Source organism: Streptomyces pluripotens (genome assembly GCF_000802245.2).
GTDB lineage: Bacteria > Actinomycetota > Actinomycetes > Streptomycetales > Streptomycetaceae > Streptomyces > Streptomyces pluripotens.
In genome coordinates this window covers 5796654-5854324 of record NZ_CP021080.1, presented here as the reverse complement: position 1 = coordinate 5854324, position 57671 = coordinate 5796654, and the positions used below count along the sequence as shown (strand labels likewise).

Genomic DNA, 57671 nt, shown 5'->3' with positions numbered 1-57671 from the left:
TAGGCCACGACGACTCCGGGCTCGACGGCCAGGACGTTACAGCCGTCGTCCCACTGCTCGCGCTCGGCGGCATGCACGTCCTGCGTGGCGGTCAGTACCCGGATCTTCCCCAGGCCGAGCGCCGCGGCGATCGCGCGGTGCATGTGCTCCGGAGGATGGTCGGTGACCTTCAATTCACGCTCACCCACGCCCGGCTCGATGGTGTAGGAGCGCAGCATGCCCAGCCCCGCGTACTGAGTGAAGGTGTCGGCATCGACCATGGTCATCACCGTATCGAGGTGCATGAAGGCCCGGCGCTTGGGCATGTCGAGCGCGACGATGGTGTGCGCCGAGCCCGCCGCGAACAGCTTGTGAGCCAGCATCTCCACCGCCTGCGGGGTGGTGCGCTCGCTCATGCCGATCAGGACGGCACCGTTGCCGATCACCAGGACGTCACCGCCCTCGATGGTGGACGGATAGTCAGCCTGCCCACGGGACCAGACACGGAACGTTTCATCACGGAAGAGCGGGTGATAGCTGTAGATCGCCTCGAAGTGGACGGTCTCCCGCCGGCGGGCTGGCCAGCGCATGGCATTGATGGAAACACCGTCGTAGATCCACGCCGAGGTGTCACGGGTGAAAAGGTGGTTGGGCAGCGGGGGGAGCAGGAAGTCGTCCAGGTCCATGACATGGAAACGGACGGAGACCGGCTCCGCATGGACTTCCAGGTACTCCCGCTTGGTCATTCCGCCGACCAGCACCTCGGCCAGTTCGGCCGGGGCCATCCGTTCGAAGACGGCGCGCAGGCGGTCGGCGGCCAGGGGACCGTACTCCTTCTCATCGAAGACCCGGTCCAGGACCAGGGTGCGGGCCTCGGGAACCTCCAGGGCCTCGACGAGCAGGTCGCCGAAGAGATGGACGGCGACACCACGGTCACGCAGCGCATCGGCAAAGCCGTCGTGCTCGGCGCGCGCCCGGCGCACCCAGAGCACGTCGTCAAAGAGGAGGGCGTCCTTGTTGCTGGGGGTGAGCCTTTTGAGCTCAAGATCCGGCCGGTGCAGGATGACGCGGCGCAGCCGCCCGACCTCGGAGTCGACGTGGAATCCCATGCCTCCATCCTGACCACCGGAACCACGGTTCACCCGCCACTCGCCGGTTTCCGCACCCACCAGTTTTCGTCTACTTGACGAGAAGAAGCGATACCACCTATCGTCAATTTGACGAGAAGGAGACGGGGGTCCCATGGCCGACATAACCCAGCGCTTCGGCTGGCGCCACCTGCGCGCCGCACCGACCGCACACATCCGCCACCACCGCTCCGGCAGACTGGTCCACGACGGCCCCGGACTCAGCTTCCGGTTCCGCGTGCTGACCGCCGCCCTCTCCGAAGTCCCGCTGGACGACAGGGAACTGGCGATGACCCTGCACACCCGCACAGCCGACTTCCAGGACGTGACGGTCCAGGCGACGGTGACCTACCGGATCGGCGACCCGGCGCTCGCCGCCACCCGTCTCGACTTCTCGATCGACCCGGACACGGGCGCCTGGCACGGCACTCCGCTGGAACAGCTGGGCACTCTCCTCACCGAGACGGCGTAGGAGCAGGCTCTGGACGTCATGACCCGTACACCGTTGTCGGCCGCGCTGACCGACGGGGTCGGCTCGGTGCGCGAGCGCCTCGCGGCCGGGCTGACCGCCGAGCCCAGGCTGCCGGCCACCGGCATCGAGGTGGTCACCGTCCGCGTGGTGGCGTTGCGTCCGGAACCGGAGGTGGAGCGGGCACTGCGCACCCCCGCCCGGGAGCAGATCCAGCAGGAGGCCGACCGGGCAACGTACGAGCGCCGGGCCGTGGCCGTCGAACGGGAGCGTGCGATCTCCGAGAACGAAGTGGCCAGCCGCATCGAACTGGCCCGGCGCGAGGAGCAGCTGGTCGACCAGCGCGGCACGAACGCCCGACGCGAGGCCGAGGGGCAGGCGGCCACGGACCGGGTGCGTGCCGAGGCGGAGGCGGCCCGCACGGTGCGCCTGGCGGAGGCCGAGGCGGCCGGCACGGAACGGCTCGCGCGCGCGGAAGCCGAGCAGGTCCGCGAGGTGGGTGCGGCCCGGGCCGAGGCACAGGCCGCATGGCTGCGGGTGCACGCCGGTGCCGAGACGGCGACCCTGCACGCCATGGCCGCTGTGCACCTGGCCGAGAACGTGCCGGACATCGACAGTGTGACCATCGCTCCGGACGTGCTGACCGGCCTGCTCAGCAAGCTCGGCGGCGCTCCTGAGGCGGGGGCGTGAGTCTCGCCCCTCGTGCGGTGCTCCTCCACCGGAACACCGAGTACCAGGAGCTGGGGGAACACGACCGCGCCACTGACGGAACCGCGCCACTGACGGATGGGACTGACCCTTGCGGTACCGGCAGCAGCCGGTGAGCAGCGACCTCGCCGTCACCGGCCAAGGCCGCCTCGGCACCCGTGTCGCGGTGACGGCGCAGGCCGGCGCCGGAGGCGCGCGGCCAGGCACCGGACGGGCGAAGGCCCGGACACCACCCGACTCCCGCAGCCGGCGCAGAGCAACTGGCTCTGCGCCGGACGGGAGCCACCGGGCGGGGCGGCCGGCGCAGTTGCGCGGGGACGTTCCGGTCCGGGCCCTACAGACGCGGATCCACCGGCTCCGACTCCAGCGCCAGCACCCCGAACACCGCCTCGTGCACCCGCCACAGCGGCTCACCGTCGGCAAGCCGGTCCAGGGCCTCCAGGCCCAGGGCGTACTCACGCAGGGCGAGGGACCGCTTGTGGTTCAGGAACCGCTGCCGCAGCCGGGCCAGATTGTCCGGCCGGGTGTACTCGGGACCGTAGATGATCCGCAGGTACTCCCGGCCCCGGCACTTGATGCCAGGCTGCACCAGCCGGCCGTCCTCGGTGCGGACCAGCGCACCCACCGGTTTGACGACCATGCCCTCGCCGCCCCGGCCGGTCATCTCCAACCACCAGTCCACACCCGCGCCCACCGATTCCGGGTCTGCGGTATCGACGTACAGCCGTCGGGTCGTCTGCAGCAGTCCGCTGCCATCGTGTTCCACCATGCGGTCAATCAGGGCGAGTTGCTCGTCGTGCGCCAGCCCGGCGAGGCTGCGCCCGGCGGCGGCGAGGATCTGGAAGGGGGCCAGGCGGACGCCCTCCAGTCCGTCAGTGGTCCAGCAGTAGCGACGGTAGGCGGCGGTGAACGCAGCAGCGTCGGCGGCGCGTTCACGCTGACGCGTCAGCAGTCCACCCACGTCGACACCACGCGCGGCGGCGGTCTCCAGGGCGGCCAGCGCAGCCGGGAACACCGCGCCGGAGGCGGCGCCCACGGCCGCGTACTGGCCGCGCAGCAGGCCCACGGCCTTCAGTGACCACGGCATCAACTCGGCGTCCAGCAACAGCCAGTCGGAGTCGAGTTCGTCCCACAGGCCCGCGTCCCCGGCCGCCGCACGCAGCCGGCCGAGGATCTCCTCGGTCACCTCGGCATCGTCGAAGAAGGGCCGGCCGGTGCGGGTGTACAGCGATCCGGCCGGACCGTCCACGCCGAAGACCCTGCGTGCCACCTCAGCGTCCCGGCACACCAGGGCCACGGCCCGCGAACCCATGTGCTTCTCCTGGCACACGACCCGCGCGACCCCGTCCTGCGCGTACTGCGCGAAGGCCTCCTGCGGATGCTCCAGGTAACCGTCCAGCGTGGAGGTCGCCGCCGGTGCCATGGTCGGCGGCAGGTACGGCAGCATCCGCGGGTCGATCGCGAAGCGGCTCATGACCTCCAGGGCCGCCGCCGCGTTCTCCTCGCGGACGGCCACCCTGCCCGCGTGCCGGGTCTCCACGCTGCGGCGGCCGTGCACGTCCGCCAGGTCCAGCGGGCGTCCGTCGTGTCCGCCCGGCGCGTCGGAGCGCAGCGGCTTCGCCGGCTCGTACCAGACCCGTTCGGCCGATACGTCGACCAACTCGCGCTCCGGCCAGCGCAGCGCGGTCAGCTTGCCGCCGAACACGGCGCCGGTGTCCAGGCAGATGGTGTTGTTGAGCCAGGTGGCCTTCGGCACCGGGGTGTGACCGTAGACCACGGCCGCCCGACCCCGGTAGTCCTCCGCCCACGGGTAGCGCACCGGCAGCCCGAACTCGTCGGTCTCGCCGGTGGTGTCGCCGTACAGGGCGTGCGAACGCACCCGGCCGGAAGTACGGCCGTGGTACTTCTCGGGCAAGCCGGCGTGACACACCACGAGCCGGCCGCCGTCGAGGACGTAGTGGCTGACCAGCCCGTCCAGGAACGTGCGGACCTGGCCCCTGAACTCCTCGCTCTCGCCCTCCATCTGCGTGATGGTCTCGGCGAGACCATGGGTGTGCTGGACCATGCGGCCCTTGAGGTAGCGGCCGTACTTGTTCTCGTGGTTACCCGGCACGCACAGCGCGTTGCCCGCCGCGACCATCGACATCACCCGGCGCAGCACGCCCGGGGTGTCCGGACCCCGGTCAACCAGGTCGCCGACGAATACGGCGGTCCGGCCCTGCGGGTGCTCGCCGTCCTGGTACCCCAGTTCGGCGAGCAACGACTCTAGTTCGGCGGAGCAGCCATGGACGTCGCCGATGATGTCGAAGGGACCGGTGAGGTGGGTGAGGTCGTTGAAGCGCTTTTCGGTGACGACGATGGCGTTCTCCGCCTCCTCCACCCCGCGCAGGACGTGCACCTTGCGGAAGCCCTCGCGCTCCAAGTGCCGGAGCGAACGGCGAAGTTCGCGGATGTGGCGCTGAATGACCCGGCGGGGCATGTCCGCACGGTCGGTGCGGACCGCATTGCGCTGGGCGCACACCTCCTCCGGCATGTCCAGCACGATGGCGATGGGCAGCACGTCGTGCCTCTTCGCCAGTTCGATCAACTGCCGCCGGCCGTCCTGCTGCACGCTGGTGGCGTCGACGACGGTGCGGCGTCCAGCCGCCAGCCGCTTGCCGGCGATGTAGTGCAGGACGTCGAAGGCATCCCTGCTCGCGCTCTGGTCGTTCTCGTCGTCGCAGACCAGGCCGCGGCAGAAGTCGGAGGAGATCACCTCGGTGGGCTTGAAGTGCCTGCGGGCGAAGGTGGACTTGCCGGAGCCGGAGGCACCGACGAGCACGACGAGGGAGAGATCCGTGACGGGGAGGACCCGTCCCGTGCGGGACTCGGTCATGCGGTCTTCGCCTCCTTCTGGGGCTTGGTACGGAACACGGCCATCTGAGTGGGCGGACCGACCTCTAGGTCATCGGGCCCGACGGGGACGAACGCAACGTCGTAGCCGTGCCGTTCGGCGACGGCACGCGCCCAGCTGCAAAACTCTTCGCGGGTCCACTCGAAGCGGTGGTCACCGTGCCGGACGTGTCCGGCGGGGAGGGACTCCCAGCGGATGTTGTACTCGACGTTAGGGGTGGTCACGAGCACCGTGCGCGGGCGCGCGTGCCCGAACACGGCGTACTCCAGGGCGGGCAGCCGGGGCAGGTCGAGGTGTTCGATCACCTCGCTGAGCACGGCTGCGTCGTAGCCCTTGAGCCGGTTGTCGGTGTAGGCGAGCGAGCCCTGGAAGAGCTTCACCCGGGCCGCTTGCCGCTCCCCCATACGGTCCAGCTTCAGCCGACGCGCGGCGATGGTGAGCGCCCGCACGGAAACGTCGACGGCGGCGATCTCGGTGAACCGTGCGTCCTTGAGCAGTTCGTGCACCAACTGCCCCTGTCCGCAGCCGAGGTCGAGCACCCGGGCGGCTCCGGCATCGCACAGGGCGGTCAGGATCGCCTCCCGGCGCTGTACCGCGAGCGGGGCGGGCTTCTCCTCGGTCTCCCCCGGCTCGTCCCCGACGGCGTTGTCGATGTCGCCGACCTCGCTGTCGTCGGTCTCTGCCAGCCGCACCAACTCCAGCCGCTCCGTCGCCTGCCGGGTCAGTGCCCAGCGGCGGGAGAGGTACCGGCTGGTGATCAGCTTCTGCTCCGGGTGTCCGGGCAACCAGCCCGCACCGGCGCGCAACAGTTTGTCCACCTCGTCGGAGGAGACCCAGTAGTGCTTGGCGTCGTCCAGCACGGGCAACAGGACGTACAGGTGGCGCAGCGCCTCTTGGAGGGTCAGTATCTCGCTCTCCAGGGCGAGGTGGACGTACCGCGAGTCGCCCCACTCGGGGAACTCGGCGTCGAGGGCGACGGGATCGACGGTGACCGTCCAGCCGAGTGGCTCGAAGAGGCGTCGCACGAGGTCCGGTCCACCGCGGGCGGGCAGCGCGGGGACCTCGATGCGCAACGGAAGCGGTGCGGCCGCCCGCTCCGGGCGGGCGGTGCACACCCCGCGCAGGGCGCTGGAGAACACGGCGCTCAGCGCTACGGCGAGCAGCGATGAGGCCGCATAGGGGCGGTCGTTGACGTACTGTGCGAGCGCTGCGCCGGGGGCGCCGCCACGGCCCTTGCCCTTGCCCCGGCGCACCAGTGCCACCGTGTCGGTCTCCAGTAGCAGCGCAGCCGTGCAGCGCTCGATGTCCGCCTCTGGGTAGAAGACGTGGGCAGTGCCGTAGGACGTGGGGAACTTCTGGGCATTGTCGGGGTGCTTGTGCAGCAGGTACCCGAGGTCGGTGGCCGGGTGAGCGGCGTCGCCGCGCGTGGAAATCGTCAGGAACACACGTCCGAGTCTCCTGCTCCCAACCCGCGCTGACCACTGGTTTTCGTGCAGCGCCCGGCTCCCTGGTGCGGCCGGCGCCTCAGCCTTCCTTCTTCCACGGACCGACGCCGAGCCGTCCCGTCGTGCCGAGGTCGAGTTCCGGTGTCGTCATCACCGGTCGGGCACCTGGCCGGGCCCACACACGCAGATACGGGGCGTTGACGGGAACGTAGCCGTCACCGGCCTCCGTGGTGTTGCGCCACACCAGACCGGCGTACGCGCGCTCGCCGGGTTCGAGGATGATGTCCCGGGGCGTGCCGTCGGCGCCGGTACCGGTGGCGATCCGGTCGCCGGGGACGATGCTCACACCGGTGACGGGTTCGTGGCTGGCGTCGACGATCTGGAGCTTGGGGCGGCCGTTCAGGCGGTACGGCGCCTTACCGCAGTTCTCCAGGTGCAGGCCCACCACGCGCAGGCCCATGGCGGCGTCGCCCCGGTCAGCATGGACACGCACACCGGAGGCCGGGCACGGGCCGCTCTCGGAAGGGGCCTCGGCCAGGGGCACACTGCGCACCTTCACGATCGACACGCTCGTCACTCCCGGGGTCCCCGGAGGCAGTTCCCCGGTGCGAACGGTCCTCCGTACTGATTGGCCCGGCCGGACCGCGAGGACGGTCGTCTCCACGTTGTCGACCGCGCCTTTGGACGCCGACAGGAAGCCGAGTGTGACGGTGTAGGTCTTCGCCGTCCCGCCGTGGTTGGTGACCGTGAAGTCGGCGAGGAACCCGTCGGACCGGCAGCCGTGGCCACCGCCGGGCGTCCAGCCGGACAGGCCGGTGATCTCGACCCCGTCCTCGGTCAGGCCTCCGGTGGGCAGCGGAAGCGGGGTGCGGTCTGCACGCGGGCCGGGGTCCGCGGCCGGACTGCCTGCGGGCCCCCCGTCGTGCCGGGGCAGTCGGGAAGGACACGGTGAACCGGCGCTGCCGGCTCCCGTGGCCGCGGGGGCCCGAGGGGGTCCGTCGACACGGGAGCCGGCCGGTTCCGCTCCGCAGCCGGTGAGAGTGAGGATGGCCGCCGTACCGAGGATGGTCGCAGCAACGTGGTGCGCGCAGGTACGGCCCGTCTCATGACGTCCCGGCGACGGTCCTCCGGACCTCCTCGACGACCCGCCCGTCCGCCGTGCACAGGTCCCCCGGAGCCCTCTTGTTCCTGGGGATGACCGATCCCTCAGCACCGTCCTCGATGTCGTGGACGGCGCCGCCGCGGTGTCGAGGCGGCGGACCTCGTCGGTGTCACTCCTGCCGGCGAACCGGCCCGCCGGCGGGGCGAGCAGACCTGCTGGGACGAGGGCGGCGGGAGACTGAGGTACCTTGCGCACCCGGTCATCCGATCAGTCCTGCCTCACGAACGCTGTGGTGGAGCCCACAATTCCGGCCGAATACGTAGACCTGAGAGCCGCACCCCACACCGGTCGCTTCATCCCCCCGAACAGTGCCGCGGGGGTCGTCCGACCTGCCCGAGCAGTCCGGGCGGCACGGCACCCTGCTCACCGGCGGGAGGGGGCGGGACAGGACCGGCGCAGACGGCCGTCAGCGGAGCGACCCCGGGCGGCCCGCGTGCGCGGGGCGCCCGGGCCCGGCCGGGGGGCAGTGAGCCGGTCGGCGCCAGCCCCTGGGCTTCCGGCCGGTGGAACGGGGGCAAGCCGGAGCCGGGCCGCCCGCCGGAGGCGCCCTCCGAAGAGCGCGACAGGTCGGGCGGCCCGGGGCGGGTCGAGCAGCCCGGCCGGGGCGGCCGGCGGGCTACGGCAGTTGCGACTGCACCTGGGCGGAGATCAGCTCCAAGTGATCGAGGTCGTCGAGGTCCAGGACCTGCAGGTAGATCCGCCGGGAGCCGATCTCCCCGTAGCGCCCGATCTTGTCGACGACCTCGGCCGGGGAACCGGCCAGGCCGTTGACCTTGAGTTCGTCCACCTCACGGCCGATCGCGGCGGCGCGGCGCGCGACGTCCTGGTCGTCCTTGCCGACGCAGACCACCAGCGCGTTGGAGTACGTCAGGGCGTCCGCGTCGCGGCCTGTCTCCGCGACAGCGGAGCGCACCCGGCCGAACTGCCGCTCGCTGTCCGCGACCGAGGCGAACGGGATGTTGAACTCGTCTGCGTACTGGGCGGTGAGACGCGGGGTACGCACCGCACCGTGGCCGCCGATGAGCACCGGCAGCTTCTTCTGGGCGGGCTTGGGCAGCGCGGGCGAGTCGGTGAGGTCGTAGTAGGTTCCGTGGAAGTCGAAGGTCTTGCCGACTTCGGTCGCCCACAGCCCGGTGACGATGGCCAGCTGCTCCTCGAGCCGCGCGAACCTCTCCTTCGGGAACGGGATGCCGTACGCCCTGTGCTCCTCCTCGAACCAGCCCGCGCCGAGCCCCAGTTCCACCCGGCCACCGGACATCTGGTCCACCTGGGCAACCTGGATGGCCAGCACGCCGGGCAGCCGAAAGGTGCCGGCCGTCATCAGGGTGCCCAACCGGATGCGCTTGGTCTCGCGGGCCAGTCCGGCCAGCGTGATCCAGGCGTCGGTGGGGCCGGGCAGGCCGTCGACGCTGCCCATGCGCAGATAGTGGTCGGAGCGGAAGAAGGCGTCGAATCCGAGGTCCTCGGCGGCTTTCGCCACGGTCAGCAACGTGTCGTAGGTGGCCCCCTGCTGGGGCTCAGTGAAGATTCGAAGGTCCATGCGTCCATCCTGCACGCCGAAGGACGCGTCGACCCCGGTGGTGCCGCCCGGCGCGGCCGTCCACGGTCGGGTGAAAACCGTCCGCCGCGGGTGCGGGCGGTGGTGCGGGCCAGTGACGCGTCCCGGTGATGATCGTTAGGCCCTCGGAGCCGGACCGTCCGGCGCCCGCGCCGGGCGGTGGCCGCCGTCGCGCGTCATCGCACCGGCCCTGCCGGGCCGGGGGCCGAGGAGGCCGTCATGTCCGAAGAGTCCGTTCCCCAACAGGGTGGCTCCACCGGTCGACCCAAGGGGTTGCTGGAGCAGATGGAGGAGCTGATGGCGGCGCTGAACGCGGACCTGTCGGCGCTGGCGGACCTACAGACCGGGGGATCCGGACAGGGAGCGGCGGAAGAGGCCGAGGCCGGCTGAGACGCCGTCACCCGTGGAGCACGGCCGGCGCCGAACGCACGGGCACCGGACACACCCCCTCACCCCGGCTCCCGTTCGGACAACACCTCCTCCCGCGCCGCCAGCTTGCGCAGCATCTCCCGGACCCGGTCGCGAGACTCGTCGGCGGCGTCGATGGCCTCCATGCACTGCCAGTACGTCGTCTCGTCGGCCTCGGCACTGGCAATTCCGACCAGGGCCATGCCGACCTCGCCGAGCAGACCGCCGAGGCAGAGCAGGGTCTCGCGGGCGTCGGCCAGCTCGGTGAGCTGTGCGGCGCGCAGGTCGCCCGGGTCGAGTTCAGGCGGGTCCAGGACGCCGCAGCCCCGGCCCGCGAGCTCGGTGAGGCCCAACGCTTCGCCACGCAGTTCGGGCGGCCCGGTGACCGCCAGCCGACTGCCGATCGCCTGGGCCAGGGCCTGCGCCTGCCACACCTCCGCCATGGTCCGGTCCTGGTCGACACCGGCCGCCAGGGCCCGCCTACTCATGAGGATGAGCCGTACCGCGTCCATACGTTGCCCCCGTCCGTCCGTGTGCTCGCCGACACGTTGTGCGCATACCCTTGTTCACTACCCAGAGTGAAGGCCCGTGAGGCGAATGGCCAGAGGAAGACGGAAATCTAGGGACAACAATTAGGATTCGGCAGGGACTTTGACTTCGGAGAGTGATAACGGAGTTCAGCCATCCGCTTGTTGCTCACCCTCGCCGGGCCGGTTCTCGGGAGCGGTCCCGGGTCCGGGGGCGCCCCCGCGACCCGGCAGCGGGAAGCGCCGTTCGTTGCGATCGATCTTGGCGGCCAGGGCAGCCAGCGGGTCGACGCCGAGGACCTCGCAGAACTGCAGGAGATAGGCGAGCACATCAGCGACCTCGTCGGTGACCCGGTGCGCGCTCCCGGGGTCGTCCATCACGCGGACGGACTCCTCCGGGGTCAGCCACTGGAAGATCTCAACCAGTTCGGAGGCCTCCACCGAAAGGGCGGCAGCGAGGTTCTTGGGCGTGTGGTAGGACTGCCAGTTCCGGGCGGCCGCGAAGTCGGCAAGTCTGCGCTGGAGTCCGAGCAGGTCTGGGTATTCCGTCACGGCTTCAGGTGTACCACTGCGACACCGTCCGTCCCGGCGGCCCACGAGGCATCGCTCACCGCGCCCAGGCAGCGCACATGCCCGCGCTCGCCCATCCGCGCCGCCAGCCGCAGCAGTTCCCGGCGCTGACACGGGTCGAGCGCACGGTCGAAGCCGTCGGCGAGCACGGTGAGCGTCCGCAGGGCATCCGGCACCTCGCCGGGCTCGTCCACGTCCAAGACACCTGGCCCGGTGAGCAGCACCAGGGCCAGTGCGAGATACCGCAGTTCGCCGTCGCCGAGGCGGGCGACAGCGGTGCGGAACCCATCGCCCCGGTCGAGTAGCGCGCGGACGGTGCCGTCGGGCAGGGGCTCGGCGACCAGATCGGCCACCGGCCCGGCGCAGCCCACACGAAGCGCCTCGATCAGCTGGGCATGCCGGCGACCGCACTCGGACCGGATGCGCCACAGTACGTCGGCCAGGTTGCCGCAGCCGGGCAGGAGCCGCCCGGAACCGGCGGGGACGGGGGCGCGCATACGCTCGGGGCGCGGGTCGCACGGGAAGACGGAGCGCAGGGCGACAACCATCTGCTCGGCCGCGGCCAGCACGTGCCGCTGCCCGTCCGTCTTGCCGGCCACCCGCAGCGGCAGCAGGGCGGTGCCGAGCCGGTCATCGGGAAGCGGGGCCCGCGTCACCGGCGCCGAGCCGGCGGTGTGCCAGGCGGCCTGCACGGTGCGGCGGCCGGGATCACGCAGCGCGGTCTCCAGCAACACGACACCGTCGGCGCTCAGCCGCTCGCCCACGATCCGCAGCTCGGGTTCGGCTTGGACGGCAATGTCCAGGTGGACCGGGCCCTCGGCACCGTCGGCCGTACACCCGATGCGGAACCCTCGTCGCCCCCCGACATCCCGCCGCGCCCGCTCCGGCACACAGGCGACCGGGTCCGGGAACACCGCCGCGAGCGGAGCCCCGCCAGCGAGCCGACCAAGCGCCTCGTAGGCCGCGAGAGCGGTGGACTTACCGGCACCGCTGGGCCCCACGAACAGGGTGACGGCCCCCAGCGGAAATCCGGCCCGACGGTGCCCGGCGAAGGCCGACAGCCGCAACTCGGTGACCCTGGCCCGCACATCGGGGGGCCCAGGGACGTGCGGGGGGACGGTGGCAGCGGCGACATCGACCGCCGAACTCTGAGTGGACACGGGGAGCACGGCCATATGCGGACGGTAAGCCTCCGCTGAAGCGGCGAACCGTTTTGCCGTTAGAGCCTTCCTACGATCGAGGGACGGACCGGAAGAGCCGGAGTGACCGCCGCAGTGACGCCGCGCCGACACATCCCCTCACCCGACCGACAGAGCATCAACGTGGAGGTCGCTTCAGACGTTCAGTTCAGCACCCGTTCCGGATCCCGGTCACCAGCACCCGTAGCGCCTTCACCAGCCCTGCCGCATCCTGCTCGCCCAGCGGAGCGAGGAACTCACGCTCCGCCGCCTCGCGGGCGTCCTCCGCATCGGCACGCACGCGCCTACCCCGCTCCGTCAACTCGACGACGTTGCGGCGGCGGTCGTCCTCGCTGCGGCGCCGCTCCACCAAGCCCTTGCCCTCCAGCGCGTCGATGAGGGCGACCATCGTGGTCCGGTCCACACCCAGTCGTCGGGCGGCCTCCAACTGCGACAGCGAAGGACCCGCCGCCAGCACCACGAGCACCGCCAACTCCCGCGCATCCAGCCCGAACCGGGCCAGTGCGGGCCCGGCACTCTCGGCCAGCCGCAACTGCGCATGTTTGAGCAGGTAGCCCAGCCGCGCACCGAGCAACTCGTCGAACGCGGCCCCGTCATCGCCCTTCTCCGCCATTCCAACATCTTAACCATCCACTGATAGTCAGTGTTGCTGACGATCGACTACAGTGATGGCCATGGCTTGTGATGTACCCACCCGTGCACTCCGCTTCGGTATCAAGACCACGCCCATGCACCTGGCCTACGACGAGATCCTCCGGGTCTGGGAGGAGGCCGACGAACTGCCAGAACTCGACGACGCCTGGCTGTGGGACCACCTGATGCCGCTGGCCGGACCACCCCACGGTGCTGTCCTGGAGGGCTGGACGCTGCTGGCCGCACTGGCTGCCCGCACCAGCCGGCTCCGCCTCGGCCTGCTCGTCACCAACAACACCCTGCGCGCACCCGCCCACCTCGGAAAGATCGCCACCACCGTGGACGCGATCTCCAAGGGACGCCTGATCATGGGGCTGGGCGTCGGCGGAACCCGACAGCCCGACGGCCCCCATCCGGCCGCCGCCGAGTACGCCGCCTACGGCTTCCCACTCCCGAGTCCGGGTGAGGGCCTGGCCCGCCTCACCGAGACGATCACCGTCCTGCGCCGCATGTGGTCCGAGGAGGTCTTCGACCACGACGGCCCCTTCACCACCCTGCGCGGTACCCGCAACGGCCCCGGCCCGGTCCGGCCGGGCGGCCCGCTGCTGCTGCTCGGCGGCTGGGGCAACCGCACGCTGCGCATCGTCGCCGAGCACGCCGACATGTGGAACGTCCCCGGCCCGCCCCACAACAGCACCGAGTGGATCGCAGAGCGCGCCCGCATCCTGGACGCGCACTGCGCCGCGGCAGGCCGCGACCCCGCCGAAATCACCCGCTCCGCGCAGGTCGTCGTCGACTACGCCCACCCCGCCGCCACCCGCTCCCACATCCGTGCCCTCGCAGCCATCGGCATCCAGCACGTCGTGCTCGCGTTGCCCCGCCCCTATCCGGACAAGGCCGCCCGCTGGCTCGTCGATCAGGTCGTCATCCCTGTCCGCGAGAACAGCGCCTAAAGGTGCCTTTGCCGCTCGGCCGCAGAGCGCCCGGCAGACCCAAGGGGCGCAGACCCAAGGGGCGCAGACCCAAGGGGCGCAGGGCGACGGCGGCACGGTGCGTGGTACGGGAATCGGAGCCGCGCAGCGGCGGTGCAGAGGCGGTGCACGGGCCCCAGGGCACAGCTACACCGAGTCCCTGCGGGAGGGGGCGCGAGAGCAAGGACGTCGACCTCACCATGGGCACACGGACTCCTCGACCCGAACCGGCGTGGGCCCCGTCGCCGCGGCAGATGGTGCCGACCGGCCCCACCCTGATCCGGTTCCGATCCGGTTCCGGTCCGGAGCGGCGTTCGCCTCGCCGACTGACGTGTGGTCCGGCTCCGCCGCTCCGATTCGGCCTATCCGCGCAGTCGGAAGCTGTAGCCCCAGCCCTCCGGATTGCAGGTGTTCAACCGCCGGTAGCTCTGGTCGTAGGAGAAACCGGACGGCACGGTGCACGCCCACAGACCGCTCTTGGGGGTGCGCAGGTGGTAGCTCTGACCCCAGCCCTGGGCGCTGCAGGTGTTGAGCCGCCGGTCAGCCCGGTCGTAGGTGAATCCGGACGGCATGGTGCACGCCCACAGGTTGTCCCCGGGAGTGCGCAGGTGGTAGCTGTAGCCCCAGCCCTGGGCGCTGCAGGTGTTGAGCCGCCGGTCAGCCCGGTCGTAGGTGAATCCGGACGGCACGGTGCACGCCCACAGATTGTCCGCCGGGGCCACCACGTAGTAGCTGTAGCCCCAACCGTTCGAGTTGCAGGCGTTCAGCCGGCGGTCCACCTTGCTGTACGTCTTGCCGGCCGGAACCGAGCACGCCCAGTAGCCGCCCGCCGCGGCCCGTCCGGCAGAGCCGGCCGAGACGGCCTGACCGGACGGGACAGCCGAGGCGGCCTGGCCGGGCGAATCGGCCACAACCTGCGCGGCTCCCGCCGGCGCCGCGGTGAGTACACCGAGTCCCAGCGCCGCCGCGCCCACGGCAGACATAACGATTGCGCGCATCCGAGATCGGACCATGGGAGCGAACTCCTCCTGGGGTAGTCGAGCCAGGGCAACGAAACGTCGGGGCCGGCCGCGTTCCCCCTGCCAAGCCCCGATGAGCGCCGTCATGCTGGCAGGAGCACTGCACGGTGGCAACGTTCCCTGGACGCCGGGGCGTTGATCCGGACAGGTCGCGATGCGCGGCGCCTACCCGCCCGGATATCGCACACACCGGTTCCGGTGGGGAGCCCCCGCCGCCTTAGCAGAGCGCGGGGTGCCGGGTACAGCGCCTTCCCGTCCCGTGATCGATTCCTATCGGCCGCACCATCCTGCCCGCGCCGACCGGCCGTCGACTTCTGCCGGTATTCCCCCGGTATCGGGAGGAGTGCCGATGGGGCGGCGCAGGATGGCTGGATGGCACACGCTCAGATCGGCGATCGCTTGACGCCGGCAGGCTCGTGCGTATGCGGGTCGGAATGCAGGTCGGAAAGGACCGCGGCCCGGCCAGACAGATCGACGGAACGGGTCGCGCGGGAAGGGCCGCGCGGGAAGCCCGGGGCAGCTGCGCACACCGGCGGCCGACCAGGGCGGAGCGTGCCCCGGAGGACTTCCCGCGGTACGCGGCACACAAGTTCGGCAAGGCGCAGGACCCCACTCGTCCTGCTGTCGCCCCCCGCTGACGCACCGGTTGGCCGCCCCACCGCGCAGCGGACCCCTCGTGCCGCGCATCAGCGCGCACGTCCACGCCGACGCCGACGCCCGCAGCCCGGATACCGGCGGGCTGCGCCTCGGGGCGGACTGACGGCAGTTGAACACGCGAGCCACCCATACCGGACTCCGGCTCCCGCGCCCAAGACCGCGCCCGGCAGCACATCGGGTGCGGGAGTCGACTGACTCAACCGCCGGAGAGCCCAGCGCCCTCCATCAAGCCGCTGACCTCAGTGCCCGGCGGGGTGAGGAGGAACACGTTGCGGTCGACGCGATGCATTCCGCTGCCCAGACCGAAGACGACACCCGTGCTGAAGTCGAGGACACGCTTGGCGACCTCCCCCTCGGCGCCGGAGAGGTCGAGCAGCACGGGAGCCCCAGCCATCACCGTCTCGGCGACGTCCCGCGCGTCCGCGAAGACGTTGACCCGCAGGACCACGAACCGGCGCCGGGTCTCTGTCTCCGCGTCGGGTAGCGAGCGGTGGTCGACAGCGGACGGCCAGGCGTCCCGGCCCCGCAGCGGCACGACCTGGGCGAGCCCTTCCCACTGTTCATCGGTGACGTCGTAACGGCTCACCGGCTCCCCCCGACCTGACTCACGCTCAATGCCTGCACCAGCCAATTCTTACGCCAAGTCACCCGTTCAGCCCAACAACGACACGGTGCGCGACGGGCCCTTCGGTCCCGGACCCGGTATGAATCAGGGGGAGATGCCCGAATGCGCCTGGTTCTTGTCGCTCTCGCACCGGACTCTTCGCCGACCGTCGCACTCGGCTCGCCACCCGCCGCTAACGTCCGGCGGCGTGCACTTGGCGGAAGAACGACAGGTGCCGTCCGGGCGACGGACACAGCTGGCGGTGTCCGTCGCCCCGGCGTCACGACGTAGCAGCCACGACCAGTCGCAGACCCTGGACACCTCCGAAGCCGAGTTCCGGGTTCCCTGCCGTCGGTCGGACGGCCCGTGGCCGGGCTGCGGGGGACGCGGGCCGCCGGCCCCGTCACCCGAGACGTGGTCCGCCGGCTCCCCTCCGCCCGAACAGGTCGGTCCGCCTGCCGGACCGAAGGGCGACCGCCCTCACCGGCAGGACACACGACCTCACGCGGGAGGCATCAGCCCTGCACCGGAACCGTGCGGCAAGCCCTCGCGGGCCTGCAGGACGCCGGCCACCACGGCCATGAACATGTGGCCCCTCCGGGCCCGGAGGACGGGCATTCCGGCAGCCTTGCGCCAGCCCTGCGGCAGATGAGAGGCACAGGTCACAGCCGAAAGGAGGGAAACCTCACAGCCTCCACGGTGCTCTCACCTGAGCATGCTGCCCTAGCATCCGAGCCATGACGGTCCTGCCTGACGACGGGCTCTCACTGGCCGCCGAGTTCCCTGACGCGACACACGAGCAGTGGCAACGCCTGGTCGAGGGTGTGCTGCGCAAGTCGGGCAAGGAAGTCTCGGGCGCGGCAGCTGAGGACGCCCTGTCCACGATGCTGGAGGACGGGCTGCGCACCCGTCCCCTGTACACGGCGCGCGATACCGCGCCTGACCCCGGCCTGCCGGGCTTCGCCCCGTTTGTACGGGGCAACCGCCCCGAGGGCAACACCGCGGGCGGCTGGGACGTACGGCAGCGACACGCAGCGATCACCGGCAGCTCCGCGGACGCGGTACTGACCGACCTGGAGAGCGGCGTCGGCTCCCTCTGGCTGGTCCTGGGCGAGGGCGGTATCCCGGTCAGCCAGCTCCACCGGGCTCTTGACGGCGTCTACCTCGACCTGGCGCCGGTCGTCCTGGACGCGGGGCGCGACACCGAGGTAGCCGCCGAGGCCCTGCTGGGCCTGTACGCGGACAGGGGCGTCGACCCGAAGGCCGCGCGCGGCAACCTGGGTGCCGATCCGCTCGGGTACGAGGCCCGCACCGGCACACCACTGGGATGCGCGCCCTTCGCCGCCCTGGCCGCACGTTGCGCCGGGACGTACCCGGGACTTCGCGCGCTGACCGTGGACGCGTTGCCGTACCACGAGGCAGGCGGCTCGGCCGCACAGGAGTTGGGCGTCTCGCTCGCCACTGGGGTGGCCTATCTCCGGGAACTCACCGAGGTGGGGCTGAGCGTCGAACAGGCCGCGTCCCAACTGGAGTTCCGCTACGCCGCCACCGCCGACCAGTTCCTGACCGTCGCCAAGCTGCGCGCGGCGCGACGGCTGTGGGCCCGGGTGACCGAGGTGTCCGGGGCATCGGGCGCGGGCGCCCAGGTGCAGCACGTGGTGACCTCACCAGTGATGATGACCCGCCGCGACCCGTGGGTGAACATGCTCCGCACCACCATCGCGACACTCGCCGCCGGGGTCGGCGGCGCCGACGCCGTGACCGTACTGCCGTTCGACCATTCGCTGGGCCTGCCGGACGCGTTCGCCCGCCGGATCGCCCGCAACACCTCCACGATCCTCATCGAGGAGTCCCACCTGGCGCGGGTCGTCGACCCGGCGGGCGGCTCCTGGTACGTCGAGCGGCTGACGGACGAACTGGCGCAGGCCGCCTGGCGGTTCTTCCGCACCATCGAACGCGACGGCGGCCAGGCCGCAGTTCTGCGCTCCGGCCGTCTACGCACGGACCTGGCGACGACCTGGGCAGAGCGCTCCAAAAAGCTCGCCAAGCGGCGCGAACCCATCACCGGCGTCAGCGAGTTCCCCCTGCTGTCAGAGAAGCCGGTGGAGCGCGAGCCCGCGCCCGAGCCGCCTGCCGGTGGTCTACCGCGGGTGCGCCGCGACGAAGCCTACGAAGAACTGCGCGCCCGCTCCGACGCCCACCTCGCACGGACCGGCTCACGTCCCCGGGTCTTCCTCGCAACCCTTGGCTCGCCCGCCGAACACACTGCCCGCTCGGCCTTCGCCGCCAACCTGTTCCAGGCGGGCGGCATCGAGCCGGTCACCGAGGGCCGCTTCGAGGACAGCGGGGCCACCGAGGTCGTGCTGTGCTCCAGCGACGCGCTCTACGCCGAACAGGCGGCGCAGACGGCCGAGTCACTGCGCTCGGCCGGTGCCAGGCACGTCTTCCTCGCCGGCCGGCCGGCTGACCACCCGGGCGTCGACTCGTACGTCTTCGCGGGCTGCGACGCCGTCGCCGTGCTGTCCGCGACCCTCGACCGCATGGGAGTGTCCTGATGGGAATCCCCGACTTCTCCGGCATCGAGCTGGGGGCCCCGGTCGCCGACGGCGATGTCGAGGAGTGGTGCAAGGCCGTCGAGCGGGCAGCCGGGGGCGCGCAGCCCCTGTGGGAGACCCCGGAGGGCATCGGGGTCAAGCCGCTGTACACCGGTCGTGACCTGGAAGGCCTGGACTTCCTCGACACCTACCCGGGCATCGCGCCGTATCTGCGCGGCCCGTACCCGACGATGTACGTCAACCAGCCCTGGACGATCCGCCAGTACGCGGGCTTCTCCACCGCAGAGGAGTCCAACGCCTTCTACCGGCGCAACCTGGCAGCGGGCCAGAAGGGCTTGTCGGTCGCCTTCGACCTGCCCACGCACCGGGGTTACGACAGCGACCACCCGCGGGTGACCGGTGACGTCGGCATGGCGGGCGTGGCGATCGACTCGATCTACGACATGCGGCAGCTGTTCGACGGGATCCCGCTGGACCGGATGACGGTGTCGATGACGATGAACGGCGCGGTGCTGCCGGTGCTGGCGCTGTACATCGTGGCGGCGGAGGAACAGGGCGTGCCGCCCGAGAAGCTGGCCGGGACCATCCAGAACGACATTCTCAAGGAGTTCATGGTCCGCAACACCTATATCTATCCGCCGAAGCCGTCGATGCGGATCATCTCCGACATCTTCTCGTACACCTCGCAGCGGATGCCGCGCTACAACTCCATCTCCATCTCCGGGTACCACATCCAGGAAGCCGGCGCGACGGCCGATCTGGAGCTGGCGTACACGCTCGCCGACGGTGTGGAGTACATCCGCGCCGGGCGCGCCGCGGGCCTGGACGTGGACGCGTTCGCACCCCGGCTCTCCTTCTTCTGGGCGATCGGCATGAATTTCTTCATGGAGATCGCCAAGTTGCGGGCCGCGCGGCTGCTGTGGGCCAAGCTCGTCTCGCAGTTCGAGCCGAAGAACGCCAAGTCGCTGTCGCTGCGCACCCATTCGCAGACCTCGGGCTGGTCACTGACCGCGCAGGACGTCTTCAACAATGTCACCCGTACCTGTGTGGAGGCGATGGCGGCGACCCAGGGCCACACACAGTCGCTGCACACCAACGCCCTCGACGAGGCCCTCGCCCTGCCGACCGACTTCTCGGCACGGATCGCCCGGAACACCCAGTTGCTCATCCAGCAGGAGTCGGGCACCACCCGGGTCATCGACCCGTGGGGCGGCAGCGCCTACGTGGAACGGTTGACCTACGACCTCGCCCGCAGGGCCTGGGCACACATCCAGGAGGTCGAGCAGGCGGGCGGCATGGCGCAGGCCATCGACGCCGGCATCCCCAAGCTGCGCGTGGAGGAGGCGGCGGCCCGCACGCAGGCCCGCATCGACTCCGGGCGGCAGCCGGTGATCGGCGTCAACAAGTACCAGCCCGGAAGCGGTGACGGCGACGAGCAGATCGAGGTCCTCAAGGTCGACAACTCGGCCGTGCGCGCCCAGCAGATCGAGAAGCTGCGGCGACTGCGCGCGGAGCGGGACGAGCAGGCCTGCCGGGATGCCCTGGACGCGCTCACCCGGGCCGCCGACGGTAGCGACAACCTGCTGGAACTGGCAGTGCGCGCGGCCCGGGCGAAGGCGACCGTGGGCGAGATCTCCGACGCCCTGGAGAAGGTCTACGGCCGGCACGCGAGCCAGATCCGTACGATCTCCGGTGTGTACCGCAATGAAGCAGGCCGGTCCCCGTCCGTGGACCGAACCCGTGCCCTGGTGGACGCCTTCGCCGAGGCCGAGGGGAGGCGGCCGCGCATCCTGGTAGCCAAGATGGGCCAGGACGGCCACGACCGCGGCCAGAAGGTGATCGCAACGGCCTTCGCCGACCTCGGCTTCGATGTCGACGTCGGCCCGCTGTTCCAGACGCCGGGCGAGGTCGCCCGGCAGGCGGTCGAGGCGGACGTGCACATCGTCGGGGTTTCCTCGCTGGCCGCCGGTCACCTCACGCTTGTCCCGGCGCTGCGCGAGAAACTCGCCGAGGAGGGGCGCGAGGACATCATGATCGTGGTCGGCGGGGTCATCCCCCCGCAGGACGTACCGACCCTGTTGGAGATGGGCGCCGCGGCCGTGTTCCCGCCCGGCACGGTGATCCCGGACGCGGCGTACGACCTGGTGCAGCGATTGTCGGCCGACCTCGGCCACGCCCTGTAGGGCCGATGGCAGCGATCGATCTCGACACGTATGTCAAGGGTGTGCTCGACGGCAGGCGGGCCCTGGTGGCCCGCGCCGTCACGCTCGTCGAGTCCACCCGGCCTCAGCACCGGGCGCTGGCACAGCAGTTGCTCACCGAGCTGCTGCCGCACAGCGGCCGGTCACGGCGGATCGGTGTGAGCGGGGTGCCGGGCGTGGGCAAGTCGACGTTCATCGACGCGTTCGGCACGCTCTTGACCTCGCTGGGACACCGGGTGGCAGTCCTCGCCGTCGACCCCTCCTCCACTCGCACCGGCGGCTCCATCCTGGGCGACAAGACCCGGATGGAGCGCCTCGCGGTGGACCCGCACGCCTTCGTCCGGCCCTCCCCCAGCGCGGGCACGCTGGGCGGAGTCGCGAAAGCCACCCGGGAGTCAATGGTGGTCATGGAGGCGGCGGGCTACGACGTGATCCTCGTGGAGACCGTCGGCGTGGGCCAGTCGGAGACCGCGGTCGCCGACATGGTCGACTCCTTCCTGTTGCTGACCCTGGCCCGCACCGGCGACCAGCTGCAGGGCATCAAGAAGGGCGTCCTGGAGCTGGCCGATGTGATCGCCGTCAACAAGGCGGACGGTCCGCACGAGCGCGACGCGCGGGCGGCGGCCCGGGAGCTGGCGGGCGCGCTGCGGCTGATGCACGGCAAGGACGCGTTCTGGACTCCCCCGGTACTGCACTGCAGCGCCCGGGAGTCGACCGGCCTGGACACGGTGTGGGAACGCCTGGAACAGCACCGCAGGCTGCTCGAATCCACCGGACGGCTCGCCGCCAAACGACGGGAGCAGCAGGTCGGCTGGACCTGGGCGATGGTCCGTGACGAACTGCTCGGCCGCCTGCACGCCGACCCGGCGGTGCGTGAGGCCGCACCGGACCTCGAACGGCAGGTCAGGGAGGGCCGGCTGACGGCGACACGGGCGGCGGAACGCATCCTTGCGGCATTCGAAGGGTGTACGGCTCCCCAGGCCGGTCACTGAGTCGGCCGGACCGGCGCGCCGCGCCACGACGTGCTCCGGGGTGTCGGGGAGGACGGACGGGCCCGTTCGCGCTGTCCGTCCCGCCCACCGGCCCACTCCGCTGGTCTGCGGCGGTGGCGGTGCACGGGCCCGTGTCGATGACCACACCTCGTACGGACGTGTGGAGGTACGGCGGCGGTCGTGGCGCTGAGGTCAGGCTCCGGGCGACGCCGCCCTGGCACCTTCCGGCAGTTTCCGACCGCGCGCCTGGATCACGATTTCACCCAGCACCGCCAGCACGAGCATCGCACCGAGCACCATGAGTTGCCGTGGGATGTTGGTCGCCGCGTAGACGATCAGCGCGACGAGGCAGATCACGCACGCCGCCACACCGATGGCCGCAGCCGCCCGCGTGCCGGTGCCGGCATCCGCGAGCCGAGCGGCGGCGAGGTTGACGGCGGCGAAAACCAGGAGGAAGCCGGCCGACCCCATGAGGCTGATGCCCTCGATGTCGACCAGGTTGACGATGAGGAGGGTTCCCCCCGCGGTGGCCAGCAGCCCGCCGATGGGACGGTTCCACACCGGCTCGGCCAAGTGCTCGGGAAGCTCGCCGTGACGGGCCATCAGATAGGTGAACTTGGCGGTGCCGTAGAGAGTGGCGTTGATGGCGCTCGCCGTGGACACGACGGCGGCGATGGCGATGAGCGTGAAGCCCGCCTGACCCAGCAGCGGCCGGGCGGCGACCGCCAGGGCGTAATCGCGGTTCTGGGCGATCTGCTGCCCGGTCAGGTTGCCGACGGCGACGAAGGCCACCAGGACGTAGAGGGCGATGACGGTACCAATGGAGATCAGGTAGGCCCGGGGCAGGGAGCGTTCGGGCTGGGCGGCGTCCTCGGCAGCGTTCGCGATCAGTTCGAACCCCTCGTAGGCGAGGAAGATCAGGCAGCCTGCGTAGACGATGGCGCCGCCGTGGGGGTACGCCGACGGTGCGACCCGGGAGGTGTCGACGAAGGCCAGGCCGCCGATGCAGAAGAGCATCAGGACGACCAGTTTGAAGTAGACCAGCAGTTCCTCGGCCCGTCCCACCACCTTGGCCCCGGCGAGGTTGAGCGCGGTGAAACAGACCACGACCGCGCTGGCCAGCACGCGCCGCCAGTCGGCGGACAGGCCCAGCAGCGCGGCCAAGTACGCCCCGAAGGCGATTGCGTACAACCCGAGCATCACGAAGTAGCTCAGCCACAACAGCAGGTTGAGCGGCCCGGCCAACCGGGGGCCGAAGGCCCGGTCGAGGAACGCGGCCGTGCCTCCACGGCTACGGATCCGCACCGACAGCACGGCGTAGGAGACTCCGGTCAGGGCCGCGACCGTGCCACCGACGAGGAACGATATGTAGGCGCCCGCCCCGGCCACCTGCACGGTCAGGCCGAGCACCGAGAAGATGCCGCCGCCGACCATCCCGCCGATCCCGATCGACACCAGCGCCGGGACACCCAGCCCCGTCTCGCGCCGCCTCTGCATGTCTGATGCCTCCGTGTGAACTCGTTGCTGACCGTCGGCCCGACCCGGTCCTCGTCCAGCCCGGCGGCCACCCCTCCGGCTCCGGGATCGAGCCGGAACCGCGCCATGCAAGTTCACGCCGGCACCGCTCACCGCACCAGGGCCATCCGGCCCCCAGCGGGTGGGACCAGCGCCTGGAGGGTACCCGGTTACGCCCCAGGTCACGCAGCCCCCAGCGGCCGGTCCGTGCCCGGGTCGCAGCGTCCGGCACGTTACATCGTCGGCGCCGAGCCCAACCGCCCCTGCGTCAGTGCCGGCTGCCGCCGGCCGGCGCACGCCGCGTGCATCCGTCAGCGTCGGGACGGCAGTAGTGGTGGTTCACGTGTGACGCGGTCCACCGGCGCCCAGCCGCCCCGTCCCGGTGGAGGAGAACGCCGTACGGCCAATCCACCGCCGCAACAGCCCCGGATTACCCCTGCAGTCCGCTCGCTCCACCGCACTGGCCCCCACAGCGGCCAGCCATACGAAGGAAGCTCGATGAAAGAAGTCGTCCACATCGGCAGGAACCCCTCCGCGGGGCCCGATGTGCAGGAGTTGGTCGGCGCTGTCGCCCAGGGCGACCGGCAGGCATTCGCGGCCGTATACGACGTGGTCGCCGCACCCGTCTTCGGCGTGGTGCGTGCGGTGCTGAAGGATCAGGCTCAGTCGGAGGAGGTGACGCAGGAGGTACTGGTGGAGGTGTGGCGCACGGCCGCCAACTACCGGTCCGACCGGGGAACGGCGATCAACTGGATTCTCACCCTCGCCCACCGGCGCGCCGTGGACCGGGTCCGCTCGGTGGAGGCGTCGGCGGCCCGTGAGGAGAAGGCGGCGCTGCTCGACCAGCTGCCTGCCTACGACGAGGTCACCGAGGAGGTCGAGACCAGGCTGGAGCGTGAGCAGGTGCGCCGGTGCCTGCGCACGCTGACCGAGTTGCAGCGGCAGTCGGTGTCCCTGGCCTATTACCGCGGGCTGACCTACCGCGAGGTGGCCGAACTGCTGGCTCTGCCACTGGGTACGGTCAAGACGCGGCTGCGCGACGGGCTGATCCGGCTGCGCGACTGCCTGGGGGTGACCGCATGACCGCCGCCGACCTGCACACCTTGACCGGCGCCTACGCACTGCACGCGCTGGGTGCCGACGAGCGGGGCGCCTTCGAACGGCACATGCGGTCCTGCGAGGCGTGTGCCACGGAGGTCCGTGAATTTTCGGCGACCGCCGCCCGCCTCGGCCTCGCCGCCGCCGCAGGCCCGCGCGGCGCGCTGCGCGCCGAGGTGCTGCGGCGCATCGAGTCGGTGCGGCAGGAGCCACCGCGCCGCACCGGTGTGCACCAGCCCGTCGCCCGGCGACGCGTGGCGCGGCTGACCCGCTGGGCTCTGGCCGCCTGCCTGGCCGCGGCGGCCGGGCTCGGCGGCACCGCGGTGTGGCAGTACCAGCGGGCCGACCGGGCAGCCGAACGGGCCGAGCGGGCCGAGCGGCGCTGGGACGCCATCGCAGCCGTGCTGGCCGCGTCAGACGCCCGCACCACCACAGTCCGCCTTGGGGGTGGGGCCACGGCCACGGTCGTGGTCTCGCGCGGCCGCGGCCGGGCGGTGTTCGTGGCATCCGGGATGTCCGAGCCGCCGCCGGGCAAGGTCTACCAGTTGTGGTTCGACGACCAGGGGACCATGCGCCCGGCGGGTGTGATGGACCCCGGCCGGTCCACCGAGGCGGTCCTCATGCGGGGTGCCGTGGACGGAGCACGTGGCATCGGCGTCACGGTGGAGCCGGCGGGCGGCTCCCGACAGCCGACGTCGTCGCCGATCGCGGCGATGCGGTTCGCCACCTGAGCCCCGTGCCCGGACGTACGCGGGGAAGGAACGGCACGGTCGGGAGAACGGTGCAGAGGTCCGGTTCCCCGTAGCCGGGGACCTCGCGGATGGGTGGCAGGAGCCGGATGAACCCGATGTGGTGAACGGCCAATCCGCCACCGGGCCGGGTCCGGATTACCGGCGTGAGGACGAAGAAGCGCAACTCCGCCCATGCCGGGGGCCGTCTGCCGGCCGCACTCGGCGGTCTGCTCGCCGGGTACGCCGCCCTGGCCGTCGCGGAGCTGGTCTCCGCGGCCGTCCGGCCGCAGGCATCGCCCGTCCTCGCGGTCGGTTCGGCGGCCATCGACCGCGCACCCGCACCGGTGAAGGACTGGGCGATCCGCGAGTTCGGCACCAACGACAAACTCGCACTGCAACTGGGCATCGTCGCCGTGCTCGGCGTCATCGCGGTCGCCCTGGGCCTCCTAGCCCTGCACAGCCGCACAGCGGGTTCCACGGGGATGGCGGTTTCGGGCGCCGTGGGCGTCTGGGCCGCGCTGAGCCGACCGGACGCGACCGGGTTCGCTGACGCCCTGCCCTCGCTGGTCGGTGCCTGCGCAGGAGCCGCGCTGCTGTACGACCTGGCGGGACGGCTGCGGGCCCGAACGACCGGCGACACCGCATCCGTGCAGAACACCGCGCCGGGTTCCCGGCCGAACAAGGACTCCCTGCCGTTCACGAACGGCCTTCCCCCGGCCGACGGGACGCGGGAACCCGGCTGGGACCGGCGCGGTTTCGTCACCGCGGCGCTGGCCGCGGCCGCTGCCTCGACAGGTGCCGGGCTGGCTGGCCGGTCCCTGAACGGGGACCGCGGCAGCGGCGCCGACGCCTCCCGGCTCGGGGTCGTCCTGCCTGCCGCCGCCTCGTCCGCACCACCCCTGCCTGGGGGCGCCGGAATGGAAGTCCCCGGCATCAGCCCCTTCATCACCCCGAACCGGGACTTCTACCGGGTGGACACCGCCCTGGTGGTGCCGAAGGTCGATGCCACGGCCTGGCGGCTGCGCATCCACGGCAAGGGTGTCGCCCGGGAGCGGACCTTCACCTTCGAGGACCTGCTGGGCAGAGAACTGATCGAACGGCGCATCACGCTGACCTGCGTCTCCAACCAGGTCGGCGGCCCGTACGTCGGTAACGCGCGATGGATCGGGGTCCGCCTGGCCGACCTGCTGGCCGAGTGCGGGGTGCGCCCGCCTTCCCACGGCGGTCCCGCCGACCAGCTCGTCGCCCGCTCCGTCGACGGCATGACACTCGGCACCCCGGTCGAGGTCGTCATGGACGGCCGAGACGCCCTGCTGGCCCTCGGCATGAACGGCGAACCGCTGCCTTTCGCGCACGGCTTCCCGGTGCGGATGGTCGTGCCCGGGCTGTACGGCTTCGTCTCCGGATGCAAGTGGATCCAGGACATCGAGCTGACCACGTTCGATGCCTACGACACCTACTGGGTCAGGCGTGGCTGGGCCCGCACGGCGCCGGTCAAGACGCAGTCCCGCATCGACACCCCCAGGCCGTTCGCCCGTCCCAGGGCCGGAGGCGTCCTGGTCGCCGGCGTCGCCTGGGCCCAGCACCGTGGCATCGACAAGGTCGAAGTCCGCGTCGACGACGGCCCCTGGCGCGCCGCCCGGCTCGCCACCGAGGACACCGCCGACACCTGGCGGCAGTGGTCCCTGCCCTGGCAGGCCGCCCCCGGCACCCACACCCTCACCGTCCGCGCCACCGACCGCACCGGCGTGGCCCAGACCCCGCGGCGCACCCGGACCATCCCGGACGGCGCCGACGGGTGGCACTCGGTGGTGGTCACCGTCGTGTGACCGGGCGCCCCGGCCCATCGCCGCCCGCGCCCCCTCACCCCGGCCGCCGCCGCTCCGCCCCCGCCGCACCGCCGTCGGCACCCGCCGTCGGCGCATGTCAACAGGAGGAATCATGACCGTACGTTCATTCCGTTTCCGCCGCACCGCCGCCGCCGTTGCCGCCGCGGCCGTCCTGCCGCTGGCGCTGACCGCCTGCTCCGGCGGCGACAGCACCGCCGCCGGCTCCGACTCGTCCGCCGCGGCGTCCGATGACAGCCCGGGCAGCGACGGCATGGCGAGCGCATCCGAGGCCGCCATGGAGAGCCAACCGTTCGGTCCCGCCTGTTCCGCGGTGCCCGAGAACGGCGCGGGCTCGTTCGACGGGATGGCTCAGGACCCGGTGGCGACGGCCGCTTCCCATAACCCGGTGCTGTCCACCCTGGTCGCTGCGGTCACGAAGGCCGGCCTCGTCGACACCCTGAACAACGCCCGGAACATCACCGTCTTCGCGCCCACCAACGACGCCTTCGCCAAGATCCCGAAGGCCACGCTGGACAAGGTGCTCCATGACAAGGCACAGCTGACGAAGATCCTCACCTACCACGTCGTAGGCAAGAAGCTCACCCCGAAGGACCTGGAGAACGGCTCCTACGAGACGTTGGAGAAGGGCGAGCTCTCCACCTCCGGTTCGGGCACCGACTACAGCGTCAACAACTCGGCCAAGGTCGTGTGCGGCAACGTGAAGACCGCCAACGCCACCGTCTACCTCGTCGACACCGTGCTGATGCCCAAGAACTGACGCACCCTCTGACAGGAGCGGCCCGTCCCGGCCGGCAGCACCGGGCCGGGCCGCTCCGCCCCGTCCTGGTGAGGCGGGGCGCTCACCGCCGCACAGCGGACCACCAGCTCACCGAAACCGGCGTGAGGTGCCTGTGCAGGTCGGTGCAGCGCTGGGCTGGGCCAACCAGATGCCCGTACCGCCGGCCGGCCAGAACCACGGCCCTACCGCATGGTGTCAGCCAGGTCGGCCAGGAGGATGTCGGCCACCAACTCCTCGACCACGGCGATGCCGTGGTCCGTCATGGCGCGCGTCAGTTCGAGATCCCAGGGCGCGTCGGTGAGACGGCCGGGCCCTGGGCCATGCGGTGCCCGCGCGACTGCGGCCCGGTAGTCCGCCGCCGTCATGCGCCAGGGCCGGGCCTGCGTCTTGTCCAGCAGGTACGCAGCGATGCGAATGCCTTCACCATCGAAGTCGCCGTGGTAGCGGAGAGTGGCCCCCCGGTCCGCGAGGAGGCGCAGGAGGCGGATGGACGCGCTGTTGGGCCAACCGGACGTGCACACGAGCGGTGGACAGTCCCGGCCGAAACGGCGTAGGGCGAGAGCCAGGATGCTGGGGTTCTCCACGGCGTGTACGACGGGTGCGGGCTCGGTGGCGAGGACGAACTCACCCGGGGCCCGCACCTGGGCGAGGGTCAGGCTGGCGGCCTGTCCGGCCTGGGCGCAGACGCGGGCCACTCGGGCGAGCGTGCCGTCGCCGGCTGGGTGCAGGCCACCGACGACAACGGTGGCGGACAGGTCGTCGTCGGCGACACCCGCGCGCGTCCACAGGGCCCGCCGGTCCGCCGCGGACTGCGGCGGGGCGGTGTCGTAGAGGGTCGCCAGAGCGCGCAGGACGAGGGTGGACAGAGCTGTGCCGTCGTCGAGTGCGTGGGCATGACCGTTGAGTACGCGGGCGGCGAAGACGGGCAGGGGTTCGGCCTGGGCGGGCAGCTCCGCGAGCACCGTGAGCGCGTCGGTGAGCTGGGCCCGGGTGCGGTCCGGTGAACCGCCGACCAGGCCGACGGCCCGACAGGAGGAGGCCCATGCGGCGAGCGCGGGCTGAGCCCGCACGGTGTCGTGGCCGGCCAGCCAGGCCCACACCCCTGCGCGTTCCCTTTCTTGACGGCGTCGTTCGCCCGCACGGTCGCCGAGGGGACCGACGAGCTCGGTGACGGTTTCGCGGACCGTACGGCCGGTCAGTTCGGTGACGGCTTCTTCCAGTTGGGCCAGGGGGAAGGACGGGCGTGGGGCCGGCAGCCGGTCCAGGCCGAGGAGGTCGGCGAGGGCCTCGCGCTCGGCCTCGTCCAGCGGTCCGAGGCGGATCCGGGTAACGGGGCGGCCGGAGGAGAGACGGTCGTGGACCGTGTGCCAGAGCGGGCGGAGTTCGGGGCGGCGCAGGGTGTGTTCGCCCAGGTCCGTTTCCGCGTGGGTCATCCCGCCTCCAGCCCGGTGCCGTTCCAGACGAAGCGGGCGCTGGTGACCGCGTCGTCGTCCCCGTCGGTGAGAAGCTGGTGGACGGCGATGCCAGGCAGCTCGCCGTAGGTGCACCACTCGTGGTCCGAGGTGACCATGAGGTCCAGATCCAGGGCGGTGAGCAGGGCGAAGACCTGTCCGCGGTTGACGGTGTCGACGCCGACGAAGACCTCGTCCAGCAGGATGGGGCGGGGCGCCAGGGGCACGGCCTCGTAGTGGGCTGCGACGGCTGCGAACAAGGGAAGGTGCAGCGCGATGGCCTTCTCTCCGCCGGAGAGCGCGCCGTGCAGCTTCTTGGTCAGCGGCTGCCAGCCGGTCCCGCCCGCACGATCGAGGCGGACGGTGAAGCGGTGCCAGGCGGTGTAGTCGAGCACTTCGCCGAGTTGTTCCTCCCAGCTCGCGGCCGTGTCGTTGCCCTTGGCCTCATCGATCCGGGCGCGGAAGAACGCGTGCAGGGCCTCCCGGTCGGTCTCGGTGACCCGGCCGGGATCCTTGAGCAGCAGCTGGCGGGCGGTGCGGGTGCTGTCCGGAAGGTCCGGGCGCACGTCCCAGACGAGTCGGACGGTGACGTGGGAGGCGGTACGGACCCGCTCCAAGTGACCGTTCATGCGGTCGACGAGTTCGCCGGCCTGGCGGATGCGGGCCGCGAGGTGGCGGCGGATGTCGCCGGTGAGGATCTGGTCGAAGAGGCGCCGCTCGGCGGTGGTGATGTCCTCGCGGCTGCGGTCGCGTTCCTGGGTGAGCGCGGTGAGCAGGCCCGTCGCCCCCACCCGTACGCCGTCCAGGGTGGCGGTGAAGACCTGGATGTCGTCATCGGGCTCCAGGTCCAGGTCGGCGCGGGCGCCGAGGTGCCGGCGGGCCTCGTGGACCGCTTCCGAGAGGCGGGTCGCGGCGTCCCCCAGGTTGCGTGGCGCGTGCGGGATGCCGGGCCACTTCGCCGCGGTGGCGCGAGCCGCCTCCAGGGTGGCCTTGGTGCCGTCCCCCACATCGGCTTCCGGTGCGATGCCAGCGTCCTCGGCCAGTCCGACCAGGCACAGGTGCCGGAACCGGTGCCCCGCACCGTCCCGGGTCGCGACGGCCTGCTCCCGTCGTTCGGCGTCCTGACCACTAGTGGCCCGCAGTCCTCCGATGCGGCCTTCCAGGCGCAGCAGGAGTCCGGCTGCCCGGTCGGCCTCCTCACGGCAGCGCCGCAGTCCGGCGCGCGCCTCAGCCACGCGTGCGACGACCTGCCGGTAGTCCTCGCCGACGGTGGCCTCCACCGCTTGCAGGCGCGCTTGCAGGCCCGCCGCCTCCACTGCTGCGGCGGCCGCGTTCTCGGTCTGTTCCTCGGCGGTGCGGCGCGAACGGTCCGCCTGTGCGGCCGTCTGCCGGGCCCGGTCGGCAGCGGCGTTCGCGGTGAGGCGGGCGTCCACCCAAGTGTCGGCGGTGTCCCGGAACCTGTCGATGCCGAGGGAGATTTCACGCACCAGGTCACGGTCGGTGGGCAGTGCGTGTTCCGCGGCCCGCCGGCTGAGCGTGCGCAGCGCACCCCCCACTTCGCTCTCGCGGGACGCCAGTTGCCCGGCGGCGTCGCGCACGGCGTCGTCCCGAGCGGCCACCTGGTCCTCGGCGCGCTCCCGGTCGCGCCGACGGGCGTCGAGTTCCCGGTGGTCGGGGCGGGCATCGCGGTCGGCGTCCAGCCGGGTCCGGCGAGCGACGAGACCGCGCAGTTGGTCGTCGAGCGCGGCGAGGGAGGCGTTCGTCTCGCGGATGCGCTCGGTGAGTTCACCGATCCTGCGCCGGCGGTTCCGCTGTCGCGCGGGGACGCCGATGTGCGCCGGTTCCGGTTTGTTCCAGGTGCCGGTGGCGAGTGCGAGACGCCAGGCGCCGTCGGCGGAGACGGCCGCCGGGTGACCGCCGGGCAGTGTGCTGCCGTACGCGATACCGGCGAGGATGCGGGTCACCGTGTCGGCCGGGACGGGGATGTGTTCCTCGGGCCGCAGCACCTCCAGCAGACTGGGCCCCGGGGCGGCTGTGGCCAGGGCCGCCTCGGCGCGGGTGTCGTGGCCCGGCAGCGTGATCCCGTCGTAGGGGCTGACCCAGGCGTCCAGGAGTCCGGAGGCCTCCAGAGCCGCCTCCACCGCGGCCTGAACGGGAAGCGGGACGCCTTCGCGGAAGGCGACCAGTCGCCACAGCGGTGCTCCCGCCGTCGCCGTGCGGGCGGTGGTGCGGGTGAGCGGGGGTGGAGGCGGGAGGTCGGTCTCGCTGCTGAGCCTTCGTACGTCCTCCCCGAGTCGAGTGCGCTCGTCCCGCAGGCTCTCGCGTGTGGCCCGCACGGTGGCCTCGGCCGTGGAGATCTCTTGCTCCAGCGGGCGCGCGGCGGCTTCGACCAGGGCCATCACCTCGGCCTCGGTCGCGGCTGCGGCCACCAGGTCGCCCGGATCGGTCAGGCGCAGTTCCGCACAGCCCTCGGCCCACGTGATGAGCCGCTCTGCCTGTGCGGCCAGGGCGTCGTCCCAGGCGCCGGACGTCTCGTCCCGCCGGGCGATCGCCTCCGCAAGGCGGGTACGGGCCTCGTCCAGCAGGTCCTCGGCGGCACCCCGGTCGCGTACGGCACGAGCGTGCTGGTCGATCGCCTCGGTGACCAGGGAGAGCTGCTGCCGTCGGGCGGTGACCGCGCCGCGCAGCAGTCTACGGGCCTGTGGGGCCCCGTCCTCGCCCGTGGTGCGTGTGGCGCTGGGGCCCTCCGGACGGCGCCCGCCCGCCTCACCCCCCGGGCCGTCGGGGACGGCCACCACAAGGTCCGTGTCCAGAACGGCCCGGACCTCGTGGTGGATGGACTCCATCCCCGCTGCCCGGGCCGACCGGTGTGCTTCCCCGGCGGCTTCGCGCGCGTGCTCGTCGAGGATGCGGGCTCGCCTCGCGGCCTGCTCGGCATGGCCCTGGTCCTCCTCCGCGCCGGTCTGAGCGGCCTCGGCGGTGGCCCGCTGCCGCCCGGCGACGGCTGCGGCGTCGTCCGTGCGACGCCGGAGCCGGTCGAGTTCCTCCCCCTGCTTGTACGCGTCGCTCTCCCGCAGGCCCTCGACGGTCGCCTCCAGGGCGTGCGCGCGCGACTCCTGTTCCTGGCGGCTGGCCCGGGCCGACTCGCGTTGCGCCAGTGCCTGTTCCAGCTCCTTGGCGCTCTGCCGGGCGACCCGCGTGAGGTTGTCCATCTCGGTGGTTGCCGAGATGAGCGCGGCGGCACCGGCGCGCAGGACGCGTCGCGCGTAGGCGGACTGCCGGGATGCGACGGTCCCGGCCGCCGTCACCTCGTCGTCGAGCCGCCTGAGGTGCTCACGCTGGTGGTCCAGCCGCTCGAAGCCCTCCGCGAGTTCGGCGATCTCGGCCTCGCCCAACGGGGGCAGGGCGCGGGACAGCAGAGTGGAGAGCAAGGACGGGTCGAGACGTTCGGAGAGTTTGGGCTGGCGCAGCTGAAGCAGGGCGGACAGCAGCGACTCGTAGCGCTGCTCCCCCATGCCGGCGAAGAGTTCACGTCGTACGGCCGTGCGGTAGTCGGTGGCCGAGGGGTGCACGTCGCCGCAGTCGCGGAGGGCGTCGGCGAGGGCGGCTCGGGTCAGCGGCTGTCCCGCTTCATTGACGAGGAGCACTCCGCCGGGGCGGGAGATCCTGGAGCCAGTGGTGAAGTAGTCGGCGTGCACCCCGGTGGTGTGTACGCTCGCCTGCAGGCGCACCCCGCAGCCGAACCACCGCTCGGTGCCGTCGTCGCCGGCGCGGTGGAACTCCATCCACACGTACCCGACGCGGGTCTTGCCGGTGGCGCCTTCGCCCAACAGGTTCCAGTGCATGGTGCGTTCCGAACCGCCGAAGGTGGAGAGGCGGTTGGGGCGCAGGCTGGCGTCGAAGAGGAAGGGCAGCAGGAGTTCGAGGGCCTTGGACTTGCCCGATCCGTTCTGGCCGCGCAGCAGCAGCCGGCCCTGGTGGAAGGTGAAGGTCTCGTCGTAGTAGCGCCAGACGTTGAGGATGCCGGCGCGGTGCGGCTGCCAGCGGCTGCGGACGGCGCCCGCAGCCGCCGTCGGTGTCCCGGCCGACTCGGTGGGCTCGGGCCGCCGCGGGAGGGGGAGGTCCGTCACGCTCACTGCTGCTCTCCTTCTGCTGTGACGCCTCCGGTTGCCGTGGCGCCTGCCGTAGTGCGGCGAGGCGCCTTCCGTTCCGGTCTGCGCTGGTCTTCGGCACCGGACTGGCTTTCCGGACCGAACTGGTCTGGCGAGCCGGCGCTCGTCGTCTCCGTCAGGCGGTAGCGGTGGGCGGCCGGGCACACGACGACTCGGTCCCCGACTCCGCGGGCGAGGCCCGCGTCGCACAGGACGCGTACGGCGTCGTCGGACAGCCGGGCCGCACCGTCCTCGGACTGGTACGCCTTGGCCCAGCGCGGGAATCGGCGCAGCAGTTCCGCTCCGGCTTCGGTGAGTTGTTCGGAGAGCATTCCGGCCGGAGCGGCGCGAAGCGGCTCCAGGAGAAGCAGGGCGGCGACCCGTGCGGTGGACGTGTCGTCCGGGAAGCGGACGTCGGTCGCGATCCCGTCCGGATCCACGAGCAGGAATCCCTCGGCTCGTTCCTCCAGGAGGAAGCCGGCCTGCTCGACCGAGCGGCGCAGGATCTGCCGTCCGCTCAGGGAGGTGACGTACGCCAGCTCGTCCTCGGCGAGGTCCGCCCGGTAGAGCACGGGGTCGTCGAAGAGGCGACGCAGCACCGAGTGGCGCAGCCTCAAATTGCGTTGTGCGTCCGTGGCAGCGGTGTCGCCGTCCGTCTCGTCCGCCGTCCCGTCGGTGGCCGCGCCGCCGTAGCGGCGCTCCCGCACGAGACCGGTGAGGAGTTCCTCGAACCGCACGGGCACCTCGGCCGGGGGTACCGTGAGCCGGGAGGCACCGACGGGCGCGGCGGGCAGCCGCATCAGCAGCGTGGATTCCACGCGGTAGAGGACCTTCGCGTCCGCGGAGGCGACGTACGCCTCGGTCGTCCCGTCCACTGAGCGCAGCACGTCGTACGACTCCAGCAGTTTCAGGACGTCGACGAACGCCCTCCGCTCCGGCTGGTGGACCGGGTCGAACGCGACCAGCGCCCGGTCGGCCGACGTGGCCTGAACGACGCGATCGGCGAGCATGCCGATGGTCGTCATCGGCAGCGACAGCAACTCGGCCGCGGTCACGCACAGCAGCACGTAGCGCCGGCGGTCGAACGGGGCCCGGCCGGAACGCGTGCGGCGGGCCGGCCGGGAGCCGTCCGGGTCCGCGCGGACCTTGGTGAGACGGGCGTAACCGCGACGGGGCTCCACCACCAGGTTCCAGCCGCACGTGTAGTCGAACCAGCGGGCCAGCGGCTCGCGCCGGCGCCGCACCAGTTCGAAGCCGGCCGGGTCGGCGGCCGCGGTCAGTAGCGGGCGGGCCAGCAGGAGACGGATGGCACGCGCGACCTCTTCCCTTTCCGCAGCCGCGAGTTGGTTGGCCAGGGTGCTCATCCGGCCGCCTCCTGCTGCGCGGTGTGGCGGGCCGGGAACGCGGCTGTTCCGCCCGCCGCCGTGATGTGGACGAGGTAGTCCGGTCCGGCCAGTGAGCCCTTCGCGGTGCGCAGTACGGCGGTGCGTTCGTCGGGCGGCGGCGACAGGGCGATCTCCACCCTGCCGTCCCCTGTCGTCGCGCGCCGCAGCCCACCCGCGTCCGGTCGGGCGGACAGGGCCCGGCCGAGCAGGTCGAGCAGCCGGTCGAACACGGCGGGGTCCAGCACGCCGAAGGAGGACAGGCGCACGGGACCATCGCCCTCCAGCACCTGCCAGGCACGGGCGAGTTCCGCGCGCTCGGCGCGGGCTCGTGCGGCGCGCTCCGCCCTGACCGCCGTGACGTCCCGCACCCTGGCCGTGCGGGTGAAGCGCTCCGTCCGTCCGCTGGTTCGCAGCAGTGCGGACACCGCCACGGGCGGGGCTTCGGACCAGGAACGGGACGACGGGATCAGCTCCGGGTCAGAGTGGGCGAGGTGGGCGTGGCGCGCCGGGCCGAGGCCGAAGGCCGCCGACCACAACCGGTGCAGGTCCGCCTCCTCGGGGGCCGCCGAGAACCAGCGTGCCAGCTCTCTGAAGTCCTGCACCGCGCTGGAGGAGCGGCGCCGTGACTCGTTGATCCGCTCCAAGACCTGCAGGAGCGAGACGATGGCCCGCCGGGCGATGTCATGCAGGTGCTCGATCCGGGGCCGCGCCCCGTCGTCCGGTAGGAACCACGCCCGCAGTCCCGCCCAACGCGCTCGTCTGCTCTCCAGCCAGCCGGCCGCAGGATCCTCGCCGGCCACCGGCGGGAGCTCGGCCCCGCGCAGGGCTCGCTCCCGCAGCACGGCGACCCCCCGCTCCTCCACCCGGTCCACGGCGGCGGCGACCGCCTGCCCACGCCGGTCGAGGTTGACCAGGAACTCCTGCAGATACGCCACGGTGGCGGACTTGACCTCGCGGAACACCTCCATGTCCGCGCCCTCTGCGCGCACGAGACGCTGCAGTTCTCCGTTGAACGCCTTGGTGTTCTCCACCAGGGCGTCCAGATGCCCCTCCAGCTCCCGCAGCGTGCTGAAGATCCGCCGGTCGGCCGGGGCGGGCTCGCCCGACAGCAGGCACAGCTCGTCCAGCCGGTCCGCGATCGCTTCCAGCACCGCCGTCTGCAGCGCCCCCGTCGAGGCGAGCACCTCAAGCGCCTGCCGCACCCCGGCGAGCGCGGCCTCACCCCGGCGGGTCAGCGAGTACTGCAGGTTGCGCCGCTCGTACTCCTCGGCCGTGCGGTAGTTCTCGGCGTGGTTGTGCACCACGTCCAGCAGTTCCCACTGCACCAGCTTCCTGAGCGTCTCCTGCAGGTCCTCGTCCTCGACGGCCGCCGCCCAGCCCACTCCGCGCAGCCGCTCGCGGACCGCGTCGAGTCCCAGCGCCGTCTCCAAGTGCTCGCCCGCCGCACCGAAGGCGTCCAGCACCGCCCCGTACAGATCGGACCTCTCCACCGTCGTGAACCGGAACATCTCCGGTGGAACCCTGCGCACGTCCGTCCGACTCCTCCCCCACCGCCTCGGCGGTCCATGGGTCTCCACCGTAGACGGCGGCGCCGGTCTCCAGGGCCGCGTCCTGGAGACCAGGGTGGTCCTCGCACGGGCATGACTGGGCTTCCCCTGGGGCGGCCGGTGAGTCGGTGAACCGGCAGGCCGGTGAACACCGGATCGCCCGGTGGGTTGCTCTGCTGGCGCAACTCCTCCCACGCCCAGTCAGTGCAGGGCGGAAACCTTCTTTTCGGCTCATCGAGCTGTGCGCGGGCGCCCAGAGCGTCGAACGAACGTCATGGCCGATGGCCGGAACCGAGGCCTGTTTCCTCGCCGAGCGGGGAGCGCCCCACGACCAGATCAACGTGTTCGCAGCCTCCCACCGCTGGTTCGGTGCCGAGCTCGATGGGTTCGGTGTCCCTGTGACCCTCCCACCACCTGGGAGATCAAAACAGCTCAGGGGATTTTCCTGGCGGGCTCGGGAATCACCACATGCGCAACATGTGAGGTCTTCGGGAACGTGCACAACTGATCCCTGCGGGATAAACCCGAGAGCAGGTACTGCTTTCAGACTTTCCCGCCGGGCTCTACGAGTCGTTGAACACACAATGAGCGTCACGTTTCGATAAGACCGGCCCCCACATTTCGAGCACCGACTGTTCTCGTCCGCGCCCCCTCCATCAGCGCCTGGCCGGCATCACGGTCTGCACCGGATCTTGAGGCGGTTGCGCTCACCCTCGAACACGTCACCGAACACGCCACCGAACACCGAAAGGATCAAGTCATGCACCTCACCGCCCGGGGCGATCTCGCCGCCTGTCCCGAGCGCCCACAGCGACACACCGCAGTGCAGGAACAGCGGGAGGCCGCCGCCGAACCGGGCGCCACATGAGGCCTGTCGCAGCTCGCCGACCAGCAAAGGAGCCGCACACGCGGCCGGGCGGACCCTCGGAGCGCGCGATGGCGTCACGGCACCCGCTAGGCGGCCACCCCTCGGGCGATCAAGGCTCAAAGTGTCAGCACGAATTACACACATCCCCTCTACATAATGGCCCCGATGGTCTAGATTGACCGTGCTTCAGCTGTTCGGACGTGAGGCGATCAATAAATGATCTACGAGTTCGACGCCAGGGAAAGCACGCAGTCGTGCCCCCGGCGCCGGACGTGGGGGTGATCAATTCTTGGAGCCCTGAAGAGGGCCTTGGGTGCGGGGAGCACCCGAGGTTTCGAACGGGTTCCACGCACCTCGAATCGAGGATCTGGCGGGACAAGCGAGTCCGCTGCCGCCAGGGGGGATTGTCCAGGTAGCTCTGAAACGGTCGGGGTGTCATGCGCAAGCCAGGCATGCCTCCCGGGCGGAGAAACAGTGTTGGGTGACCACATCGAACTACTGGGGATCTGGGGGGTTCTGTGAGGCAAGGAGGATTAACCAGCCCGTTTCCGTCGGCGCGCGAGCGTCTGGCGAACGGGGCGATCAGCCAGTCCGTCAACGACTGGGAGCAGCGGTACCGACGTACTGTGATCGCCAGCGACACCGTGGCCACCGCCTTCGTGGTGACGGCGATCGGCAACTTCTTCGGGGCCCGGGACGCGGCCAACTGGCACGAGAAGTGGGGAATCCTCGCATTCGGCACCGAGTTGCTGGTGCTGGGGACACTTGCGGTGAACCGGTCGTGGGCTCCGGCCGTACTCGGCCAGGGCGCCGAGGAGTTCCGCCGACTCGGACGATCGCTGCTCACCGCGACCGTCATACTGGCGCTCGGCGGGATCGCCCTCACCTCGCGCAACATCAAGCTCTGGATCTTCGTCGCCATTCCCGCGATCGCGCTCACCACCATGACCGCGCGGTATCTGCTGCGCCTCTGGCTGCACAAACAGCGGAAGGAAGGACGGTGCCTGAGACCGGTGCTCGCTGCCGGGAGCAGCACCACCGTGCGCGACCTGATCACCCGGACCCGCAAGTTCCCGCACCTCGGCTGGCGGGTGGACGCGGTGTGCGCGACGGACGGACTCGGGCTCGACGGAGACCACCTGGACGGAGTGCCGGTCGTCGGCCGACTGGCGGACGTCGCGCACCACGTCCACCGCGATGGCTACCGTGTGGTCGCGGTCACACCGGACCCGCACTGGTCACCGGACCGGCTGCAGCGGCTGGCCTGGAACCTCGAAGGCAGCGACGCCGAAATGGTCGTGGCCCCCGTGCTGATGGAGGTAGCCGGCCCGCGGCTGCACATCGACGCGGTGCTCGGGATCCCGCTGCTGCGGGTCAGCATGCCGACCTTCACCGGGGGCCGCCGGGCGGTCAAAGGGGTCGTCGACCGGATGGGCGCAGCACTCCTGCTGGTGCTGTTCGCGCCGCTGATGGTGTTCGTCGGGCTGCTCGTGATGGTGGACAGCCGGGGTGGGGCGTTCTACCGCCAGCGCAGGGTCGGCAAGGACGGCCGCGAGTTCACCATCCTCAAGTTCCGCACCATGGTCGCCGGGGCCGACGGGGCACGTGCCGAGTTGGCCAACCGCAACGAGGGCGCCGGCCCGCTCTTCAAGCTCCGCCGGGATCCGCGGGTGACCCGGGTGGGAACAGTGCTGCGCCGGTACTCGATCGACGAGCTCCCGCAGCTGTTCAACGTGCTCACCGGATCGATGTCACTCGTCGGTCCGCGGCCTCCGCTGCCGGAGGAGTCCGCTGCGTACGGCCCGGACATCCGGCGACGGCTGCTGGTCAAGCCCGGACTCACCGGCCTGTGGCAGATCAGTGGACGCAGCGACCTGCCATGGGAAGAGGCGGTCCGGCTGGACCTGCGGTACGTGGAGGACTGGTCGCTCGCCCTGGACACCGTGATCTTGTGGAAGACGCTACGTGCGGTGCTCTACGGGCAGGGGGCCTACTGATGCGCGGGGAGCATCGTCCGGCCAGCGCACACAAAGCAGGCCGGGAGGGCCTGCCTGGGGGGAGGAACGGATCATGAGGGTCAGCGTTTTCGGACTCGGCTACGTGGGCTGCGTGTCGGCCGCGTGTCTGGCCGACCTGGGTCACGAAGTCATCGGAGTGGACGTCAACCAGGTCAAGGTCGACCTGGTCAACGAGGGCAAGGCCCCCGTGGTCGAGGAGCGCATCGGCGAGCTCATGGCCGAGGTCGTGCGGACCGGAGCGTTGCGCGCCACCAGCGACGTCCGCGAGGCGATCGCGGGCAGCGACGTGTCGCTGGTCTGCGTGGGCACGCCGTCGGAGGCCAACGGCAGCCTGTGTACCACGTACTTGGAGCGGGTCACCGAGCAGATCGGGGCCGCGTTGGCAGATGGCCATGGGCGCAGCGGGCGGCACACCGTTGTGTTCCGCAGCACCATGCTCCCGGGCACCTGCCTGAACCTGCTGGTACCGATCCTGGAGAAGTCCGTAGGCGGCACGGCCGGGGTGGACATCGGGGTAGCGGTCAACCCGGAGTTCCTCCGCGAGGGCACGAGCGTGCGGGACTTCTTCGACCCGCCCAAAACCGTCATCGGCGAGCTCGACCCGGCAAGCGGCGATGCGGTGATGGCGTTGTACGACGGCTTACCCGGTGAGGTGTTCCGGGTGCCGGTCCCGACCGCCGAGGCGATCAAATATGCGGACAACGCCTTCCACGGCCTCAAGATCGGGTTCGCGAACGAGCTGGGCGCGGTGTGCCGGGCGCTCGGGGTGGACTCGCACCAGGTGATGGACGTGTTCCTGGCCGACCGCAAGCTGAACATCAGCCCCGCCTACCTGCGGCCCGGCTTCGCCTTCGGTGGCTCCTGCCTGCCCAAGGACCTGCGCAGCCTGGTCCACGCGGCACAGCGGGCCGACGTCTCGGTGCCCATCCTCGCCCATGTGCTGCCCTCCAACTCCGACCATCTGCAGCGCGCGGTGGAACTGGTCGAGCGCACCGGCAAGCGCCGGGTGGGCCTGTTCGGGTTGTCCTTCAAACCCGGCACCGACGACCTCCGCGAGAGCCCGCTCGTCGAGTTGGCGGAACGGCTGTTCGGCAAGGGGTACGACCTGAAGATCTATGACGCCAACGTGAGCCTCGCCCGGCTGCTCGGCGCGAACCGCGAGTACATCGAGACCCGGCTGCCGCACCTCACGCAGCTGCTCGCGGATTCCGTCGACGAGGTGCTCAAGCACGCCGAGGTGTGCCTGGTCGGAACCAGGGAACCGGCCGTGCTGTCGGCGCTGCCCCATGGCGACGGCCCGATGATCATCGACCTCATCCGCCTACCCGACGCCGAAACGCGCCAGACAGAACCGGGGTACATGGGCCTTGCTTGGTAACGCAACCAGTGTCGACCGATCGGACCGGCGTGCGCTGATCCTGGTGGAGAACCTCTCGGTCCCGTTCGATCGGCGCGTGTGGCAGGAATGCACGACGCTGCGCGACGCGGGCTGGAAGGTGCACGTCATCTGTCCCCGGGGCACCAAGCGGGACACGGAGCCGGAGGCGGAGATCGACGGGGTGCGGATCCTCCGCTACCCGTTACGCGCGGCGACCGGAGGGCCCGCCGGCTACCTGCGGGAGTACGGATCGGCGCTGTGGCACACGGTCCGGCTTGCCCGCAAGGTCGGCCCGGTCGACGTGGTCCACGCCTGCAACCCACCCGACCTGCTGTTCCTGCCGGCACTGTGGCTGAAACGACGCGGAGCACGGTTCGTCTTCGACCAGCACGACCTGGTACCCGAGCTGTACCTCTCCCGGTTCGACCGCGGCCGAGATCTGCTCTACCGCGCCGTGTGCGCGCTGGAACGGCGGACCTACCGGGCCGCGGACGTCGTGCTCGCCACGAACGAGAGCTACCGGGACGTCGCGGTACGCCGTGGAGGTCGACGGCCGGCGGACGTGTTCGTGGTGCGCAGCGCACCCGACGTCGACCGGTTCCACCCCGTACCGCCCGAGCCCGAGCTGAAGCGCGGCAAGCCTCATCTGCTGTGCTACCTCGGCGTCATGGGCCCGCAGGACGGCGTCGACTACGCCTTGCGAGCCCTCGCGAAGCTGCGCGACGAGCTGGGGCGGACCGACTGGCATGCGGTGTTCATCGGCGCCGGCGACACCTTCGACGCGATGGTGGAGCTGTCCCGGCGACTCGGGCTCTCGGAGCAGGTGCAGTTCACCGGGCGGATTCCGGACGCCGACCTGGTGCGCTACCTGTCCACCGCGGACGTGTGCCTCTCCCCCGACCCGCGCAATCCGCTCAACGACGTGTCGACCATGAACAAGGTCCTGGAGTACATGGTGATGGGCCGGCCGATCGTCTCGTTCGACCTCCGGGAGGCGCGGGTCTCCGCCGGTGACGCCGCCGTCTACGCACCCGCCAACGACGAGGCCGAGTTCGCCGAGCTCATCGCGCTGCTACTGGACGATCCGGAGCAGCGGGCCCGGATGGGCAAGATCGGCCAGGAGCGGATCGGCGGGCCGCTCTCCTGGCGGAACTCCCAGCGATCGCTGCTCGCGGCCTACGCCGCTGCCTGCCGTGACCGCGCTCCGGTGTCGGCGGACACGCCGTCCGGGGCGGAGAAGAGGCCGCACCATTGAGCGATGACACGATACGCCTCGTCACGATCGGGCGGATTATCCGTCGGCGCTGGCGGCTTCTCACCCTCCTCACCGTGATGGGTGCACTCGTCGGCTACGGCACCTCGATGCTGTTTCCGCCGCGCTACACGACGTCGGCGTCGGTCCTGCTGCCAGGGGCGTGGCAGGAACGCGAGCTACTGACCCAGACGGAGGTCGCGACCAGTTCGGCGGTGCTCGACCGCGCGGCTGCCTCGCTCGGCTGGGCCGGGGTCAGCGGCAGGGAGTTGCGGGACCGGGTGAGCGCCACGGCCGCCGACGGGAACATCATCAAGATCTCCGGCACGGCCGACACCCCGGAGCGCGCACAGCAACTCTCCGACCAAGTGGTCCAGCAGTTCGTCACATTCGCCACGCACGTCGTGGACGACGGCACCGACTCCGAAGCGGCGACGCAGCCCGAGACACTCCGGAAGATGGTGGTGCAGACCAGCCGTCGCATCACCGACCTGGCCAATGCCGCCGATCCGGGGCGGACCGTGGAGAGCGTGCAGACCCGCACCGAGCTCGCGAAGCTGCGCACCGCGCTGCAGGAGGCCATCAACAAGCTGGACCAGGCCGACCCGACTGCGGGCAAGGCCAACATGGTCGTCATGGGGCCGGCGGCCCGGCCGGCCAGCGAGGCACCACCGACGAAGATGCAGCTCATCGTCGGCGGGGCGCTACTGTTCTTCCTGCTCGCGGTCATCGGCCATCTCACCACCGCTCGGATGAGTCGCCGACTGCGATCCGGGCCGGAAATCGCCGCGGCGCTGGGCTCGACGCTGCTGGGTACCGTCGACGTACCTGGCGAACGGCCCGCACACCGGCCGGAAGACGGTGGCCCGCGGGCCCGGATCCGCCGGCTGCTGGGCATCGACGTCCGGTGGGACACACCCAGCCCGCAGGCGTCCGGCGACGAGGCCAGCAGGAAGATCCGCTACCGGCGGGTGTGCACCCGCCTCCGGGACCAGCTGCCGGCCTCCCCGCAGCTGCTGGTTCTCGTCCCGGACAACGACGAGGTCGCCCGCCGGGCCGCTGAGCAGCTCGTCGCCGAGGCTGAGAGCGATCTACTGCTGCGCGTGGTGGGGGTCTCGGTGTCCCACCCCATGGTGCCGGACCGCGACAACGAGTCCGGTGCCCTGGTCGTGCTCAGCGCAGGAAGCTGGACCGCCGGGGAGCTCGCCGGCATCGCCGTGGCGTGTGCGGATGCCCAGCACGAGGTCGTCGGCATCGTCCTTGCCGGAACGGTCCAGGCCCGTCCGACGTCGTCCGCCGGTCGTCCACGGGATGCCGCAGCGGCGGCGCTCGCGGTGGGCGACGACGCCACGGGAGGCTCAGGTTGACGACGAGTACGACTTCGGAGCCGTCGGCCGCCGCTCCGCTGCTGGACCTGCAGGTGCTGGTGGCGGCTGTGCGCAGACGGCGCCGCCTCTGGTGCTCCATGGCCCTGCTGGGACTGCTCGTCGGCACGGCGCTGGCGGTCCTGCTGCCGCCGTCGCCTACCGCGGTGACCAAGGTGCTGGTCGCACATCAGGCGGACCAACCGAACGACCCCGGAACGCTGATCCGCACCGACGTCGCACTGCTGCACACCACGCGGATCGCCGGCAAGGCCCTGCAGTCCCTCGACTCCCCGGAGAAACCGGAGGACTTCATGCAGGAGTACTCGGGCATCGGCTTGACCAACAACCTCCTGCAGATCAATGCGACAGGTGACAGCGACACGCAAGCGGTGGCCCGTGCCAAGGCGCTGGCCGAGGCGTTCGTCGCGGACCACGTGAGGCGGATACAGGAAGCCGCGAACGCCCAGGCCAAGAGCCTGCTCGAACAGCGTGACCGAATGCGGGACGAGCTCGCCCAGGTCAACAAGTCGATCGGTGACGCATCGGCGCAGAGCGAGCCGCAGGCGTCGGCGAACATGGAGTCGCTCTTCGCCCGCCGGGCCGAGCTGACGTCGCGGATCAGCGATTTCAGCCAGCGCGCCGCGGAGGCACGCGTCGGCGCACCCCAACTCATCGCCGGCACACAGATCGTGGACGCCCCGCACGCGGTGCAGCACTCCCTGCCCAAGACCGCTGCCACGAACGCCGCCATCGGGCTCGTCCTCGGGCTCGTCCTCGGGCTCGCGGTGGCGGCGGTCGGTGCGGTGGTGGCGGACCGCCCCGTGCTGCGCCGGGAGATCGCGGCGAACCTCGGCGCCTCGGTCATCGCGGAACTGCCCCGCCAATCGCCCCGGTTGTGGCAGCGCCGACGGGTTCAGGCGGCACGAACGAGGCTCACCGCGTCCCTGGCCCACACCGTGCGCGACTCCGCGGAACCAGTGTCGCTGCTGGAACTGGGCTGTGCCCGCAGCGCGAGTGCGATAGCGCTGGACCTCGCCCGGGCACTGGCCGTGGACGGACCAGCGGTCATCATCGATGGTCTGCCCGGCCAGCAGCTCGCCAACCACCGCCCGAAGCCAGGAGACCCGACCGTGGTCGACAGCGAGCGTGCCGCAACCGTGTCGCCTCAGGGGTACCGGCTCGGCGTCGGCTCGGTGGCGCCCGGCACGGCGTGGACCGACCTGCAGCACCTCGGCACCCAGACCGTGCTCGTCGTGCGTGCCGGGCACGGCAGCGCCGCATGGCTGCACACCGTGGCGCGACAGCTCGCGGACCAGCGCATTCCGGTGATCGGTGTGGTGCTGATCGACCCGGATCCGCGTGACCGGACCGACGGCACGCTGTGGGACGGGCTGCACACCGCGCTGCGCAGCCGGAACGCTCTGCTGGCCCGACAGAACGGGACGGGTCTGCGGAGGATGGAACGGCTGCCGATGCGGGCGGCACGGATCCCGGACAGCGACCAGGAGGCGCGGTAGGACATGTGCGGCATCTCAGGCACGTACCGGTGGCCGGACGGGAAGGCCGTGACCGACCGGCTCACCGACACCCTCGCCCACCGGGGGCCGGACGGGGCGGGTCGGTACAGCCACCCCGTCGGTGACGGCGAGGTGCACCTCGGGCACCGCCGGCTGGCCATCATCGACCTGTCCGACACCGGCGCCCAGCCGATGGTCTCGGACGGCCTCGTCCTGACGTACAACGGCGAGCTGTACAACGCGCCCCAGCTGCGCGCCGAGCTGGCAGCCGCTGGGGTGCGCTTCCGCGGTACCTCCGACACCGAGGTGCTGCTGGAGGCCTGGCGGCGCTGGGGCACCGACTGCCTGCCCCGGCTGCGCGGCATGTTCGCCTTCGGGATCTTCGACGAGCGAACCGGTGACCTGGTACTCGCCCGCGACCAGCTCGGCATCAAGCCGCTGTTCCTGCTCCGGCGCGACGGGGGTCTGGTGTTCGCCTCCGAGCTCAAGGCGCTCGCCGCCGCGGCCGGCGGGTCGTTGCAGGTGGACGATGCGGCGCTGGTGGCCTCCCTGCTGTACTACTGGGTGCCGGACTCACGGTGCGCGTTCCGCGAAGCGGAGAAGTTGCCGCCGGGGAGCTGGCTCCGGTGCCGGCCTGACGGCCGGGTGGAGCGCGGCCGGTACTGGAACCTGAGGGACGTCGCCGCCGAGGGCCAGGAGCGGGCCCGGGCCGGCGAGGAGCCGGACCTCGCCGCCATCGTCGAGGAGTCGACCCGGCGCCACCTGCTCTCCGACGTACCCGTGGCGACCTTCCTCTCGGGCGGGCTGGACTCCAGTTACCTGACCGCGCTGGCGGCCCGCGACCAACCCGGGATATCCGCGTACACGATCGGGTTCCGTGCCGAGGACGCCAGGTTCGAGGCGATGCCGGACGACCTGCGCCATGCCCGGCGGGTGGCCGAGCAGTTCGGCGTCGACCTGCACGAGATCGAGATCGCTCCGAACGTGCTCGACCTCCTGCCGCAGATGACGTACCACCTGGACGAGCCGATCGGCGACCCCGCCGCGATCAACACGTTCCTGATCTGCTCGGCCGCCCGGGAGGCCGGGGTCAAAGTGATGCTCTCGGGGATGGGCGCCGACGAACTGTTCGCCGGCTACCGCAAACACCTGGCCAATCTGATCGCACTGCGCTACCAGCGCATCCCGCGGCCCCTGCGGCGCGGCCTGTCCCGGGCCGTGGACCTGCTGCCGGTCGCCACGGCCCGCCGGGGGTACCGGTCGGTGCGGTTCGCGAAGCGGTTCCTCTCCTTCGCCGATCTGCCGGAGGAGACCGCGTTCCGGCGCAGCTACACCATGTACGACCAGGACGAGTTGCTCGCCCTGATCGATCCGGACCTGGCCGGGACCGTCGAGGACGTGCTGGCCGAGCATGCGGACATCTACCAGGACAACGACCTCGACGACTTCGTCAACCGCATGTGCCTGGGCGACGCCCGGATGTTCCTGCCGGGCCTGAACCTCACGTACACGGACCGGTCGAGCATGGCCGCGTCGACCGAGGTGCGGGTGCCGTACGTGGACGTCGAGGTGGTCAAGGCGGCGTTCGCCGTGCCCGGTGATCACAAGATCGTCGGACGGCAGGGCAAGGCCGTCCTGAAGGAGGCGGCCTGCTCGATCCTTCCCCGGGAGATCGTGTACCGGCCCAAGGGCCTGTTCAGCGCCCCGCTGCGCGCCTGGATGAGCCGGGATCTCGCACCACTGGTGCGCGAGGTGGTACACGACGGCGTGCTCGTCCGATCCGGGTTCCTGCGCCGCGACGCGCTGGCGCGCATGGTCGCCGAGGACGCAGCCGGACAGCGGGACTTCTCCAAACATCTGTGGCACGTGCTGACCCTCGAGTACTGGTATCGCGGGGCGACCTCCGGGGCCGGCCAGAACTCGACCGTGACGGCGTAGAGACAAGAGGACTTCGGGTGAAACAGGTCGTTCAGAACTACAAGAGTGGCGAGCTGGCGCTGCTTGACGTGCCGGAGCCGGGGTGCAAGCCGGGCGGTGTGCTGGTCCGGAGCGCCTACTCGCTGATCTCCACCGGAACCGAGCTCATGAAGGTGTCCGAGGCCGGCATGTCGATGCTGGGCAAGGCGCGCTCCCGGCCGGACCAGGTGGCCAAGGTGGTGCAGAGCGTGGCCACCAACGGGGTGCCCGCCACCTACCGCAAGGTGATGGGCAAGCTGGACTCCTACACTCCGTTGGGCTACTCGCTGTGCGGGGTGGTCGAGCAGGTCGGCACCGGGATCGACGATGTGAAGGTCGGCGACCTCGTGGCCTGCGCCGGCAACGAGCACGCGCTGCACGCCGAGTTGAACTGGGTGCCGAAGAACCTCTACGCCCGGGTGCCGGACGGTCTCGCACCGCGGCACGCGGCCTTCGGCACCGTCGGGTCGATCGCGTTGCAAGGCGTCCGCCGCGGCGAGTCGCAGCTCGGGGACGTGGCGCTGGTCATCGGCCTGGGGCTGATCGGGCAGTTGGTGGTGCAGCTGCTGGCGGCCTCGGGGGTCCGTGTCGTCGGGGCTGACCCCGACCCGGTGCGTTGCGAACTCGCCGAGCGCCTGGGCGCGGCGGCCTGCGGCGACCCCGGGGCCGCGGCTGTGGAAACCGCCGTCGCCGAACTCACCGGCGGTCACGGCGTGGACCAGGTGTACCTGGCCGCCGGCGGCGGCAGCAACCAGCCCGTCGAGCTGGCCGCCAAGTTGAGCCGGGACCGCGGTCGGGTCGTCGACATCGGCAAGTGCCGCCTGGACCTGCCGTGGAACGCGTACTACGAGAAGGAACTCGACGTCCGGTTCTCCCGCAGTTACGGCCCCGGGCGCTACGACCCGGAGTACGAGCTCGCGGGGCGGGACTACCCGATCGGCTACGTGCGCTGGACCGAGCGCCGCAACCTGGCGTGTTTCCTCGACCTCGCCGCCCGCGGTCGCCTTGACGTGGAGCCTCTGGTCTCCCACATGGCCGACTTCGACGACGCCGTCGAGACGTACCGGAACCTGAAGGACGGCGGTCTGAAGGCCGTGGCGGTGTTGTTCCGGTACCCCGAACCCGCGGGAGAAACGGCGGCTGCCGCCCCTGCGGTGGCCGTGCCCGCGGTGCCACGCGGCGCTGGGGCGTCCGCCCCCGCCCGGTCCGCCAAGGCACCGGTGCGGCTGGCGTTCGTCGGCGCGGGGAACTATGCGACGTCGATGCTGCTGCCGCACCTGACACAGCGCGACGGCGTCGAGTTGTCCACCGTCGTCACCACGACGGCGCTGTCCGCGGCCAACGCGAAACGGAAGTTCGGATTCGCGAAGGCGACCACCGATCTCGACGCCGTGCTGGGCGACCGGTCCGTCGACGCGGTGTTCGTGGTCACCCGCCACAGCTCGCACGCCGAGCTGACCCGAAAGGCGCTGTTGGCCGGCAAGGCGGTGTTCGTGGAGAAGCCGCTGGCGCTCACCGAGGACGAACTGGCCGACGTGCTCGCGGCGGTGGAGGAGTCTGGCAACGACCGGCTGCAGGTCGGCTTCAACCGCCGGTTCGCGCCGCTGCTGCAGGAGGCCAAGAAGCGGTTCGGCGCCCGGACCGGGCCGGCGAGCCTGCGCTACCTGGTCAACGCGGGCCGGCTGGAGCACGGCAGCTGGTACCTCCAGCAGGGCACCGAGGGCTCGCGGTTCGCCGGCGAGGGCGGGCACTTCATCGACACGGCGAGCTGGCTGCTCGGTGCCGACCCGATCTCGGTGTACGCGATCACCACGCCCGGCAACGAGGACCTCCAGGTCGTACTGCGCTACCCGGACGGGTCCACCGCCACCATCAGCTACGTCACCACCGGCCCGGCCGGCTTCCCCAAGGAGACGCTGGACCTGGTCGCGGACGGCCGCGCACTGCGGCTCGACGACTTCGTCCGTGCGACGGTGTACGACGGCCGCCGCAAGCAATGGGTCAGTTCCCGGCTGCCCAAGGCCCGGGACAAGGGCCAGTCCGCCGAGCTGGCCTCGTTCGTCAAGGCCGTGCGGACCGGCGGGCCGATGCCGGTGGCACTGGAATCGCTGGCCACCACCACGGCGGCCACCCTCGCCGTGCGGACCAGCTTGGTCGACGGTGCGCCGGTGACGTTGGCGAGGGCGCGATGACCATGAGCGCGGGCTGGTACCTGCGGCGACTGTCCCGGATGGGACCGCGGGAGGTCGGCGGCCGGGTGAGCGACGCGGTGCGCAGGCAACGGTGGCGATCGGCCCGGCCGGACTGCCCGAGCGTGACCGACGCCCGGTTCACCGCGGTCCTGCCCGCAGCGGCGATCGCCACCGTGCCACCGGATGCCGCCAAACGTCTCGTCGCCACGGCGGACCGGCTGATGGCCGGGCACGCCGAGTTCTTCGGGGTGGACCGCGACGACCTGGCCGACCCGGACTGGTGGTACGACCCGAAGACCGGGCGCCGGGCCCCGTGGGGCTACGCCTTCGACGTGCCGTACCGGAACGAGGACGTGGTCGGGGACATCAAGCAGATCTGGGAGCTGTCCCGACATCAGTACCTCACCGTGCTCGCCGCCGCCTACGCGATCACGGGGGACGAGCGCTACGCCGAGCGCGTGGCCGAGCACCTGCGGTCGTGGTGGACGGCCAACGCGCCGCTGCGCGGAGTGCACTGGACCAGCGGTATCGAGCTGGGGATCCGGCTGCTGTCCTGGGTGTGGATCCGCCGGCTGCTCGACGGCTGGCCGGGCGTGGCCGGACTGTTCGAGGACAACCCGGCGGCGCTCCGCCAGATCTGGCACCACCAGCGCTGGCTGGCCGCCTTCCCCAGCCGAGGGTCTTCGGCGAACAACCACGTCATCGCCGAGGCCGCCGGGCAGTTCGCCGCAGCCTGCGCGTTCGGGTGGTTCCCCTCCTCGACGCGTTGGCGAGCCGACGCGCTGCGGTCACTGGAGCGGCATCTGCGCAGCAACACCTTCGCCTCCGGCCTCAACCGCGAGCTGGCCACCGAGTATCACGGACTCGTGCTGGAGCTCGGCCTCGCCGCGGTGGCCGAGGCGGATGCCGCCGGGGTGCCGGTCCCCGCGTCGATCCGGCTGGTGCTGCTGCGGATGACCGACGCGCTCGCGGCCATCGTGGACAGCCGGCTACGGCCGCCACGCCAGGGGGACGCGGACGACGGGCACGGTCTGGTCGTGGACGGCGCGGGCACCGACCGCTGGGCCTCACTGCTGACCACCGGGGACGCCGTGTTCGGTCGGCTCGCCTGGTGGCCGGAGGTAACCAGCACCGACGTGCGCACCCCGTTGCTGGCCGCGCTCATCCGGCCCACTGCGCCGGCCGTGTCCCGCCCGACGAACCGACCGGCCCATTTCGCCGACGCGGGCATGACCATCTTGCGTGGCCCGGCGGACATCTGGTGCCGCTGCGACGGTGGTCCGCACGGATTCCTGTCCATCGCCGCGCACGCACACGCGGACGCTCTGTCCGTGGAGGTCCGGCACGACGGGGTCGACGTACTCGCCGACCCGGGGACGTTCTGCTACCACGGCCAGCCCCCATGGCGGCAGTACTTCCGATCGACCCTCGGCCACAACACCCTGCAGGTGGAGGGCAGTGACCAGTCAGTCTCCGGCGGCCCGTTCCTGTGGACCCGGCATGCCCGCAGCCGCGTCCTGGTCGCGGACACCTCCGCCCCCGATGGGGGGACGGCCCGCTGGTGCGCCGAGCACGACGGCTACCAGCGCACCGTGCACCGCCGCCGGGTGGAGTTGGCGGCCGCGAGCCAGGAGCTGAGGGTGGTTGACGAGGTGCGCGGCCCGCGCCGGGCCGTGCGCCTGGCGTTCCACCTCGGCCCGGCGATCGCCGCGGACCTGGCGGGGAACCGGGCCGTGCTCACCTGGACCCGGGATGGCGAGGACCGCTCCGCGGCGCTCGACCTGCCCGGGCAGCTCACCTGGCGGGCGCATCGCGGAGAAAGTGACCCGCCGCTGGGCTGGTACTCCGCCGGCTTCGGGCGCAAGGAACCCGCCACAACGCTGGTCGGCACCGGCTTCGCCGACGGCGCGGACGGGTTCACCACCGTACTCAGGTTCCGCGGCTAGGGGGGACGCGTGCGGATCAAGTGGCGGCACCGGGTGTTGCCGGCGGCACCCCTGGCACTGGCCCTGCTGGCTGCGACCGGCTGTGAGAGCGCGCCGGACGCGCGGCCGGAGCCGACCGCTACGCCCTCCACGTCCGTGGCCCGCGTGTGCGCCGAACCCCCGGACGGACCGACGAAAGCGCCGGCGGGCGCGGTGACGGTCGACCCCGCGGTGGCCGGTGACCTGGCCGCGAAGACCAAGAGCAACCCTCCGAACACCACGTTCTGGCTTCGACCGGGCAAGCACAGGCTCGCCCCGGACCGCTACGCCCAGGTCATTCCCAAGAAAGGGGACAACTACCTCGGCGCGCCGGGCGCGGTACTCGACGGCCGGAAGACCAATCAGTACGCGTTCGGCGGCAGTGCCAGCAACGTCACCATCCGCTACCTGACCGTGCAGGGTTTCGTCGCGCCGCGCGACGAGGGCGTGGTCAACCACGACTCGGCCGACGGGTGGGTGATCGAGCACACGACGATCCAGAACAACTCCGGCGCCGGCCTGATGGCCGGTGCCCGCCAGCAGGTCCGCGCCAACTGCCTGCGCGGTAACGGTCAGTACGGCATCAATGCGTACAAGGCCTCCGGCCGTGTCAGCGGCCTGGTGATCGAGGGCAACGAGATCGCGGACAACAACAGGGACGACTGGGAGCGGCGGCGGCCCGGCTGCGGCTGCACCGGAGGCGTCAAGTTCTGGGCCGTCGACGGCGCCGACGTACGCGGCAACTGGGTGCACGGCAACCACGGACCCGGGCTGTGGGCGGACACCGACAACAACGACTTCCGCATCGAGGACAACGTGCTCGAGGACAACGACGGTGCCGCACTGATCTACGAGGCCAGCTACAACGCGGTCATCCGGAAGAACACGATCCGGCGGAACAACTGGGTCGAGGGCCGCAAACACGCCGACGGCGGTGACACCTTCCCGTTCGGGACCATCTACGTGTCCGAGTCCGGCGGCGAACCACGGATCCGAGCCCGCACCGACAAGATCGAGATCTACCGCAACGTGCTGGAGAACAACTGGTCCGGCATCACCTTGTGGGAGAACGCCGACCGGTTCTGCAACAGCCCGGCCAACACCTCGTCCGGTGCGTGCACGTTGCTGGTGAAGAACACCGACCGCTGCGTACGGCCGGCGATCGCCACCGCACCGCTCTACGCCGACTGCCGGTGGAAGACCCAGCGGGTGGACATCCACGACAACCGCTTCGTGCTGGACAAGTCCGTCGTCGGCTGCACGGTGATGTGCGACCGCATGGCGGTGCTGGCCAACTACGGCACCTATCCGGACTGGTCGCCGTACCAGGGCGAGCGGGTGGCCGATGCGATCACCCTCAAGCAGCACAACCGCTGGCACGACAATGTCTACATCGGTCCGTGGAAGTTCGTCGTTCACGACCCGAGCCGGATACTCGACTTCCGGCAGTGGCAGGGCACGCCGTACCGGCAGGACGCGGGCAGCACCTTCCGCGCACAGGACGGTGGTTGAGATGGGCCGGGACCACACGTCGAAGATCGTCGGGACGGTCTGGGGGCTGCTGGTCCTCAACACGCTCGGCTCCGCCGGGGCGAAGACCATCATCCCGCTGCCCCGCTCCCTCATCCAGATGGTCACCATGGGCGCGCTGGCCGCCGCGTTCGCGCTGGCGCTCGCCGTCAATCTCCGGCTGCGCATACGAGCCAACGCCTACGTGTTCCTCCTCACCCTGCTGCTGGCGCTGAGCGTGATCTCCAGCGTGAACCTGGAATCCGGGTTCGGCGCCCTGTTCCGCTGCGCCCGGCTGGCCCTCTTCGTCGGCACGCTGTGGTTGCTCAGCCGCTGGTGGGACGGCGGCCTGACGTTCGTCCGGCACCACATCCGGATGTACTTCGTGGTCCTCGGGTCGGTGGCCGCCGGCGCGATCATCTCACCGGGCGCCGCCATGCCCGATCTCTACGGCGGACGGCTGGTCGGCGCGTTGTGGCCGCTCACGCCGCCGCAGATCGGCCAGTACGCTGCGGTGATCACCGGACTTGCCGTGCTGCTCGTTCTGGGCCGCCGGACCGACCGCGGCAGCGCGGCGATGGTCATCGTGCCGGCACTCGTCCTGCTCGCACTGACCCATACCCGGACGGCCACGGTCGGCCTGCTCATCGGACTGGCGCTGGCGATCGGTTCGCTCGTCCTGACCAGCGCCGCCGCCCGTCGGTTCTTCGCCTGGGCGGTACTGTGCGCCGCCGTGGGCGCGGTGGGGTTCGGCTCCCTGCTGCAGGCGTGGTTCCTGCGCGGACAGAGCCAGGAGAACTTCACCAGCCTGACCGGTCGGGCCAAGGTCTGGGACGCCCTGCTGGCGGCGCCCCGGACGACCACGGAGTACCTGTTCGGCGTGGGCCTGGGCGACAAGTCGTTCGGCGGGCTGCCGATCGACAACAGCTGGCTGGCCGTTTACCACGAGCAAGGTGTGACCGGCGTCGTCCTGGTGGCGGCGATCATCATCGTGTTGGGCGGCGTCGCGTTGCTGCGGCCACCGTCGCTGTCGAGAGCCTGCGCGATCTTCCTGATCAGCTACTGCGCGATCGCGTCGTACACCGAGGCGGGACTGGGCGACGCCTCGCCGTATCTGCTGCACCTGGCCGTGGCCGCCTCGCTGCTGGCGGCACCTGTCGCAGTGGACCCCCTCCCGACGCCCGACGTTCCTCGACGACGCGCCCCACGATGGGCCCGGAGATCGGAGGTGACCTGAGCATGCACGTCCTCGTGGTGCACAACCGCTACGCCTCGGCGCAGCCGAGCGGGGAGAACAAGGTCGTCGACCAGGAGGTGGCGCTGCTGCGCGGGGCCGGCCACCGGGTCGAGCTGTTCGAGCGGCGCAGCGACGACATCGCCGCCCGGTCCCTGCTGGGCAAGGCCGCGGTACCGCTGCTGGTGCCGTGGAATCCGGCGGTCCGCACGGAGCTCACCGCCCGGCTTCGTACCGAGCGGCCGGACGTGGTGCACGTCCACAACGTCTTCCCGCTCCTGTCGCCGGCAGTGCTGGCCGCCTGCGCCGACGCCGGCGTGCCCGTCGTGGCCACACTGCACAACTACACCCAGGTCTGCCCGCCCGGCACGCTGCAGCGGGGCGGCCGACCGTGCACCGAGTGCGTCGGGTCCGCGCCGCTGCCCGCCGTCCGGCACGGCTGCTACCGGAACTCCCGGCTGGCGACCGTACCGCTCGCGGTCAGCCTGTCGGTCAACCGGCGGCGGTGGTGGTCCAGCGTGGAGCGGTTCCTCTGCATCTCCGCGGCGCAGCGCGACGTCCTGGTGCGGGCCGGCATGCCACCCGGGCGGCTGGCGGTGAAGCACAACTTCGTGCCCGAACCGGGTGTCCGCCGATCGGGTGCCGGCGAACAGCTGCTCTATCTCGGCCGGCTCGCAGAGGCCAAGGGCGTGCGGCTGCTCATGGCCGCGTGGGACGAGATCGCCGCTGACGGTGGTGTGGGTGTGCCGCTCGTGGTCGCCGGCACGGGGCCGTTGGAGCGAGAAGTGGCTGCCTGGGCGGCGGGCCGGGACGACGTGCGGTACGTCGGCCTGTACGGCCCCGAGCAGTGCCGGCAGGCCATCGCGCGGTCGGTCGCCGTGGTGGCTCCCTCCACGTGGCTGGAGGCGTTCGGCCTGGTGGTCGTGGAGGCGATGGCGGCGGGGGTCCCGGCCGTCGCCGCCGGCCACGGCGCCTTCGTCGAACTCGTCGAGGACGGGGTGACCGGGCTGTTGCACCGGCCGGGCGATCCCGACTCGCTCGCGTCCTGCTTGCGCCGGATCACGGCCGAGTCGGCCCGCAACCGGGCGATGGGCCAGGCGGCCCGGCGCCGTTACGAGCAGGACTTCAGCCCGGCCGTCGGGCTGGAACGCCTGGTGGACGAGTACCGCTCCGCGATCGCGGGTCGGTCCGGCGGCGGGGACGGCCTGCCGCCGGGAGGGGACGAACACACTGGCTCGCGGCGGGTACAGCCGCGCGAGCGGGATGGGGGCAGTAGATGACACGATGCCGACTCTGCGGCTCGGCGGCGCTGGAGAGCGTCGTCGATCTTGGGGCGACTCCGCCCTGTGAGAGCTTTCTCACCGCGGACCAATTGGACCAGCCGGAGCCGACATACCCGCTGCACCTGCGGGTCTGCACCGACTGCTGGCTCGCACAGATCCCTCCGCTGATCACGCCGGAGGAGACGTTCACGCAGTACGCCTACTTCTCCTCCTACTCGGCCTCCTGGGTGGAGCACGCACGCACGTTCGTCGCCGACACCGTGGAGCGGTTGGGTCTCGGCACCGACGCCTTCGTGGTCGAGGTCGCGAGCAACGACGGGTACCTGCTGAAGCACATGGTCGACCGCAGGATCCGCTGTCTCGGCATCGAGCCCTCGGTGAACGTCGGCGCCGCGGCGCGGGAGGCGGGTGTGCCCACGCTCACGGAGTTCCTGGACCCGGCCACCGGCGCCGCCGTCCGCGCCGAGCACGGCCCGGCGGACCTCGTCGTGGCCAACAACGTGTACGCGCACATCCCCGACGTGGTCGGGTTCACCCGGGGGCTGCGCGCCCTGGTCGCCGACGACGGCTGGGTCTCCATCGAGGTGCAGCACCTGCTGACCCTGATCGAAGAGAACCAGTACGACACGATCTACCACGAGCACTTCCAGTACTACACGGTCGCGTCCGCGGCCCGGGCGCTGGCGAGCGGCGGACTTGCGCTGGTGGACGTCGAACTGCTGCCCACGCACGGCGGCTCCATCCGGCTGTGGGCCCGACCGGTCGAGGTCGCCGGCGAGCCGACCCATGGAGTGTCCCCTGCTCATGGGGATTCCCCCGCGCGAACGAAGCCGAGCGTGGGCGAGGAGCCGAGGGCCTGGGGAAGGGTGGCCGACGTACTGGACCGCGAGAAGGCCGCCGGGCTGCAGGAGCTGTCCGGGTACACCGAGTTCTCCGCTCGGGTGGCCAAGGTGCGCCGGGACCTGCTGCGGTTCCTCATCGAGGCGGCCGAGCGCGGCGAGACGGTCGTCGGCTACGGCGCCCCGGGCAAGGGCAACACCCTGCTCAACCACTGCGGCATCCGGCCCGACCTGCTCCCGTACACGGTCGACCGCAACCCCTACAAGCACGGCAGGTTCACCCCGGGCACCCGCATCCCGATCCTTGCGCCCGAGCAGATAGCCGCCGACCGGCCGGACTACGTCCTCGTCCTCCCGTGGAACCTGCGGGCCGAGTTGGTCGAGCAGCTGTCCTTCGTGCACGCCTGGGGCGGCCGACTGGTCTTTCCCGTACCGGAACTGAGCATTGTCGAGGTCGAGTCATGAAGGTCGTACTGTTCTGCGGCGGCTACGGACTGCGGATGCGCAACGGAGCCTCCGACGACGTGCCCAAGCCGATGGCCATGGTCGGCCCGCGGCCGCTGATCTGGCACGTCATGCGCTACTACGCGCACTACGGGCACACGGAGTTCATCCTGTGTCTCGGGTACGGGGCCCACCACATCAAGGACTTCTTCCTCAACTACGAGGAGACGACGTCCAACGACTTCGTGCTGCGGGGCGGGCAGACCGAGTTGCTGTCCGCCGACATCGCCTCCTGGACGATCACGTTCGTGCAGACCGGCATCGAGTCACCGATCGGGGAGCGGCTGCGCCGGGTACGGCACCACCTGGACGGCGACGAGATGTTCCTCGCCAACTACGCCGACGTGCTCACCGATGCCCCGCTGCCAGAGATGATCGACCGGTTCGCCCGGCGCGACGCCGGTGCCTCGATGATGGTGGTGCCACCGCAGTCCTCGTTCCACTGCGTGGACCTGGGCGATGACGGCCTGGTGGGGGGCATCACCGCGGTGAGCGATCTGCCGCTGTGGGAGAACGGCGGCTACTTCGTGCTCCGCCAGGAGGTCTTCGACCACATCCCGGAGAACGGCGACCTGGTCGCCGACGGATGCACCCAGCTCGCCAAGCGCGGACGGTTGGTGGCGCACCAGCACCGCGGCTTCTGGAAGCCGACCGACACCGTGAAGGAGCGGGCCGCGCTGGACGAGGCCTACGCCCGGGGCGACCGGCCGTGGGCCGTGTGGGAACGGGGCGGCACGGGGGCGGGTGCGGCCAGCGGAGTCGGCTCTGGAGCGAGGGCGTGATCCGGCTCGGGGCCGGGCGCCTGGACCGGATCGTCGCAGTGGGCGCGCACTGCGACGACATCGCCATCGGCGCCGGTGGCACGCTGCTGACGCTGTGCCAGGCGCGGCCGGGCATCCGCGTCGACGCGCTGGTGCTCTCCGGCGGTGGCGGCGAGCGGGAGCAGGAGGAGCAGGCCGCGCTCGCCGCCTTCTGCCCGGGTGCCGACCTGCGGCTGACCGTGCTCAAGTTGCCGGACGGCCAGCTGCCGGCACATTGGGAGGAGGCCAAGGCCGCGGTCGAGGAACTGCGCCTGCGCACCGATCCGGATCTCGTGCTGGCCCCGCGCACCGAGGACGCGCACCAGGATCACCGCGGCCTGGCGCAGCTCATACCCACCGCGTTCCGCGACCACCTCGTGCTCGGCTACGAGATCGTCAAGTGGGACGGCGATCTCGGCCGTCTCGCCGCGTACCAGCCGCTGTCGCCGGAGATCGCCGAACGGAAGGTGCGGCTGCTGCAGGAGCACTACCCCTCGCAACGGCACCGGCCCTGGTACGACCGGGAGGCCTTCCTCGGGCTGGCCCGGATCCGCGGCATCGAAAGCCACGCGCGCTACGCCGAAGCGTTCGACGTCACCAAACTCACTCTGAACCTGGGGGAATGAACCTTGCGCGTACTGCTGACCGGGCACCAGGGCTATCTGGGCACCGTCATGGCCCCCGTACTCGCGGCCGCTGGGCACGAAGTCGTCGGGCTGGACGCCGGCCTGTTCGCCGACTGCGTGCTGGGCCCGCCGCCCGCGGACCCGCCGGGGACGCGGGTGGACCTGCGCGACGTCACGGCCG

At 71.3% G+C, this 57671-nt stretch carries 40 protein-coding genes and 1 pseudogene (2 of these 41 cut by a window edge); 25 read left to right on the top strand and 16 right to left on the bottom strand.

The genetic code is table 11. The features are described 5' to 3' along the window. Window positions 1–1088 carry the 5' portion of an arginine deiminase gene (locus LK06_RS26060; RefSeq protein ID WP_043406630.1) on the bottom strand. The gene continues 136 nt to the left of window position 1, outside the view, so 1088 of the gene's 1224 nt are visible here — the first part of the coding sequence; it begins with the start codon at window positions 1086–1088; its stop codon lies off the left edge, out of view. Window positions 1089–1221: 133 nt separating this feature from the next. On the opposite strand from LK06_RS26060, the pseudogene LK06_RS26055 reads away from it, so the two are divergent. Beyond that, window positions 1222–2265: pseudogene (locus LK06_RS26055) on the top strand (SPFH domain-containing protein). A gap of 352 nt (window positions 2266–2617) precedes the next feature. Here the strand turns inward: LK06_RS26055 and LK06_RS26050 are convergent. From LK06_RS26050 to LK06_RS26035, 4 genes are all read right to left on the bottom strand, one after another. Next, complete coding sequence (locus tag LK06_RS26050; RefSeq protein WP_043434999.1) at window positions 2618–5158, bottom strand: polynucleotide kinase-phosphatase; 2541 nt, start codon at window positions 5156–5158, stop codon at window positions 2618–2620. Further along, complete coding sequence (locus LK06_RS26045; RefSeq protein ID WP_043435002.1) at window positions 5155–6621, bottom strand: 3' terminal RNA ribose 2'-O-methyltransferase Hen1; 1467 nt, start codon at window positions 6619–6621, stop codon at window positions 5155–5157. The genes LK06_RS26050 and LK06_RS26045 overlap by 4 nt, the downstream gene beginning before the upstream one ends. Before the next feature lie 79 nt (window positions 6622–6700). Then, on the bottom strand, window positions 6701–7189 hold the full coding sequence (locus tag LK06_RS35115) for a DUF4232 domain-containing protein (protein WP_342351827.1): 489 nt from the start codon (window positions 7187–7189) through the stop codon (window positions 6701–6703). A 1210-nt stretch (window positions 7190–8399) separates the two neighbouring features. Then, window positions 8400–9323 carry an LLM class F420-dependent oxidoreductase gene (locus LK06_RS26035; protein ID WP_039656735.1) on the bottom strand — a complete coding sequence of 308 codons (924 nt, stop codon included), beginning with the start codon at window positions 9321–9323 and terminating at the stop codon, window positions 8400–8402. A gap of 237 nt (window positions 9324–9560) precedes the next feature. On the opposite strand from LK06_RS26035, the gene LK06_RS33875 reads away from it, so the two are divergent. After that, window positions 9561–9731 (top strand): hypothetical protein, encoded by a 171-nt coding sequence (locus tag LK06_RS33875; protein WP_167747952.1) that lies wholly within the window; start codon window positions 9561–9563, stop codon window positions 9729–9731. Window positions 9732–9790: 59 nt separating this feature from the next. Here the strand turns inward: LK06_RS33875 and LK06_RS26030 are convergent, their stop codons facing one another. The 4 genes from LK06_RS26030 to LK06_RS26015 all read right to left on the bottom strand — a co-directional run bounded on the left by LK06_RS26030 (window position 9791) and on the right by LK06_RS26015 (window position 12658). Continuing rightward, window positions 9791–10261: a DUF6099 family protein gene (locus LK06_RS26030; RefSeq protein ID WP_174673938.1), complete on the bottom strand. Its 471-nt coding sequence runs from the start codon at window positions 10259–10261 to the stop codon at window positions 9791–9793. A gap of 165 nt (window positions 10262–10426) precedes the next feature. After that, the gene (locus LK06_RS26025) at window positions 10427–10828 is read right to left on the bottom strand and encodes a nucleotide pyrophosphohydrolase (protein ID WP_052270243.1); all 402 of its coding nucleotides are present in this window, start codon (window positions 10826–10828) and stop codon (window positions 10427–10429) included. Next, window positions 10825–12021 (bottom strand): AAA family ATPase, encoded by a 1197-nt coding sequence (locus tag LK06_RS26020; RefSeq protein ID WP_043435004.1) that lies wholly within the window; start codon window positions 12019–12021, stop codon window positions 10825–10827. The genes LK06_RS26025 and LK06_RS26020 overlap by 4 nt, the downstream gene beginning before the upstream one ends. A 172-nt stretch (window positions 12022–12193) precedes the next feature. Next, on the bottom strand, window positions 12194–12658 hold the full coding sequence (locus LK06_RS26015) for a MarR family winged helix-turn-helix transcriptional regulator (RefSeq protein WP_039656739.1): 465 nt from the start codon (window positions 12656–12658) through the stop codon (window positions 12194–12196). Between the two features lie 61 nt (window positions 12659–12719). On the opposite strand from LK06_RS26015, the gene LK06_RS26010 reads away from it, so the two are divergent. Continuing rightward, window positions 12720–13631 carry an LLM class flavin-dependent oxidoreductase gene (locus tag LK06_RS26010; protein WP_043435011.1) on the top strand — a complete coding sequence of 304 codons (912 nt, stop codon included), beginning with the start codon at window positions 12720–12722 and terminating at the stop codon, window positions 13629–13631. Between the two features lie 380 nt (window positions 13632–14011). Here LK06_RS26010 and LK06_RS34565 read toward each other — a convergent pair whose 3' ends face one another. After that, window positions 14012–14647, bottom strand: a complete 636-nt coding sequence (locus LK06_RS34565; protein ID WP_234367506.1) for a hypothetical protein — start codon at window positions 14645–14647, stop codon at window positions 14012–14014. Between the two features lie 874 nt (window positions 14648–15521). Continuing rightward, the gene (locus LK06_RS26000) at window positions 15522–15911 is read right to left on the bottom strand and encodes a cell division protein SepF (protein WP_039656740.1); all 390 of its coding nucleotides are present in this window, start codon (window positions 15909–15911) and stop codon (window positions 15522–15524) included. A 755-nt stretch (window positions 15912–16666) separates the two neighbouring features. Here LK06_RS26000 and LK06_RS25995 point away from each other — a divergent pair. The 3 genes from LK06_RS25995 to meaB are packed head-to-tail and all read left to right on the top strand — an operon-like array spanning window position 16667 to window position 21677. Then, the gene (locus tag LK06_RS25995) at window positions 16667–18484 is read left to right on the top strand and encodes a methylmalonyl-CoA mutase family protein (RefSeq protein ID WP_039656742.1); all 1818 of its coding nucleotides are present in this window, start codon (window positions 16667–16669) and stop codon (window positions 18482–18484) included. Beyond that, window positions 18484–20667: a methylmalonyl-CoA mutase gene (scpA, locus tag LK06_RS25990; RefSeq protein ID WP_039656743.1), complete on the top strand. Its 2184-nt coding sequence runs from the start codon at window positions 18484–18486 to the stop codon at window positions 20665–20667. Before LK06_RS25995 ends, scpA begins: the two co-directional genes overlap by 1 nt. Window positions 20668–20672: 5 nt before the next feature. Beyond that, entirely contained in the window at window positions 20673–21677 is a 1005-nt protein-coding gene (gene meaB, locus LK06_RS25985; RefSeq protein ID WP_039656745.1) for a methylmalonyl Co-A mutase-associated GTPase MeaB, read from the top strand. A gap of 192 nt (window positions 21678–21869) precedes the next feature. On the opposite strand, the gene LK06_RS25980 is transcribed toward meaB, so the two are convergent. Then, window positions 21870–23174, bottom strand: a complete 1305-nt coding sequence (locus LK06_RS25980) for an APC family permease (protein ID WP_078858731.1) — start codon at window positions 23172–23174, stop codon at window positions 21870–21872. Window positions 23175–23690: 516 nt separating this feature from the next. On the opposite strand from LK06_RS25980, the gene LK06_RS25975 reads away from it, so the two are divergent. The 4 genes from LK06_RS25975 (at window position 23691) to LK06_RS25960 (ending at window position 27628) form a co-directional block, all read left to right on the top strand. Beyond that, window positions 23691–24275, top strand: a complete 585-nt coding sequence (locus tag LK06_RS25975) for a sigma-70 family RNA polymerase sigma factor (protein WP_039656746.1) — start codon at window positions 23691–23693, stop codon at window positions 24273–24275. Continuing rightward, window positions 24272–25021 (top strand): anti-sigma factor, encoded by a 750-nt coding sequence (locus tag LK06_RS25970; RefSeq protein WP_039656748.1) that lies wholly within the window; start codon window positions 24272–24274, stop codon window positions 25019–25021. The genes LK06_RS25975 and LK06_RS25970 overlap by 4 nt, the downstream gene beginning before the upstream one ends. A gap of 164 nt (window positions 25022–25185) precedes the next feature. Further along, a complete protein-coding gene (locus tag LK06_RS25965) occupies window positions 25186–26850 on the top strand; it encodes a molybdopterin-dependent oxidoreductase (protein ID WP_052318849.1) in 1665 nt (554 codons plus the stop codon). 112 nt (window positions 26851–26962) lie between these two features. Continuing rightward, window positions 26963–27628, top strand: coding sequence for a fasciclin domain-containing protein (locus LK06_RS25960; protein WP_039656749.1), 666 nt, complete (start codon window positions 26963–26965; stop codon window positions 27626–27628). 203 nt (window positions 27629–27831) lie between these two features. On the opposite strand, the gene LK06_RS25955 is transcribed toward LK06_RS25960, so the two are convergent. From LK06_RS25955 to LK06_RS25940, 4 genes are read right to left on the bottom strand one after another with little or no spacing between them, the layout of a single operon-like run. Continuing rightward, window positions 27832–29082, bottom strand: coding sequence for a TIGR02679 family protein (locus LK06_RS25955; RefSeq protein ID WP_043406639.1), 1251 nt, complete (start codon window positions 29080–29082; stop codon window positions 27832–27834). Next, the gene (locus tag LK06_RS25950) at window positions 29079–33236 is read right to left on the bottom strand and encodes a TIGR02680 family protein (protein ID WP_043406642.1); all 4158 of its coding nucleotides are present in this window, start codon (window positions 33234–33236) and stop codon (window positions 29079–29081) included. Before LK06_RS25950 ends, LK06_RS25955 begins: the two co-directional genes overlap by 4 nt. Beyond that, on the bottom strand, window positions 33233–34615 hold the full coding sequence (locus tag LK06_RS25945; RefSeq protein WP_039656754.1) for a TIGR02678 family protein: 1383 nt from the start codon (window positions 34613–34615) through the stop codon (window positions 33233–33235). The genes LK06_RS25950 and LK06_RS25945 overlap by 4 nt, the downstream gene beginning before the upstream one ends. Further along, window positions 34612–36165: a TIGR02677 family protein gene (locus LK06_RS25940; protein ID WP_039656756.1), complete on the bottom strand. Its 1554-nt coding sequence runs from the start codon at window positions 36163–36165 to the stop codon at window positions 34612–34614. Before LK06_RS25940 ends, LK06_RS25945 begins: the two co-directional genes overlap by 4 nt. 1404 nt (window positions 36166–37569) lie before the next feature. On the opposite strand from LK06_RS25940, the gene LK06_RS25930 reads away from it, so the two are divergent. The 15 genes from LK06_RS25930 to LK06_RS25860 all read left to right on the top strand — a co-directional run. Then, entirely contained in the window at window positions 37570–39048 is a 1479-nt protein-coding gene (locus LK06_RS25930) for a sugar transferase (RefSeq protein ID WP_089516735.1), read from the top strand. A gap of 73 nt (window positions 39049–39121) precedes the next feature. Then, on the top strand, window positions 39122–40447 hold the full coding sequence (locus LK06_RS25925) for a nucleotide sugar dehydrogenase (protein WP_043432535.1): 1326 nt from the start codon (window positions 39122–39124) through the stop codon (window positions 40445–40447). After that, complete coding sequence (locus LK06_RS25920; RefSeq protein ID WP_039656760.1) at window positions 40437–41702, top strand: glycosyltransferase family 4 protein; 1266 nt, start codon at window positions 40437–40439, stop codon at window positions 41700–41702. Before LK06_RS25925 ends, LK06_RS25920 begins: the two co-directional genes overlap by 11 nt. After that, a complete protein-coding gene (locus LK06_RS25915) occupies window positions 41699–43066 on the top strand; it encodes a Wzz/FepE/Etk N-terminal domain-containing protein (protein ID WP_043406647.1) in 1368 nt (455 codons plus the stop codon). The genes LK06_RS25920 and LK06_RS25915 overlap by 4 nt, the downstream gene beginning before the upstream one ends. Next, entirely contained in the window at window positions 43063–44583 is a 1521-nt protein-coding gene (locus LK06_RS25910; RefSeq protein WP_039656762.1) for a Wzz/FepE/Etk N-terminal domain-containing protein, read from the top strand. Before LK06_RS25915 ends, LK06_RS25910 begins: the two co-directional genes overlap by 4 nt. A gap of 3 nt (window positions 44584–44586) precedes the next feature. Then, window positions 44587–46521, top strand: a complete 1935-nt coding sequence (gene asnB / locus LK06_RS25905; RefSeq protein WP_039656763.1) for an asparagine synthase (glutamine-hydrolyzing) — start codon at window positions 44587–44589, stop codon at window positions 46519–46521. Window positions 46522–46538: 17 nt separating this feature from the next. Then, window positions 46539–48731, top strand: coding sequence for a bi-domain-containing oxidoreductase (locus LK06_RS25900; RefSeq protein ID WP_039656764.1), 2193 nt, complete (start codon window positions 46539–46541; stop codon window positions 48729–48731). Next, window positions 48728–50677 (top strand): heparinase II/III family protein, encoded by a 1950-nt coding sequence (locus LK06_RS25895; protein WP_039656765.1) that lies wholly within the window; start codon window positions 48728–48730, stop codon window positions 50675–50677. The genes LK06_RS25900 and LK06_RS25895 overlap by 4 nt, the downstream gene beginning before the upstream one ends. A gap of 9 nt (window positions 50678–50686) precedes the next feature. Further along, entirely contained in the window at window positions 50687–52207 is a 1521-nt protein-coding gene (locus LK06_RS25890) for a right-handed parallel beta-helix repeat-containing protein (RefSeq protein WP_039656767.1), read from the top strand. Window position 52208: 1 nt separating this feature from the next. Further along, window positions 52209–53441 (top strand): membrane protein, encoded by a 1233-nt coding sequence (locus tag LK06_RS25885; RefSeq protein ID WP_039656769.1) that lies wholly within the window; start codon window positions 52209–52211, stop codon window positions 53439–53441. A 2-nt stretch (window positions 53442–53443) separates the two neighbouring features. Beyond that, window positions 53444–54718 (top strand): glycosyltransferase, encoded by a 1275-nt coding sequence (locus tag LK06_RS25880; RefSeq protein ID WP_039656886.1) that lies wholly within the window; start codon window positions 53444–53446, stop codon window positions 54716–54718. After that, window positions 54715–56025 (top strand): class I SAM-dependent methyltransferase, encoded by a 1311-nt coding sequence (locus tag LK06_RS25875; protein ID WP_039656771.1) that lies wholly within the window; start codon window positions 54715–54717, stop codon window positions 56023–56025. The genes LK06_RS25880 and LK06_RS25875 overlap by 4 nt, the downstream gene beginning before the upstream one ends. Further along, window positions 56022–56846 (top strand): glycosyltransferase family protein, encoded by an 825-nt coding sequence (locus tag LK06_RS25870; protein ID WP_039656772.1) that lies wholly within the window; start codon window positions 56022–56024, stop codon window positions 56844–56846. Before LK06_RS25875 ends, LK06_RS25870 begins: the two co-directional genes overlap by 4 nt. Beyond that, window positions 56843–57490 carry a PIG-L deacetylase family protein gene (locus LK06_RS25865; protein ID WP_043432532.1) on the top strand — a complete coding sequence of 216 codons (648 nt, stop codon included), beginning with the start codon at window positions 56843–56845 and terminating at the stop codon, window positions 57488–57490. The genes LK06_RS25870 and LK06_RS25865 overlap by 4 nt, the downstream gene beginning before the upstream one ends. A gap of 3 nt (window positions 57491–57493) precedes the next feature. Continuing rightward, window positions 57494–57671, top strand: the 5' portion of a protein-coding gene (locus tag LK06_RS25860; protein WP_039656775.1) for an NAD-dependent epimerase/dehydratase family protein. Its footprint extends 848 nt past the window's final position; the window shows 178 of its 1026 coding nt (coding positions 1–178); the start codon lies at window positions 57494–57496; its stop codon lies beyond the right edge, outside the window.

What these genes read in the sequence shown, in the direction of transcription:
- LK06_RS26050 (WP_043434999.1), bottom strand. Translation starts at nt 5,158, where the DNA reads ATGACCGAGTCCCGCACGGGACGGGTCCTCCCCGTCACGGATCTCTCC.
- LK06_RS26035 (WP_039656735.1), bottom strand. Translation starts at nt 9,323, where the DNA reads ATGGACCTTCGAATCTTCACTGAGCCCCAGCAGGGGGCCACCTACGAC.
- LK06_RS33875 (WP_167747952.1), top strand. Translation starts at nt 9,561, where the DNA reads ATGTCCGAAGAGTCCGTTCCCCAACAGGGTGGCTCCACCGGTCGACCC.
- LK06_RS26030 (WP_174673938.1), bottom strand. Translation starts at nt 10,261, where the DNA reads ATGGACGCGGTACGGCTCATCCTCATGAGTAGGCGGGCCCTGGCGGCC.
- LK06_RS26020 (WP_043435004.1), bottom strand. Translation starts at nt 12,021, where the DNA reads ATGGCCGTGCTCCCCGTGTCCACTCAGAGTTCGGCGGTCGATGTCGCC.
- LK06_RS26015 (WP_039656739.1), bottom strand. Translation starts at nt 12,658, where the DNA reads ATGGCGGAGAAGGGCGATGACGGGGCCGCGTTCGACGAGTTGCTCGGT.
- LK06_RS26010 (WP_043435011.1), top strand. Translation starts at nt 12,720, where the DNA reads ATGGCTTGTGATGTACCCACCCGTGCACTCCGCTTCGGTATCAAGACC.
- LK06_RS34565 (WP_234367506.1), bottom strand. Translation starts at nt 14,647, where the DNA reads ATGCGCGCAATCGTTATGTCTGCCGTGGGCGCGGCGGCGCTGGGACTC.
- LK06_RS25995 (WP_039656742.1), top strand. Translation starts at nt 16,667, where the DNA reads ATGACGGTCCTGCCTGACGACGGGCTCTCACTGGCCGCCGAGTTCCCT.
- scpA (WP_039656743.1), top strand. Translation starts at nt 18,484, where the DNA reads ATGGGAATCCCCGACTTCTCCGGCATCGAGCTGGGGGCCCCGGTCGCC.
- meaB (WP_039656745.1), top strand. Translation starts at nt 20,673, where the DNA reads ATGGCAGCGATCGATCTCGACACGTATGTCAAGGGTGTGCTCGACGGC.
- LK06_RS25980 (WP_078858731.1), bottom strand. Translation starts at nt 23,174, where the DNA reads ATGCAGAGGCGGCGCGAGACGGGGCTGGGTGTCCCGGCGCTGGTGTCG.
- LK06_RS25975 (WP_039656746.1), top strand. Translation starts at nt 23,691, where the DNA reads ATGAAAGAAGTCGTCCACATCGGCAGGAACCCCTCCGCGGGGCCCGAT.
- LK06_RS25970 (WP_039656748.1), top strand. Translation starts at nt 24,272, where the DNA reads ATGACCGCCGCCGACCTGCACACCTTGACCGGCGCCTACGCACTGCAC.
- LK06_RS25960 (WP_039656749.1), top strand. Translation starts at nt 26,963, where the DNA reads ATGACCGTACGTTCATTCCGTTTCCGCCGCACCGCCGCCGCCGTTGCC.
- LK06_RS25955 (WP_043406639.1), bottom strand. Translation starts at nt 29,082, where the DNA reads ATGACCCACGCGGAAACGGACCTGGGCGAACACACCCTGCGCCGCCCC.
- LK06_RS25945 (WP_039656754.1), bottom strand. Translation starts at nt 34,615, where the DNA reads ATGAGCACCCTGGCCAACCAACTCGCGGCTGCGGAAAGGGAAGAGGTC.
- LK06_RS25925 (WP_043432535.1), top strand. Translation starts at nt 39,122, where the DNA reads ATGAGGGTCAGCGTTTTCGGACTCGGCTACGTGGGCTGCGTGTCGGCC.
- asnB (WP_039656763.1), top strand. Translation starts at nt 44,587, where the DNA reads ATGTGCGGCATCTCAGGCACGTACCGGTGGCCGGACGGGAAGGCCGTG.
- LK06_RS25895 (WP_039656765.1), top strand. Translation starts at nt 48,728, where the DNA reads ATGACCATGAGCGCGGGCTGGTACCTGCGGCGACTGTCCCGGATGGGA.
- LK06_RS25885 (WP_039656769.1), top strand. Translation starts at nt 52,209, where the DNA reads ATGGGCCGGGACCACACGTCGAAGATCGTCGGGACGGTCTGGGGGCTG.
- LK06_RS25880 (WP_039656886.1), top strand. Translation starts at nt 53,444, where the DNA reads ATGCACGTCCTCGTGGTGCACAACCGCTACGCCTCGGCGCAGCCGAGC.
- LK06_RS25875 (WP_039656771.1), top strand. Translation starts at nt 54,715, where the DNA reads ATGACACGATGCCGACTCTGCGGCTCGGCGGCGCTGGAGAGCGTCGTC.
- LK06_RS25870 (WP_039656772.1), top strand. Translation starts at nt 56,022, where the DNA reads ATGAAGGTCGTACTGTTCTGCGGCGGCTACGGACTGCGGATGCGCAAC.